Origin of the sequence: Streptomyces sp. NPDC032472 (assembly GCF_040636955.1) — a bacterium.
GTDB lineage: Bacteria > Actinomycetota > Actinomycetes > Streptomycetales > Streptomycetaceae > Streptomyces.
Window position 1 is genome coordinate 56,435 of the sequence record NZ_JBEZVK010000027.1, and the last position, 49,200, is coordinate 105,634.

Consider the following 49,200-nt stretch of genomic DNA (forward strand, 5'->3'; position numbering starts at 1 on the left):
GAGCGTCATGAACTGGCTCAGGTACCGCACGACCTCGCCGACCGGGAAGATCTGGTCGGAGGTGTTGCCGTCCTGCTTGAGCTCGCCGTTGACCCACAGCTTCACGCCGAGGACCTGCGGGTCCTCGATCTCGTCGGCCGTCACGAGCCACGGGCCCAGCGGGGTGAACGTCTCGCAGTTCTTGCCCTTGTCCCAGGTGCCGCCGCGCTCGATCTGGAACTCGCGCTCCGAGACGTCGTTGACCAGCGTGTAGCCGCCGACGTGAGCGAGGCCCTCCTCGGCGGAGGACAGGTAGCGGGCCGTGCTGCCGATGACGACGCCGAGCTCGGCCTCCCAGTCGGTCTTGACGCTGCCGCGCGGGATCAGGACGGTGTCGTCCGGCCCGACCACGGTGTCGGCGGCCTTGAGGAACAGGATCGGCTCGGCCGGCGGCTCCGCGCCGATCTCGGCGGCGTGGCCGAAGTAGTTCAGGCCGATGCCCACGATCTTGCCGATGCCGCCGATCGGCGCGCCGATCCGCAGCCCCTCGGCGTCGAGCGCCGGGAGCTCACCCGATACCGCCGCGTCCCGTACCCGGGACAGCACGGAGTCGTCGGCGAGAAAGGCGCCGTCCACATCCGTGATCAGGCCGGACAGGTCGCGCAGGGTCCCGTCCTGGTCGAGCAGCGCGGGGCGCTCGGCGCCGGCCGGTCCGACACGCAGCAGTTTCATGGGCGTTCTCCCGTGGTCGAGGGTGGTCGGCCCCTGGGCACGCCCCGGGCCGGACGATGGGTTGCGGCCATCGGAGGATTGGCTGATCCTCCAAGATGCCCACCCAATCCGCAAGACCCTGTTCACAGACTGGAACGCTCGCGTCCGCCGGCCACCGCCCCGCGCCCCTGGGCCCGCTCCTTGCGGTACTGCAGCCAGGCCCGCTCGGCGACGGACCAGGCGGTGGTGGTCACCAGGTAGAGCCCCGCGGCGAGCGGCACCACGGCGGCCGTGACCAGCGTCCCGAACGACAGCAGGGGCAGTACGCCGCCGACCTTCCGCAGCACCTCCTGCTGCTCGGCACTCAGCGCGGCGGCACCGGAGCCGGGGGCCGCGGCGGCACCGGGGCCGGGGGCCGCGGCGGCGGCCCGCCGACCGCGCACCGCGCTCCAGGCCGCAACCGCGGCAATGGCGGCGAACAGCCCGAGGAACACCAGCCCCTGCGCCCCGAAGACGCCACCGGCCCCCAGGGCGTCGGCCCACCGGGAGCCCAGCGGCGCCCCGAGCAGGCGGTGGTCCAGCAGCTCGCCGGACGAGGTGAAGGCCCGGTACATGAGGAAGAACACCGGCAGCTGGAGCAGCACCGGCAGGCAGCCGGCCACCGGGGTGGCGCCCTTGAAGGCCGCCCGGTTCAGCGGGTGCAGGGCGAGCCGTACGAGCACGGTGAACAGCACGATCGCGGCAGCGGTCGCGGATTCGGCCAGCACCGGCTCCAGGAACCGGCCCAGCTCAACAACAAGACGGGTGAAAACGGACACGCGGGCCCTCCGAGGGGTCTCGTCGAACGTCGAAAGAAATGCGCTTCTTCGGCGATGCGACGACCCGCGAGGGGCACGGCAGCAAGGTGGGAGGAACGAAAAGAGGAAGAGCGAAGAGCTACGCGCCCCTACGCGGCCGTCGGGACGAGACGGCCGGGCGCCCTGGGCCGCGACCGGCCCGAGGCATCGGGGTCACGCTGCGGCAGGAACGCCGTGCGCTGCTCGCGATCCCGGATCGCGGTGCGTATGCGGTGCGGCGGCACGGGCCGTACGAGGCAGGCGGCCAGGGCGGCGGCACCCACGGCCACGGCGGCGGCGAGGGCGGCCAGGGCCACCACGACGGCAGCCGGCCCGCTCTCCCCGAGGAACAGCCCGAGCAGGCCCCCGAGCAACAGCAGCGGGGCAAGCCGAGCAGCGAGATAGGACGCACACGCAAACCGCCCGCCCATCCGGACCACCACCCCCCGCCTCCCCATGATCAACTGGCTCGGATCGATCCTAACCGACCGCACTGACAACGGAGTCGGGGTGGCGCAGGGTTCCCCAGACCACCAGCCGGTACTTGGAGGTGTACTCCGGAGTGCAGGTGGTGAGCGTGATGTACGCGCCCGGCTCGCTGTACCCGTACTCGGGCCGCACCGTGCTCCGCGGCACCGGCGCGAGCACCCCCGTGTCCCGCTCGCTCGTCTCGGCCAGCGTCCTGCCGACCACGTACGTGAACCGCCGCCCCCGGACGTCGACGATCAGCTCGTCCCCCGCCCGCAGCCGGTTGATGTACCGGAACGGCTCCCCGTGGGTGTTGCGGTGCCCGGCCAGCGCGAAGTTCCCCGCCGCCCCCGGCTGCGCGGTCCCGGGATAGTGCCCGGCGTACCCCTTGTCGAGCACGGCCCGCCTGTCGACCCCCTGCGCGATCGGCACGACGACCCCGAGCCGCGGAATCCGCAGCACCCCGTACGCCCCGGAACCACCCGGGGCAGCACCGGCAGGAGACGAGCCCGGCGCCGCAGGCGAAACAGAAGGGGCAGCAGAGGCAGGAGCCGACGAGCCGGAGCCGGAGCCGGAAGGCAAATCGGCAGGCGACCCGGAACCGGGCTCAGACCGGGAATCTGAACGGGAATCGGAACGGGAACCGGCCCCGGCCTGCCACTCCTCCTCCAAAGCGGCGACCTGCCGGTGGGCGGAGGCCAGGGCCTGCCGGTTGGTCCACCACACCTGGTGCACCACCAGCAGCAACACCACCACACCCACCGTGACGGCCAGTTCGGCGGCGGCCCACAGCAGGCCCGCGAGACCGGCGCGGCGCGCGCCCCGGCCGCCGCCCTGCACCACCACACGCATGGGACCCCGCACGGGGCGCACCTTAAGACCTCCCCCGCCAACAGACCAGCAGCAGTACGGTGTGAACCATGCGCCCCGACACGCCTGCCGAGCACATCGCCGAAGCCGAGCGCCTGATCCGCACGGCGACCCGCTACCCCGAGGACCAGGAGCCCCTGCTGCTCCAGGCCGCGGCCCATCTCGAACTGGCCGACGCCCGGGAACGCGCCAGCGCCCTGTACGACCAGCTGCTGGCCGGCGAACCGGCCGGCCCGCACCTGATCAAGGCGCTGCAGGCGGCGAACCTGTGGGAGTACGGCCACGAGCCGGAGGCCCGTGCCCTGATCCAGGGCATCCGCGCCGCGGCCCCCTCGGACCCGGCGCCGTGGGAGGTGATCGCCGAGGCCCTGGAGGCCCACGACGAGCTGACCGCGTCGGAGGAGTGCTTCACCCAGGCGGCCACCCTCCTGATCACGGAGCAGGACCCCCTGACCCCGGCCACGACCGCCCTCCTGACCGGCCGGCACCGGGTACGCCGCCTCCTCGGGCTCGCGCACGACGACTGGGACATGGTCGCCGACACCCGCCACACCGGCCCGATCCCGCTGGACGAGCTGCACGACCCCAAGCGCATCTGGGCCCTCGGCTCCGACGACCCGGCCGAGCTCCGCGCGGAGATCGCCCGCCTGCGCGCGGAGCTGGGCGACCGCCGCGCGGCCCTGTCCCGCCCGTTCCCGGTGGCGCTCCTGCACTGGCCGCAGCGGGAGCTGGCGGAGCTCTTGACGAGCTACCCGACCCTGTCGGCCGAGTACCCCTCGCACGAGGCGCACCTGGCACAGATCGAGGCGTCCCTGCGCGCCCTGGCCGCCTCGGGCACGACGAACCTGGGCATCGTCACGGCGAGCGTCCCGTCGTACGAGGCCTTCGCGGCGTCGGAGAAGACCTCCCCGGCCTCCCCGTCCCTCCTCCCGGAGTACGCGACGACCCTGGCGGCCCGAGGCAAGGCCACCCCCTGGCCCCCGGCCCCGAACGCCCCCTGCTGGTGCACCTCAACCAAGCCCTACGCCGAATGCCACGGCGCCACTACTCGCTGATCAATCGACCATGCCCCAAGCCGCGGCAGTGAGGGTGCCTGCCCAACCACCGTCGGTCTGCCAGATGGCGGCGATGCCCTGGTCTTCGAGGTACGGTGCGTACGCGCCAATGTCCTCGGAGAACAGGGCAATGAGGTGCGGGGCAGGGAGCTTTCTCTCTCGATAGAGGAAGTAGCTGTACTCGCGGAGTTGGCCAACTGCTTCGCGAACGGCAGCAGTCACATCCCCGTTTCGCACCACCTTCACCTCGACGAGCCACTCCTGGCCCTCAGGCGCCGCTTTGCCCGCCGGACGAAGGGTCAGGTCCTTAGGGTGGATCTGCACGTTGGTCGGCGTGTAGCTCCGCGTCTCGATGTAAGCACCGAAGTCCCGAATCAATGCCTCATGTTTCTGACTCTTGACCTGCTGCTGAGCTGCGATGTTGGCGATATAACCGCTGCTGTTACGGGGCTTGAACCCCGAGGCAGGAACAGGCCGCTTGCTCCTCTGCTTTGGCAGGTCAAAGACCGGGCGATGGTCGTCCGTGGCGGCACGCCATGCGGTGTCCGCGGCAGCCGCACGCTGGAGCAAGCTGGTTGCCACGCGCAGGTCGCGCTGGAGCTCAGCCTCGGAGGGCATGCCGTCAATCGCGTAGCGGCGCGCCGCCACGCTTGCCGCCTCGTACGCTTCGGGACGGTCCCCCTTGCCGAGCGAGGGCTGGTGGCTCCACTGCGCCGCGAGAGCTGAGGGCAGTGCCCTGAACAACCGCTCAGCCTGCCGCTCAAGGTGCGTGAGGAGCGCTCGCCGCTCCTTGATCTTCTCGCTGAGGTTGGTGACGCCCTGCTGCAAGGTCAGTGTCACGGAGGTCAAGTCCGTGCTGAAGATGTAGGCGAGGTACAGGCCTGTCTTGGGGTTGCTGTTGATCTCTGGGTCAAAGAGGCCGATCCACGGCGCGCTCGCTGCGGTGCCCTTACCTCCGAACCCGGCAACGGTAAGGCCGTTAAGTTGTCCGAGATCTGTGCGGCTGGACACCGCCCGCAGGACCTTCTGGCCTGGCACATGCTCGCGGGTGCCGGCCTTCTGGTCGTACGTACCAGCAACCTCAAGAAGCAAATCCCGCATCGTCATGGCATGACGCTATGCAAACCACAACACGAGTCAATCCCTTTCTGATCGCATGAGGTCGCAACTGGCTTGATACCAGCAGCTCCCACGTCCGGGAACAAGGTCAGCTGTTGGTGGCCGCGGGCGGTGGCTGTGGGTGGGGTGGGGCGGGTGGTGGTGAGGGTGAGGAGGGTGCGCAGGGCCGTCAGGACTTCCGTCGGGGTGTCGCGGATCATGGACGGGGTGGCGCTGACCACCAGGATGCCGTGGGACTCCAGGCGCAGGCGGCGGCGGAGGGTCGCCTGCCAGGCGTCGCGGGTGTAGTGGTACTCCGCCGAGTCGATCTCCAGGGCCACGCCCTCGTCGGGCCAGTACGCGTCCGGGCTGGCCAGGAAGGTGCCGTCCGGGGTGTAGAGGCGGGCGTTCCACAGCGGGGTCGGCAGGTCGCCGGCCGCGGTGAGGGCGTCGCGGGCCCGGCCCTCCGCCGGGGAGCGGACGCCGGCCAGGAGTTCCGCCGCCGCGGTGCGGATCGCCGGGCGGCGCAGGAGGCGGGCGGCGCGGAGCTCGGCGTGCAGGTCCTGCGGGTGGCACCAGCCGGACTGGACGACCTGGGCCAGCATCGCCCGGACCCGCTCCGGGTCCTCGGCCCGGGACGCGAAGTCGGCGGCCGCCCGGACCGGGCGGGTGCTCGGGATCCCGGCGACCGTGATGGTCTGCGGCCAGCGGGCGGTGGCCAGCGGCCGGACCTCCGGGGTGGCGGACAGCCGTCGGGGGGACCGGATCAGGACGTCGGCCGGGGTGCGCGGGGCGTCGCGGATGCCGAGCAGGGCCAGGGCGGCGGCGCCGGTGAGGGCCGCGCTCTCGCCCGAGAGCGGGTCGGCGGCCGGCTCGGCGGCGTACAGGACGGCGGCCAGGGCGCGTTGGCGGTGGTCCGGGGGTCCCGTCTGGAGGAGGTAGACCCGGGGCAGCAGCCGCTGCCAGGGGCCTCCGGGCCGGGTCCGGGAGCTGATGGTGGCGTCGGGGACGCCGGCCTCGGTGAGCTGCCGCCGGGTGGCCAGGTTCAGCTGCCGGCGGGCGGGTGGCCTGGTGGTCGGCGTCGTCCTGGGCGTCGTCGTGAGCGTCGTCTTGGGCGTGGTCGTGGGCGTCGTCTTGGGCGTGGTCGTGGGCGCCGTCGTGGGCGTCGTCTTGGGCGTCGTCTTGGGCGTGGTCGTCGTCGCGATCATGCCGCCGGTATGCCCGTACGCGGCCCTTCGGATGCCGGTTTCCTCCTTCGGGCGCCGCTTGCCTTGCGTGGCGTCCCCGCTCCCTTCGCGTGTGTGCGGAAGCCCCGGGTCGGCGGCCGTCGCGGCGGAGCGCTCGTCGAAGGGCGGGCGCAGAGGGGCGGCCACACGGCCCGGGCCTCCCGGCAGAGGTGTTCTTCCCCCGGCCCGACCGCCCGACCGCCCGGCCGTCCCTCCGTGTCCGGCCGCGTCCCGTCAGGGCCGGGACGGGTGGGTCGGGGACAGGAAGACCACCACCGCCGTGCGGGTGCCCGGCAGGGGGGTCACCTCGCGCCAGCCCAGGCGGCGGTACGTGGCCACCGTGGCCGTCGCCAGGCGGGAGGTCAGCAGCCAGGCGCGGCCGTCCGGGGCGTCGGCGGTGATCTCCGTCAGCAGGGCCCGGCCGGTGCCGCGGCCGCGCGCGTGCGGGCGTACGGCGAGCTCGTCCACCTCCAGCGCGCCCGTCAGGAGCTCCCGTACCCGCTGCGGGCCGAGCTGTGCGGCGACCTGGGCGTAGCCGCGGTCCGCGGGGAAGGCGGCGGGGGTGAGCCAGCCCGTGGCGAAGCCGTCGATGCCGACCGCGGACTGGACGAGGGCCGTACGGAAGCCACGGCGCCGGGTGTCGGCCTGGAGCCGGACCCCGAAGCGGCGAATGGTTTCTTCGTCCTCGTTCCACGGCGGGGCCGAGAACACCTCGGCGTAGGTGTCGAGCAGTTCGTCCGCGAGGTCGAGGACGGCGTCTCCGTAGCAGATCATGTGTCCGGCCCCCTGCTCGCCTGCTCTCTGGTTCCGTGCCGTGAATGTATGCCCCGACCACCCCCTTCGGCGCGTATCGCACGGATCCGGCGAGTGTGCGACAAATCCCCCACCTCACTCCGTGTCGGGATCCCGTCCGCCGCGTTGAGCAGCCCGTGGACAGACTGCTTCGGATGGCCGGCCGGTGCGCCCTCGCCTTCCTGCTCGTCCTGGGCGTGGTGGCACTGCTGCCGCGCGCCGTGCAGGACGCGGTACCGGACTCCGTGATCGGCGGAGCCGTGCTCGTGCTCGCCGCGGTGGGCGCCCGCCGGGTGGCCAAGCCGCCCCGTTAGGGTGCATGTGGGTCCATACATACGACGACATCAGGGAGTTGGCATGGTGCGAGTACCGAGTTCCGCAGTGGCGGCCGCCGGGCTGGTCGGCGGGTACGCCGTCGCCCGCTGGACCAAGAAGCGCCCCCTGGGCGGTGCCGTACTCGGCGCAGCCGGGCTCGCGGCCGGCCGCGAATGGCACCGCAGCGGCGGCACCCCCGCAGCCGCCGGGCTCGGCGCGCTCTACCTGGCCGGCTTCGCGGGCGCGCACCCGCTGGCCAAGAAGGTCGGGGCGTGGCCGGCCGTCCTCGGGGCCGCAGCCGTCGTGGCCGCCGCCTCCTGGGCCGTCGCCGACCGCGGCTGATCCCCCTCCCTCCTCCTGCGCCTCTCACGCGCCGAACGCCCGTGACACCGTGTAGATCAGCAGGCCCGCCAGGGCGCCGACCACCGTGCCGTTGATCCGGATGAACTGAAGGTCCCGCCCGATGTGGGCCTCGATCTTCCGGGACGTGTGCTCGGCGTCCCACCCGGCCACCGTCTCGGTGATCAGCGAGGTGATCTCGGCCCGGTACGTGGTCACCACGTACACCACCGCGCCCTCCAGCCAGCCCTCCACCTTGGCCTGGAGCCGGCCGTCCGTGGCCAGCCGCGCCCCCAGCGAGAGCAGCGAGGAACGGGCCCGCAGGCGCAGCTCGCTGTGCTCGTCCTCCGCCGCCGAGATGATCATCGACCGGATCGCGGTCCAGGCGGAGGCGATCACGTCCTGGATCTCCTCGCGCTCCAGCATCTCGGCCTTCAGCCGCTCCACCCGGCCCCGCGTGTCGGTGTCCGACTGCAGATCGGCCGCGAAGTCCCGCAGGAACCGGTCCACCGCCCCGCGCGCCGGGTGCTCGGGCATGTCCCGGATCTCGGTCAGGAAGCGCAGCAGCTCCTTGTACACCCGCTCGCCCACCTTGCGGTCCACGAAGCGCGGGGTCCAGCCGGGCGCCCCGCCCTGCACCGCGTCCATCACCGAGCCCCCGTGCGTCACCAGCCAGTCACAGGCTTTGGCGCACACCAGGTCGACGACCCGGCGGTGCCCGCCGTCCGAGACGACCCGCTCCAGCGTCTTGCCGATGCCCGGCGCGATCTCGGCCGTCTCGGCCCGCCGGGTGATCGCCTCCCCCACGACCGCCTGCACGTCGGAATCCCGCAGCACGGCCAGCGCCCCGCGCAGTGCGGTGGCGACCTCGGCCGTGACCCGGTCGGCATGGGCGGGTTCGGCCAGCCAGGCCCCGAGCCGGCCGCCGATGCCGAGCGCGTGCAGCCGGGCCCGGACCACCTCCGCGGAGAGGAAGTTCTCCCCGACGAACTCCCCCAGCGACACGCCGAGCTGGTCCTTCTTCGTCGGGATGATCGCGGTGTGCGGGATGGGCAGGCCCAGCGGCCGCCGGAACAGCGCGGTGACCGCGAACCAGTCCGCGAGCGCACCGACCATGCCGGCCTCTGCGGCGGCGCGCACGTACCCGGCCCAGGCGCCGGCCCCGGCGCTCTGCGCCCAGGTGGCCAGCACGTACACCACCGCGACCAGGAGCAGCAGGCCCGTGGCGGTGGTCTTCATCCGGCGCACGCCGCGCCGGCGCTCCTCGTCGGCCGCGCTGAACACGAAGCCGCCGCGACCGGGCGGGGGCGCGCCGCCCCGGACGGTACGGGGGCCTGCGGCCGTGCCGGGGCCTCCGGCGGTGGTGCGGTCGTCCACGTGCTCCTGCCTTCCCCCGGGCGCCGGTTTTGTCTGCATAGCATCCGACTCCCCACGGCCCCGAAGAGTTCCCGGCGCGCCGTCGCGGCCCTACCGCTCCCGACCTGCCTACAGCTCCTTGCGCAGGTCCGGGCCACCGTCCAGGCCCCGGTCGCGCCTGTCGTCCCGGTCGTACCTGTCGTCCCTGTCTCGCCTGTCTCGCCTGTCGTCCCTGCCGTCCCTGTCGTCGTCCCTGTCGTCCCTGCCGTCCCTGTCGTACTTGGAGATCTTGCGGACCTTCGAGCCCTTGGAACCCCGCGGCTCCTTCACCTCGACGCCCACCCCGCCCCAGAAGGCGAAGCCCGTCACCACCACGCGCGGCGCCCCCGGCGCGACCGGCCCGGCGCGGCGGTGGTCCTGGTCGAAGGCGCCCATGACGCCGATGCCCCGTACGTCGACCTCCACGCCCGGCGGCACGGTGATCTGGATGCCGCCCATGATCGCGACGCAGTTGATCACCACCTCGCGCTCCGCGAAGTTCGCCTCGCGCAGGTCGAGCTCCCCGCCGCCCCAGAACGCCACCGCGTTGAACCGCGCCGGCACCGTCCAGACGCCCTTGCGCTGGAAGCCCGACATCACCGCCACCGCCGTGGCCGAGGACGCCGGGTCCGCACTGTTGCCGATCCGGGACGCCCAGGACCCGTCCTGCGGCGCCGCGGCCGGCACCCCGCCCGCCGCCGCACCGACGCCGACCCCGACCCCGGCCGCCGGCGCCGGCAGGTCCCGGGTCAGCGGCTCCAGCTCCGCGTACGTCCGCGACTTGTACGCCGCGTCCAGCCGCTCCTCGAATTCCTCCATGTCGAGCCGACCCTCGGCGACGGCGTCCCGCAGACGCTCCACCACCCGCTCCCGGTCGGCATCCGACGCCCTCAGTTCCGGCAACGGCTTCTGCGGCCCCTCGTCAGTCATGCGCCAAGACTAAGCAGCCGCAACCCGGACGTGTACGGTCCCGGCCCCGGCAACTCCCCCGGGACCGCCCCTGATTCAACCCTGACTCGAACCGGTCCCGAAGCCCCGACCGCGGCACCGCCCCTCAGCCCCGCCCCTCAGCCCCGCCCCTCAGCCCCGCCCCGCGTACATCCGCGCGATCACGTCCTCGATGTCCGGCTCCCGCACCGACAGGTCCAGCAGCGGATACCGCGCCGCCACCTCCGCCACCAGCGGCGCCGCCGAGGACCCGGCCGGGAACGCCAGCCACTGCCGCGGCCCCTCCACCTTCACCACCCGCGCCCCCGCCACACTGATCGCCGGAAGCTCCCGCTCCAGGTCCAGTACGAGCATCCGCTCGCTCTCCCCCACCGACCCCGCCGCATGCAACCCGGCCAGCGCCCCGTCGTACATCAGCCGCCCGTGGTCGATCACCATCACCCGCTCGCACAGCTGCTCGATGTCCTGCAGGTCGTGCGTGGTCAGCAGCACCGTCGTGCCCAGCTCCGCGTTCAGCTGCCGCAGGAAGCCCCGCACCTTGGCCTTGCTCACCACGTCCAGCCCGATCGTCGGCTCGTCCAGGTACAGCACGTCCGGATCGTGCAGCAGCGCCGCCGCGATGTCCCCCCGCATCCGCTGCCCCAACGACAGCTGCCGCACCGGTACGTCCAGCAGCGCACCCAGGTCCAGCCGCTCCACGCACCGCTGCAGGTTCTCCTCGAACCGCGCCCGCGGGATCCGGTACAGCCGCCGCATCAGCCCGTAGCTGTCCTTCAGCGGAAGGTCCCACCACAACGTGGTGCGCTGCCCGAACACCACCCCGATCCGGTGCGCGAGCCGCATCCGCTCCCGCGCCGGGTCGACCCCGGCCACCCGCAGCCGGCCCCCGCTCGGCGTCAGGATCCCGGTCAGCATCTTGATCGTGGTCGACTTCCCCGCCCCGTTGGGCCCGATATAGCCGACCACCTCACCCCGCGCCACCTCGAAGCTGATCCCGTCCACCGCCCTGACCTGCCGCTTCTCCCGCCGCACCAGGCCCGTACGGCGCCGGACGTCGAAGACCTTCTCGACCCCGTCCACCTCGATCAACACATCCCTGCCCACCGCGGATCAGCTCCCCGTACTCCGATACGAACGAAGGCCCGCGCGCCAGGCCAGCGCCGCGGGCCCGTACACCCCGAGCGCCACCAGCGGGCTCAGGAACGCCACCCACCCCGGCAGCCCCAGCGGATCCGGCCGCCCCAGCACGTACAGCGCCGGCAGCCAGTTGACGAAGGCCAGCGGCACGATGAACGTCACCCCGCGCAGCAGCTCCTTCGCGAAGATCGTCGGCGGGTACTGCAGCATCGTGTTGCCGCCGTACGTGAAGGAGTTCTGCACCTCCGCCGCATCCCCGGCCACGAACTGGAACGCCGCACCCGCCAGCATCACCGCCCCGTAGATCGCCGCCCCGCCCACCCCCATCACGGGCACCAGCAGCACCTTCGCCGGCGTCCAGGCCACATCCAGCGCCGCCACCGCCCAGCCCAGCACCCCCAGGCCCTGCGCGACCCGGCCCAGCCGGCGCAGCGCGAAGCGGTCCGCCGCGACCTGCGCGAGCACCGGCACCGGCCGCACCAGCATGGTGTCGAGCGAACCGTCGCGGACGCGGGCACCGATCCGGTCGGTGTTGCCCAGCAGCAGGTCCGCGAGCCCGAGCGAGGCCGAGGACGCCCCGTACAGCAGCGCCACCTCGGGCAGCGTGAAACCGCCCAACACGTCCACGTGCGAGAACATCACCACGATCGCCACGAAGTCGAGGAAGGTGATCGCCGCGTTCCCCACCGCCGTCAGCACGAACGACGTCCGGTACGCCATCGTCGACCGGATCCACATCGCCACGATCAACCCGTAGCCGCGCAACCCCTCCACGGCCCGACCGCGCCGCCGTACTGCCCCGGCCCCGGCCCCGGAACGCACACGGACCCCGATCCCGCCCCGCGCCAGGACCTCCTCCAGCTCCTCAGCCACCCTGCACCACCACCTTCCGCGTAGCCGCCGCCTGCACCAGCCGCCCCGCCAGCAACAGCACCAGCGCCCACCCCGCCTGGAACGCCAACGCCCCCGACACCCCGCCCGCCCCCGCATGCCGCCCCATCAGCACGTCCATCGGCACCTGCAGCATCGCCGCCCACGGCAGCACCCGCACCACCTCACCGAACCCGCCCGGGAACACCGTGAGCGGCAGCAGCATCCCCGAGAAGAAGATCGAGGCCACGGTCGCCATCAGGTTCACCCCGGCCCCGTCCATCAGCCAGAACGCCGTCAGCGCCACCAGGTAGCGCAGCGCGAAACCCACCACCAACCCCAGCAGCACCGAACCCAGGAACAGCAGCCAGCGCAGCGGATCCGCCGGCAGCGCCAGCCGGAACACCAGCGCCCCCGCCACCAGCGGCACCACCCCCCGCCCCACCAACTGGAACGCCGCCCGCCCCAGATCCGCAGCCAGCCACCACAACTGCAGGTCCGCAGGCCGGTACAGGTCGACCGCGATATCACCCGTGCGAATGCGCTCCTGCACCTCCTCCTGGAAGCCGCCGCCGATCAACGCCCCCGCCGCCAGCAACGACTGGCTCACCCACACGAACGTCAGCGCCTGCGCCTGGTCGTAGCCGCCCAGCCCCGGCCGCTCCTCCCACAGCGCGATGTACGTGTACGCCAGGATGAAACCGAACACGGTGTTGGTGAACACCCCGGCCGCGGTCGCCGTCCCGTAGGTCGCATAGCGCCGGAACCCCCCTGCCGCGACCGCCGGATAGAGCCCCGCCCTTCGAGCCGTTGACCGGCGCACCGTATCCCCCCGTTTTCCCACGTCGTTCCCACGTCGGCCGAAGCCGCGCGAGCTTAGTGCGGAGGGGCGATCCACGCGACCGATTTACGCCCGTCCGACGCGGAATGAGCAGCCATCGGGTAGACAGCATGGGGTACAGATGTGGATATTTCGTATGGCCTCAAGGAGTCCCGTCGATGAGCGACCAGTCACCACCACCAGGCTGGACCCCTCGCGACCCGGACACCCCCGCCGAACCACCCCCCGGACCGCCCGCCCCACCCCCGCACCTCAGCGGCAAGCAGGCACACCAGGCCGCCCAAAAGGCCAAACGCCCGCCCAACCGCACCGGGTGGCGCCGCCTCGTCCCCACCTGGCGCATGACCCTCGGCGGCATCCTCCTGCTCGCCCTGCTCATCGGCGGCGCCCTCACCGCCGGCTACCTGCTCGTCGACATCCCGCCCGCCAACTCCGCAGCCACCGCCCAGTCCAACGTCTACCTCTACTCCGACGGCTCCCAACTCGCCCGCGACGGCGAGGTCAACCGCGTCAACGTACCGCTCTCCCAGATCCCCCGAACGGTCCAGGAAGCCGTACTCGCCGCCGAGGACCGCGACTTCTACTCCGAACGCGCTGTCGACCCCAAAGCCATGGTCCGCGCCGCCTGGAACACCCTCACAGGCAAGGGCAAACAATCCGGCTCCACCATCACCCAGCAGTACGTCAAGAACTACTACCTCGGCCAGGAGCAGACCATCAAGCGCAAGGTCAAGGAATTCTTCATCTCCCTCAAACTGGGACGGGAGAAATCCAAGGCCTACATCCTCGAGGGCTACCTCAACACCAGCTACTTCGGCCGCAACGCCTACGGCATCCAAGCCGCCGCCCAGGCCTACTACGGCAAGGACGTCGGTGCCCTCACCACCGCCGAAGGCGCCTACCTCGCCACCCTCCTCAACTCCCCCAGCACCTTCGACGTCGTCACCCACCCCCAGAGCCGCGACCGCGCCCTCGCCCGCTGGAACTACGTCCTCGACGGCATGGTCAAGAAGCAGTGGCTCACCCCCGCCGACCGCGCCGCCGTCCGCTTCCCCGAACCCGGCAAGGCCCGCCCCGCCGCCGGCCTCTCCGGCCAGCGCGGCTACCTCGTCGAAGCCCTCAAGGACTACATCACCGAACACAAGATCCTCGACGAGAACACCCTCGCCGAAGGCGGCTACCGCATCACCACCACCATCGACCGCCGCCGCCAGAACGCCCTCGTCGACGCCGTCGAAAACAAGATGGCCGACAAACTCGACCCCGAAGAACGCCCTGCCGACCGCGTCGTACGCGCCGGCGCCGCCTCCCTCGACCCCGCCACCGGCAAGGTCCTCGCCCTCTACGGCGGCATCGACTACACCAAGCAGTACGTCAACAACGCCACCCGGCACGACTACCAGGTCGCCTCCACCTTCAAACCCTTCGTCTTCGCCTCCGCCGTCGAAAACGACTCCCGCACCCAGGACGGCCGCCCCATCACCCCCAACACCCTCTACAACGGCGACAACAAACGCCGCGTCATCGGCACCCGCACCCCCTATGCCCCCGAGAACGAAGGCCAGCAGTCCTACGGCGACATCACCGTCAACACCGCAACCGACCTCTCCGTCAACACCGTCTTCGCCCAGATGGTCGTGGACGTCGGCGTCAACAAGGTCAAACAGACCGCCATCGCCCTCGGCATCCCCGAGAACACCCCCAACCTCCTGGCCAGCCCCGCCATGGCCCTCGGCACCATGCAGGCCAGCGTCCTCGACATGACCCAGGCCTACGCCACCCTCGCCGACCACGGCCGCCGCACCCCGTACACCCTCGTGGAAAAGATCGCCAAGGGGGACGACACCCTCCACCTGCCCGACCGCACCCCCCAACAGGCCATCAGCCGCGAAGCCGCCGACACCACCACCTCCATGCTCGCCAGCGTCGTCGACAACGGCACCGGCACCGCCGCCCTCGCCGCCGGCCGCCCCGCCGCCGGCAAGACCGGCACCGCCGAACTCGACCGCGCCGCCTGGTTCGCCGCGTACACCCCCGACCTCGTCACCGTCGTCGCGATGATGGGCCAGGACCCCGACACCGGCACCCTGGAATCCCTCTACGGAGCCCTCGGCGAAGACCGCATCGGAGGCGGCGGCTACCCCGCCCGCATCTGGGCCGCCTACACCAAGGCCGCCCTCCAGGGCAGCGACCCCGTCGACTTCGACCTCGAACTCCAGCCCGGCGCCGCCCCGTCACCGCCGCCCCCCTGGATCCCACCCCAGGAACCCGGCGAACCCACCCCCGACATCCCGGAGCGCCCCGACCGCCCCGGCCGCCCCAACGACGGCCAGACCGAGGGCCAGAACCAAGGCCAGAACGAAGGCCAGACCCAGGGCCGGAAGAACGAAGGCCAGACCCAGGGCCAGACCACCGCCGGCCAAACCCCCGGCCAGACCGACCAGGGCACCACCACCGGCACCACCGGCACCACGGGCGGCACCACGGGCGCCACGAGCACCGGCGGAGCCCTCGGCGGCACGACGGCCGGCCCCAGCACGATCCCGCGCCCGAGCCCACCGTCCGAATTCCTCGAATGACCAGCGGGTCAGTGCCCGGAGGTCGCCTTCAGCCCCACCACAGCCACCAGCAACAACACGATGAAGAAGATCCGGGAAGCGGTCACCGGCTCACCCAGCACCGCCATCCCCAGCACCGCGGCCCCGCCGCACCGATGCCCACCCACACCCCGTACGCCGTCCCGATCGGCAGCGACTTCGCCGCGTACGACAGCAGCACCATGCTCGCCACGATCCCCGCACCGGTGAACACGCTCGGCCACAGCCGCGTGAACCCCTCCGTGAACTTCATGCCGACCGACCAGCCGACCTCGAGCAGACCGGCAACCAGAAGAAGAACCCAGGCCATGACAGGCACCTCCGGGACGAGAGCGGAAAACGGGGTGCGTCGTCTTGTCATCAACCCGGTACGGCGCGTCTCGTCGGGGGTTCCAGCTCACCGTAGCAAAACCCACCCAAAAGGGCCGGTGACCAAGGTCGCCGGCCCTCAAAACGCCAAAATCGAAGATTCAGAGATACAGCCCGGTGGAGTCCTTCGACCCCTCCAGCCGCTCCGCGGCCACCGCATGCAGGTCCCGCTCGCGCATCAGCACGTACGTCATCCCCCGCACCTCGACCTCGGCCCGGTCCTCCGGGTCGTACAGCACCCGGTCCCCCGGCTCCACACTGCGCACGTTCTGCCCGACCGCGACCACCTCGGCCCAGGCCAGCCGCTTGCCGACCGCAGCCGTCGCCGGAATCAGGATCCCGCCGCCCGAGCGCCGCTCACCTTCAGGGGTGTCGGATTTCACGAGCACGCGGTCGTGCAGCATGCGGATCGGCAGCTTGTCGTGGGTGGGGGTGTTGGTGTTGTCGCTCACGCCAACGAACCTACCCGCCCGCGCCCGGCCTGTCCGCCGCAGGGGTCATCAGCGCTTGCGACGCGTCGACGCCACCAGCAGCCCGACCACACCCACGGCCAGCAGCGCCACCGGCACGATCCGCTCCGGACGCGGCGTCCCGTCGTCATGCCGCAGGCCGTCCCGGATGTCCGTCACGATCCGGTTCACCGCGACGACCGCCCGACCCACCGTGTGGTCGACCGTCGACGCGACCTTGGCCTTCGCATCCCCGACGATCGTCTTCGGGTGCAGGCGCACACCGATCTCGTCGAGCGTCTCGGCGAGCTGCTCGCGGCGGCGGACGATGTCCGCCTCGATCTGTGCGGGGGTCCTGGCTTCCGGCACCGCGCTGCCTCCGTCGTCGTGGTCGTGGTCCTGCATGGGGCGTAGTCCGCCAGGGACAGTCTGTCAGCTTAGTCTCGTGCCGTAGCGATCCACCTCCCCGAGGAGACTGTCGAGATGAGCGAGCGACTCCAGCCGGGCGACACCGCCCCCGCCTTCACCCTGCCCGACGCGGACGGCAACGAGGTCTCGCTCGCCGACCACAAGGGCCGCAAGGTGATCGTGTACTTCTACCCCGCCGCGCTGACGCCGGGCTGCACCAAGCAGGCCTGCGACTTCACGGACAACCTGTCGGTCCTGGCCGGGGCCGGCTACGACGTGATCGGCGTGTCCCCGGACAAGCCGGAGAAGCTGGCGAAGTTCCGGGAGAAGGAGAACCTGAAGGTCACCCTGGTCGGCGACCCGGACAAGGCGGTGCTCGAGGCGTACGGGGCGTACGGCGAGAAGAAGCTGTACGGGAAGACGGTGACCGGGGTCATCCGGTCCACGGTGATCGTGGACGAGGAGGGCAAGGTCGAGCGGGCCCTGTACAACGTCAAGGCCACGGGCCACGTAGCCAAGATCATCAAGGACCTGGGCATCTGACCGGTCCGCCCACACCACCCCGAAACGGCCCGCACCAACCGGTGCGGGCCGTTCCGCTTATCGGACGAAATCCCCCGTAACCGCCCGACTATCGACCCGTTACTCCATGCGAGGGCCGCACACGCGGCCGAGGAGGGAACGCGATGGTTCGGTACACACGGGAACTGCTGGAAGCGGCCGCCCGGGAGACGAACAATTGGGACGACGCCGTCCGCTGGTGCGGCGGCACTCCCACGCCGGGAAGCAGGCGATACCTCAGGGGGAAGATGCAGGAGGCGGGAATCGACATCTCGCACTTCCCGACACGGTGGGTCCGGCACACGGACGAGCGGCTCCGCGAGGTGGTTGCAGCGTCCACGTCGATGTCCGAGGTGCTCCATCTCCTCGGCATCAGCAACGTCGGGGGAAACCAGACGCACATCGCCCGGCGCATGGCAGCCCTCGGCATCGAGACCGCGCGCTTCGCCGCCTCGAAGGGGTCGGCCTCCCGGCCACCAGCACCGCAGGGACCCACTCTTTCGGTCCGCGACCCCCGGTACGGCAGGATCCCCGGCGAGCGCCTGCGGCGACAGCTCCTGAAGGCCGGCGTTCCCGAGGAATGCGCCGAGTGCGGGGTCGGTCCGAGCTGGAACGGCGAGCCCCTGCGCCACGAGGTCGACCACATCAATGGGTCCTGGTGGGACAACCGGCAGGAGAACCTCCGCCTCCTGTGCCCCAACTGCCATGCAACGACCGATACTTACCGAGGCCGTAAGCCGCGGAGCGCGGCATGAGCAAGGTGCGGTACACGCGTGAGCTGCTCGACCGAAGTGCGCCTGTAGCCACCAGCCTGGTCGATCTGATGCGACTGCTGGACACACCACTCACGGCCGAGCGGCGGCGCTATCTGCGCGACCGGCTGGCCCACTACGGTATCGACACTTCCCACTTCGTCGAAGAGCCGCTTCCGGAACGTGAGCGGGAGTTCTACCCGGAAGAACGGCTCCGCGAAGCGGCCGCCCATGCGGACAGCATCGCGGGCATGCTCGCCTACATGGGCATCGAGCCGTACGGCAGCGTCTACGGGCATCTGGCAAAGCTGCTGGAACGGTTCGGGATAGACACGTCCCACTTCTCGCGTCGGGGCCGATCGCCGGCCCTCTTCCCTCGCGAGCAGCTCGCAGAGGCAGTGGCCGGCTCCCGCAGCATGGCGGGCGTCATGCGGGCCCTGGGCCGCCACCCCTTCGACGGCGCGGCACGCGCCAAGGCCAGGCGAAGCATCGAGGCATACGGGCTGCCGACGGAGCACTTCACGGGTCAGGGGCACACCGCGGGCCGCCCCTCCCCCTCACGCAAGTCGGCAGCGGAGATCCTGCGCAGACTCGATGACGGCTCGCCCCGCACCAAGACCGCGACCCTGCGCCGCGCCCTGGACGACCTCGGCGTGGCGCGCGTATGCGACGCCTGCGGCACGGGCGATACCTGGCGCGGCAAAAGGCTCGTCCTGGAGATCGACCACATAAACGGCGACCGGTTGGACAACCGTAGGGAGAACCTCCGCTATCTGTGCCCCTCCTGCCACAGCCAGACACCGACATTCGCCAACCGATCAAGGCGGCGCATCGCCTCGCGATCGGGCTCCGGCGACCAGTAAGGTAGTCGGCGCGGGTCCGTACCCCAGCTGGCCAAGAGGGCGCCGGTTTAGGTCCGGTGTGTCGTGGGTTCGAGTCCCACCGGGCCCACAGCAACGGGTGGCCGCCCTGGCGAGGGCGGCCACCCGTCGGCATGTTGGGCGTCGGCTCAGCCCAGGAGCTCCTTGATCACCGGGACCAGGGCGCGGAAGGCCTGGCCTCGGTGGGAGATGGCGTTCTTTTCCGCCGGGGTGAGTTCGGCGCAGGTGCGGGACTCGGACAGCGGCTGGAGGATCGGGTCGTAGCCGAAGCCGCCCGTGCCGGACGGGGTGTGGCGGAGGGTGCCGAGGAGGCGGCCCTCGACGACGCGTTCGGTGCCGTCGGGCAGGGCGAGGGCGGCGGCGCAGAAGAAGTGGGCGCCGCGGTGCCGGTCGTCGATGTCGGAGAGCTGGGCCAGCAGCAGGTCCAGGTTGGCCTTGTCGTCGCCGTGGGTGCCGGCCCAGCGGGCGGAGAAGATGCCGGGGGCGCCGTTCAGGACGTCGACGCAGAGGCCGGAGTCGTCGGCGATGGCGGGGAGGCCGGTGGCGCGGGCGAGGGCGTGGGCCTTGAGGAGGGCGTTCTCGGCGAAGGTGACGCCGGTTTCCTTGACGTCCGGGATCTCGGGGTACGCGTCCGCGCCGACCAGCTCGTGGGGCAGGCCGGCGTCGGACAGGATGGCGCGGAGCTCGGTGACTTTGCCCGTGTTGCGGGTCGCGAGGATCAGGCGGGTCATGTCGTCATTATCCGGGCGGGACGGCGTCGACCTGCCGGGGCCCTGCGGCGGCCCGGTGTCAGCCCGGGGTGCAGACCTTGGAGATCTCCTTGGCGGCGTCCGCGACGGGGGTGATGTCGGGGGTCTTGTTGCCGCTCTCGATGGAGGTGCGGACGTTCTTGACGGCCGTGTTCATCGAGTCGAGGGCCTTCTTCAGGTCCGCGTTGTCGGTCTGGTCGCCGATCTTCTTGAGGTTGGCGTCGATCTGGTTGAGGGCGTTCTGGGCGTCCTGGGGGCTATTGCCGGCCTGGGAGACGGCCTGCTGGAGGTCGTTGGCTCCGTCGGTGATGGCGACGGCGGTGTTGGCGCAGTCCATGGCCGTGGAGATGGCGTCGCAGGCCGTGAGGGCGGGGAGCGTCAGGGCGGCCGCCACGGCGACGGCGGCTATGCGGTGCTTCATGCGGGTCCTCTCAGTGGGACGTATGCGTACGCGTGCGTACGGGCGCACGGTTCGGCAACCGTGCGCCCGTGTGCAGGAGGACGCGGGGGTGGGCGTCTGTGGTTCTCGGCGGCTCGCCGCCGGGCCTCAGAGGCCGAGGGCGGTGCGCTGGATGGCTTCGAGGTCGGCGCAGCCGCCGGCGGCGAGGTCGAGGAGGGCGTTGAGTTCCTTGCGGTCGAAGGGTTCGCCTTCGGCGGTGCCCTGGACTTCGACGAAGCGGCCGTCGCCGGTGCAGACGACGTTCATGTCGGTTTCGGCGCGGACGTCTTCCTCGTAGCAGAGGTCGAGGAGGGGGACGCCGTCGACGATGCCGACGCTGACGGCGGCGACGGTGCCGGTCAGGGGCTTGCGGCCGGCCTTGATGAGCTTCTTGTTCTGGCCCCAGGTGACGGCGTCGGCGAGGGCGACGTAGGCGCCGGTGATGGCGGCGGTGCGGGTGCCGCCGTCGGCCTGGAGGACGTCGCAGTCGAGGACGATGGTGTTCTCGCCGAGGGCCTTGTAGTCGATGACGGCGCGCAGGGAGCGGCCGATGAGGCGGGAGATCTCGTGGGTGCGGCCGCCGATCTTGCCGCGTACGGATTCGCGGTCGCCGCGGGTGTTGGTGGAGCGGGGGAGCATCGAGTATTCGGAGGTGACCCAGCCTTCGCCGCTGCCCTTGCGCCAGCGGGGGACGCCTTCGGTGAAGGAGGCGGTGCAGAAGACCTTGGTGTCTCCGAAGGAGATGAGGACGGAGCCCTCGGCGTGCTTGCTCCATCCGCGTTCGATGGTGACCGGGCGGAGCTGTTCGGGCGTGCGGCCGTCGATGCGAGACATGGTGCCGAGCCTAGTGGGTGTGTGGGGCCGAGCGGTGGCGCTCGTCCCGGGGACGCGTGGTGCTCGTCCCGGGGACGCGTGGTGCTCGTCCCGGGGACGCGTGGACCCCGTCCCGGCGGGTGGCTGGGTACGGGGTCCGTGCCGGGCTGAGGGGTGGGCTCAGGTCGTCACATCATGTCTTCGATTTCGGCGGCGATGGGGTCGGCGTCGGTGCCGATGACGACCTGGACGGCGGTGCCCATCTTGACGACGCCGTGGGCGCCGGCGGCCTTGAGGGCGGCTTCGTCGACGAGGCCGGGGTCGGCGACTTCGGTGCGCAGGCGGGTGATGCAGCCTTCGACTTCTTCGATGTTGTCGATGCCGCCGAGCCCGGCGACGATCTTCTCAGCCTTGGTGGCCATGTGTTTCTCCCTGTGTTCTGCGAAGAACGGGTCTCGGCGGTCTGGTCTGCCGGCCAGTGCGCTCCGTTTCGTCACGGTAGCCCACTGTTGGCCCAGTTACGCGAGCGCGGGTCCGGCTTGTGCCGAAGGATGACGATCAGCAGCAGCCTGCCAAAAGTGGTCTACACCAGTGTGCCGTACGGGAGGCACCTGCCCAAACAGGCCGGGTCAGGGAGGAAGCCGATGAGCGCGCAGGGTGCGGGGGCCGCGGGGGGCGCGGCGGCGGCGCGGCAGCCGAATCGGTGGGGCGGCGCGTTCCAGGGTCTGCAGAAGATGGGGCGGAGTCTGCAGCTGCCGATCGCGGTGCTGCCGGCGGCGGGGATCCTCAATCGGCTGGGTCAGCCGGATCTCTTCGGGAAGGACCGTTTGAACTGGACGGGTCTGGCGCGGGTGATGGCGGCGGCGGGTGGGGCGCTGCTGAGTCCGGATCTGGGTCTGCCGCTGCTCTTCTGCGTGGGTGTGGCGATCGGCATGGCGAAGAAGGCGGATGGTTCGACGGCGCTGGCTGCGGTGACGGGGTTCCTGGTGTACCGGAGCGTGCTGCACGCCTTTCCCAATCCGTGTCCGGTGGGGACGAGGGAGATCGGGGGCGGCTGTCTGACGGCGGACAACAACACCTTCGTGGAGTTCTCGTACCAGAACCCGGGGGTGTTCGGCGGGATCGTGATGGGTCTGCTGGCGGCGTGGTTCTGGCAGCGGTTCCATCGGGTGCGGCTGGTGGACTGGCTCGGGTTCTTCAACGGGCGGCGGCTGGTGCCGATCATCATGGCGTTCGTCGGGATCGGGTTCGCGGTGGTGTGCCTGTGGGTGTGGCCGCCGGTGGGGGGTGCGCTGGAGGGGTTCTCGGACTGGCTGGTGGGGCTGGGTTCGTGGGGTGCGGGGATCTTCGGGGTGGCGAACCGGGCGCTGCTGGTGGTGGGGCTGCACCAGTTCCTGAACGTGCCGGTGTGGTTCCAGTTCGGCAGTTACACGAAGCCGGACGGTGAGGTGGTGCACGGGGACATCAACATGTTCCTGCAGGGGGATCCGGATGCGGGGCTGTTCCTGTCGGGGTTCTTCCCGATCATGATGTTCGCGCTGCCGGCGGCGGCGTTGGCGATCACGCATTGTGCGAAGCCGCAGCGCCGCAAGGAGGTGGGCGGGCTGATGCTGTCGGTGGCGTTGACGTCGTTCGTCACGGGGATCACGGAGCCGCTGGAGTATTCGTTCCTGTTCGTGGCGCCGGCGCTGTACGTGATCCATGCGCTGCTGACGGGTGTGTCGATGGCGGTGACGTGGGGGTTCGGCGTCCATGACGGTTTCAGCTTCTCGGCCGGGCTGATCGACTACGTGATCAACTGGGGGCTGGCGACGAAGCCGTGGTTGATCATTCCGATCGGGCTGTGTTTCGCGGTGGTCTACTACGCGGTGTTCCGCTTCGTGATCGTGAAGTTCGACATTGCGACGATGGGGCGCGAGTCGGACGAGGAGATCGAGGCGATGGAGGCCGAGAATACGAAGGTGTAGGGACCTTCGGCCTCAACTGCCGTGCTGGGGAAAGGCCCTCGGACCGTTGGGTGCGGGGGCCTTCCGCTTGTGTGCGGGGCGGAGGTCGCGGGTTCTGCGCGAGCGGCCGCGGGTGTGGCGTAGACCACAGGAAATCGAAGGTTCCTTATCTATCCCCGACCATGCTACAACTGGTCTACACCACGCATTGGTGTAGACCACGCAGGCCTGTTCGGGCGCTCGCGTACCCCCCGTTCAAAGACGCCGCCGTCCCCCGTGTTCCCACCCCCCGATGCGGCGCCTTGCCTTCTGGAGGAAGTTGTGACGACGGCTGCCGCCGCACCCGCGGCCGAGAAGAAGAAGGGCTCCGGCGCGATGGCTGTCATGCAGCGCATCGGCCGCAGCCTCATGCTGCCCGTCGCGGTGATGCCCGCCGCCGCGCTCCTGGTCCGCTTCGGCCAGGACGACATGCTGGCCGACAAGACGCTGCCCGAGTTCGTCCAGAAGCTCGGCGGCTACATGGCCGCGGGCGGCGACGCCATCCTGGGCAACATGGCCCTGCTGTTCTGCGTCGGCATCGCGATCGGCTTCGCCAAGAAGTCGGACGGCTCCACCGCGCTGGCCGCCGTCACCGGCTACCTGGTCTTCCAGAAGGTGCTGGCCACCTTCACCGACTCGCACCTGCCGAAGGTCGCCAAGGTCGTCGACGGAAAGATCGTCAACCTCGAGGCCCCGGTCAACGCGGGCGTCCTCGGCGGCGTGGTCATGGGCATCGTCGTCGCCCTGCTGTACCAGAAGTTCTACCGGTTCAAGCTGCCGGACTGGGCGGGCTTCTTCGGCGGCCGCCGCCTGGTCCCGATCCTCTCCGCCTTCTCCGGCCTGCTGATCGGCATCGTCTTCGGCTTCATCTGGCCGGTCCTGGGCGCGGGCCTGCACAACCTCGGCGAGTGGCTCGTGGGCTCCGGCGCCGTCGGCGCGGGCATCTTCGGTGTTGCCAACCGCGCGCTGATCCCGATCGGCATGCACCACCTGCTGAACTCCTTCCCGTGGTTCCAGGCGGGCGAGTACAACGGCAAGAGCGGCGACATCGCCCGCTTCCTCGCCGGCGACCCGAGCGCCGGCCAGTTCATGACCGGCTTCTTCCCGATCATGATGTTCGCCCTCCCGGCGGCCTGCCTCGCGATCGTCCACTGCGCCCGGCCCGAGCGCCGCAAGGCCGTCGGCGGCATGATGTTCTCCCTCGCGCTGACCTCCTTCGTCACCGGTGTCACCGAGCCGATCGAGTTCACGTTCATGTTCATCGCCCCGGTCCTGTACGCGGTCCACGCGGTGCTCACCGGTGTCTCGATGGCCCTGACCTGGGCGCTCGGCATGAAGGACGGCTTCGGCTTCTCCGCCGGCCTGGTCGACTTCGTCCTGAACCTCGGCATCGCGAGCAACCCGTGGGGGCTGGCGCTGGTCGGCCTGTGCTTCGCGGTGCTGTACTACGTGATCTTCCGGTTCGCGATCACGAAGTTCAACCTGCCGACGCCGGGCCGCGAGTCCGACGAGGAGCTCGCCGAGCTGCTGAAGGCCGAGGCCAAGTAGGCGGTACGCCGTACGCGGTGCGCATCGAAGCCCCCGCTCTCCCGGAAGGGAGGGCGGGGGCTTCGCCGTGTGCGCGAGGGGGCCGCTCTGCTCAGACCTCGTAGACCGCGCCCGCATAGGCGAGGTCGACCGGGCCGTCGTAGACCGCGCGGGCGTCGGCGAGGTTCTGCCGGGCGTCGGTCCACGGCGGGATGTGGGTCAGCACGAGTCGGCCGACGCGGCCGCCGCGCGCGAACTCCCCGGCCTCGCGGCCGTTGAGGTGCAGGGCCGGGATGTCCTCCTTGCCGTGCGTGAAGGACGCCTCGCACAGGAACAGGTCCACGCCGCCGGCGAGCTGCCCCAGCTCGGCGCAGGCCCCGGTGTCGCCCGAGTACGCCAGCGAGCGGCCGCCGTGCTCGATGCGGATGCCGTACGCCTCCACCGGGTGGCTGACGCGCTCGGTGCGGACCTGGAAGGGGCCGATCTCGAAGGTGCCGGGCTTGAGGGTGCGGAAGTCGAAGACCTCGCTCATCGAGCGCTCGTCGGGGACGTCCTCGTAGGCGGTGGTCAGGCGCTTCTCGGTGCCTTCGGGCCCGAACACGGGGATCACCGGCGGGCGGCCGCCCTCGTGCCGGTAGTAGCGGGCCACGAAGTAGGCGCACATGTCGATGCAGTGGTCGGCGTGCAGGTGGCTGAGGAAGATCGCGTCGAGGTCGTAGAGACCGATGTGGCGCTGCAGCTCACCGAGGGCGCCGTTGCCCATGTCGAGGAGCAGCCGGAAGCCGTCGGCCTCGACGAGGTAGCTCGAGCAGGCCGAATCCGCGGACGGGAACGACCCCGAGCAGCCGACGACGGTGAGCTTCATGGAGCGAGAACCTCCGGGACGGTCCGTGGACGGAATGCGGGCCGTGCGTGGGTCGAGCGTAAGGCGCGAAAGGGCGGGTCGCTCCTCCGCGGCAGGCTGTTGTGGGGGGAATCACCTGTGCTGTCACCCGGGGGAGCGACGGCGCGTACGGGCGTGCCGGGGCACTGCCGCGCCGGGGCGGGCGGGCGCGGCTACCGTCGGACTATGGACACGTCCTGGTGGCCCGCGGCCGCGGCGGTGGTGGCCGTGGTGCTGTTGGTGCTGGTCGCGGGGCGCCGGCCGGGGGTGGCGCGGCGGGTCCCGCCGCCGCACGGGCCGGGTCCGGCGCCGCAGCCGCGCGCGGGTGAGCTGTGGTGTCTGGCGGACGGGCGGCCGTGCCTGGTGCTGGCGGCGGCGTCGGTACGGGGCCACCGGGCGCGGGTCGCGTGGATCACCGGGAAGTACGACGACCGGCGGGCCGGGGTGATCCCGCTGCCGCCGGGGACGGTGGGGGTGACGCCGGGGCGGGTGGGCTTCCTGGAGGCCGACCGGCCGGCGGAGGTGTGGGTGTGGGAGTTCCGTACCCGGCTCGGGGTGCTGGACCCTGTGGTGTGGGACGAGGCCAAGGGGCTCGGAGGAGGCGGCTGATGGCGGGTTCTGCGGCGGCGGTGGGGCCGGGCGGGGTTCGGTTGCGGCGGGTCTACGATCCGCCGGAGCCGGGGGTGGACGGGGTGCGGGTGCTGGTGGACCGGCTGTGGCCGCGGGGGCTGGCGAAGGCGGAGGCCGGGGTGGACGAGTGGCCGAAGGCGGTGACTCCGTCCGGGGAGCTGCGGAAGTGGTTCCACGGGGGCGGGGGCTCTGCGGAGGAGTTCCGGGAGCGATACGAGGCGGAGCTGGCCGAGCCGGAGGCTGCCGCTGAGCTGGAGCGGTTGCGGGGGTTGGCTGCCGCCGGGCCCGTGACGCTGCTGACTGCGGTCAAGGACCCCGCCGCCAGCCACGCGGCCATCCTGGCCGAGCTCCTGGCCCCCTGACGCGGCTTCGGTCCTTGCGGGGGCTCCGCCCCCGAGCCCCCGCGCCTCAAACGCCGGCGGGGCTGGAATGGCCGGGCCACCGCCCGGGCCGTTCGCCCGCGGCGGCGCCGGCAAGGCCGGAGTGGCGGGGCCACCGCCCGGGCCATTCAGGCCCAGAGTTGGCCCTGGAGGACTGCGATGGCTTCTTCCGTGGTGGGGGCCGTGTAGACGCCCGTCGAGAGGTATTTCCAGCCGCCGTCGGCCACGACGAAGACGATGTCGGCCTGTTCGCCGGCGGCCACGGCCTTGCGGCCGACGCCGATCGCCGCGTGGAGGGCGGCTCCGGTGGAGACGCCGGCGAAGATGCCCTCCTGCTGGAGCAGCTCGCGGGTGCGGGTGACGGCGTCCTCGGAGCCCACCGAGTAGCGGGTGGTCAGGACCGAGGCGTCGTACAGCTCGGGGACGAAGCCCTCGTCGAGGTTGCGCAGGCCGTAGACGAGGTCGTCGTAGCGGGGTTCCGCCGCGACGATCTTGACCCCCTCGACGTGTTCGCGCAGGTAGCGGCCGACGCCCATCAGGGTGCCGGTGGTGCCCAGGCCCGCCACGAAGTGGGTGATCGACGGGAGGTCGCGCAGGATCTCCGGGCCGGTCGTGGCGTAGTGGGCGCCGGCGTTGTCCGGGTTGCCGTACTGGTAGAGCATCACCCAGTCGGGATGCTCGGCCGCCAGTTCCTTGGCCACCCGGACGGCGGTGTTCGAGCCGCCCGCCGCCGGCGAGGAGATGATCTCGGCTCCCCACATGGTGAGAAGGTCGCGGCGCTCCTGGCTCGTGTTCTCGGGCATGACGCACACGATCCGGTAGCCCTTGAGCTTCGCCGCCATCGCCAGGGAGATGCCGGTGTTGCCGGAGGTGGGTTCCAGGATGGTGCAGCCCGGCTGGAGCCTGCCGTCCTTCTCTGCCTGCTCGACCATGTGGAGCGCGGGGCGGTCCTTGATCGAGCCGGTCGGGTTGCGGTCCTCCAGCTTGGCCCAGATGCGGACGTCCTCGGAGGGCGACAGCCTGGGCAGCCGGACGAGCGGCGTGTTGCCGACCGCGGCGAGCGGGGAGTCGTACCGCATCAGGCAGCGCCGCCGGCGACCGCCGGGAGGATGGTGACGCTGTCGCCGTCCTTGACCGGGGTGGCGATGCCGTCCAGGAAGCGGACGTCCTCGTCGTTGAGGTAGACGTTGACGAAGCGGCGCAGCTTGCCGCCGTCGACGATGCGCTCCTCGATGCCCTTGTGGCGGGTCTCGAGGTCCGCGAAGAGCTCGGAGAGCGTGGTGCCCTCGCCGCTGACGGCCTTCTCGCCGTCGGTGTAGGTGCGGAGGATGGTGGGGATGCGGACCTCGATGGCCATGGCAGGCTCCAGTTGTGGTGTCAGGCGGGGCAGGGCGGGGGCGCCCCCGGCGCGGGCGCGCGGCGCCGGGGGTGCCCCGGCGGGGTGCTGTGGGTGCTCAGGCGGCAGGACAGATGCTGCTGGCGAGGCGGCACAGGTCGACGTGCAGCCGGGCCACGAGCAGCAGGCTGCCGGGCGTCTCGATGCTCACGTCGTGGGGAACCATGCGGTCATGTTAACGATTCCCGGTCCCCCGTTTGGAGTGTGATCCCGCATCGTGGACGCAGTCGGCTCGCATGGTGGTCAGTAGGCCTCTACGACCTGCACTTCTTCCTCGGTGATCACGCCGTCGACGATGCGGTACGAGCGGAACTGGAACTCGCCGAGGCCGTCGGTGTCGGCGGTGGAGACGAGGACGTAGTGGGCTCCGGGCTCGCCCGCGTAGGAGACGTCGGTGCGCGAGGGGTAGGCCTCGGTGGCGGTGTGCGAGTGGTAGACGATCACGGGCTCCTCGTCCCGGTCGTCGAGTTCGCGGTAGAGCTTCAGCAGGTCCTTGGAGTCGAACTCGTAGAACGTGGGCGAGCGGGCCGCGTTGAGCATGGGGATGAACCGCTCGGGGCGGCCGGTGCCGGCCGGGCCGGCGACCATGCCGCACGCCTCGTCGGGGTGGTCCTTGCGGGCGTGCGCGACGATCTGGTCGTAGAGGGCCTGGGTGAGGGTCAGCATGAGCGACAGGATAAGCAGACGGGCCCTTGCGTACCGAGGTGTGGTACGCAAGGGCCCGGATGCTGGACACGTGGTCCGCGGGGCCTCGGTTCCCGGCCGTGACGGCCGGCCGGGTTCGGGGCCCCGCAGGCTTCAGGAGGCCTTGGTGAAGGCGGCTCCGGCCGGGTCGCGGCGCTTGAGGACGGCGTAGGAGACGCCGAGGATCAGCGCCCACAGGGGGGCGCAGTAGAGCGAGACGCGGGCGTCGGCGTCGATGCCCATCATCACGATGACGACGGCGATGAAGGCGAGGGCGAACCAGCTGGTCCAGGGCGAGCCGGGGGCCTTGAACTTCGAGGCGGGCAGTTCGCCGCGGTCGGACTTGGCGCGGTAGCGGATCTGGCAGACGAGGATGACGATCCAGGCCCACATGCCGGAGATGGTGGCGAAGGAGACGACGTAGTCGAAGGCCTTGCCGGGGGCGACGTAGTTGATCCAGACGCCGACGAGCATGAGGGCGGCGGAGAAGGTGGTGCCGACGAGCGGGGTGCCGCTCTTGGTCAGCTTGGTGAAGACCTTGGGGCCCTGGCCGTTGAGTGCGAGGTCGCGCAGCATGCGGCCGGTGGAGTACATGCCGGAGTTGCAGGAGGACAGGGCGGCGGTGAGGACCACGAAGTTGACGATCGCGGCGCCGATGCCGAGGCCCATCTTCTCGAAGGCGAGGACGAAGGGGCTCTCGCCGGCCTTGAAGTTGGACCACGGGATGACCGACATGATCATGATGAGGGCGCCGACGTAGAAGACGGCGATGCGCCACGGCACGGTGTTGATGGCCTTGGGCAGGGTCTTCTCGGGGTCCTTGGACTCGCCGGCGGTGACGCCGACCAGCTCGACCGCGAGGAAGGCGAACACGACGATCTGCAGGGTCATCAGCGTCTCGCCGATGCCGTTGGGGAAGAAGCCGCGGTCGTTCCACAGGTTGGCGAAGGTGGCGCCGTCGGCGGCGTCGCTGAAGCCGATGGTGAGGATGCCGGCGCAGATCAGGATCATGCCGACGATGGCGGTGACCTTGACCATGGAGAACCAGAACTCCAGCTCACCGAAGAGCTTCACGGAGATCAGGTTGGCGGTGTAGAGGACGACCGTGAAGATCAGCGCGTAGGCCCACTGCGGGAAGCTGTCGTGGGTCCAGTACGTCATGTACTTGGCGGCGGCGGTGACTTCGGTGATGCCGGTGACCACCCAGAACAGCCAGTACGTCCAGCCGGTGGCGTATCCCCAGAACGGGCCGAGGAACTCCCGGGCGTAGTCCGAGAAGGAGCCCGCGACGGGGCGGTACATCAGCAGCTCGCCGAGGGCGCGCATGATGAAGAAGATGACCAGGCCTGCGATGGCGTAGGCCAGGATGAGGCTCGGGCCGGCCTTCGAGATCGCCTTGCCGGCGCCCAGGAAGAGGCCGGTGCCGATGGCGCCGCCGATCGCGATCATCTGGATCTGGCGGGCGCCGAGTGTGCGGTGGTATCCCTCGCCACCCTCGGCCCCGGCGCCCTCGCCGGGTGCCTTGTCGTGCTGCTCGACCTGCACAGAGGTCATGTGTTGGTGCGCCTTTCTCCACGCCGACCCGCGCCTTCGATGGCTGCGGATCGGGTCCTCGATCCCCCCGGATACGGATGGAGTTGCACGCCGGCGGTCAGCCGGTTGAAGCAGGCCGAGGGGGACATGGGTGGCGTTCCCGTCGGCGGTCGTGAAGATCTATCACGTGTCGATCTCCGACCGGGAGGCCGATATGTGGCGCAGATCACATGTAAATCAGGACATGGGTGGTGAAAGGAGTCAGATCACCGCATGACGGTGATCTGATCGTTATCCGGATTTGAGCGTCCGCTGAGCGAACAGCGGCGCACCGAAGCCCTCCGAGAGCCCCTCGCAGGGCCTCAGAGAGTCTCAGAGGGTCTCGATGAGCGTCTCCTGGAGGCCGGTGAGCCACACGTACGCCATCGAGATCGGCTTGCGCGGGTCCTCGTCCGGCAGCCCGAACAGCAGCGCGCTCTCGTCGTCCTCGGTGATCTCCAGGCGGGCGGCGATGGTCAGGCGCAGGTCGTTGAGCGCACCGAGCCAGCGCAGCGGGAGCTCGCCGGTGAGCTCCAGCACGGCCGAACCGTCCTCGCCGGGGGTGAGGGCGTTCAGGCTGTGGACGACGGCGAGCACGTCCTCCCGCTTGCGGGCGCGCAGGTCGTTCTCGGTGAAGCGGCGGAATTCCGCCGAGCGGGCGGCGATCTCGGTCTGGTCCACGCCCTGGCCTTCGGAGCCGGGGCCGCCGTAGGCGTCGGGGAAGAGCCGGGCGAGCGCCGGGTCGGCGGGCTTCTCGGTGGGGCCCTGGTGCTCCTCCGCGAACAGCATGGCGAGCGGGTCGGCGTCGGCGTCCGGCTCGGGTGCGCCCGGCCCGATGAGCTCCAGGAGGTTGACGGCCAGGGAGCGCAGGATGGAGATCTCGACCTCGTCCAGCGCGATGGCGGCTCCGCCACCCTTGCGGGCTTCGAACATCGCTGCGGAGCGCCCCATCAGATGCGGTCCTGGGAGAGGGTGGCCCACAGGCCGTAGCCGTGCATGGCCTGCACGTCGCGCTCCATTTCCTCGCGGGTGCCGCTGGAGACGACGGCCCGCCCCTTGTGGTGGACGTCGAGCATCAGCTTGTGCGCCTTGTCCTTCGTGTAGCCGAAGTACGCCTGGAACACGTACGTCACGTAGCTCATGAGGTTGACCGGGTCGTTGTGCACCAGGGTCACCCAGGGAACGTCGGGCTCGGGGACCGCGGAGGTCTCTTCGGCCGACTCGGTGCGTTCGATCTCAATGGGAGCAACACTCACTTGTCCCATGCTGCCACCGTGGCGGGTCCGTTGCACAAACCGGCCCTACATTTCGTCACTCTGACGAAATGTGCGCTAGCATCCGTGGCATGAACCCTGCGGACCTGGGCCTGCCGGTGGACGTGCCGTCGACAGCGCTCTTCACGGATCATTACGAGCTCACGATGCTGCAGGCCGCCCTGGCGAACGGCACCGCCGACCGCCGCTCGGTCTTCGAGGTGTTCACCCGGCGGCTGCCCGAGGGGCGGCGCTACGGGGTCGTGGCCGGCACCGGCCGCGTCCTGGACGCCGTGGAGAACTTCCGCTTCGACGGCGCCGTGCTGGAGTTCCTGCGCGAGCGGGCCGTCGTCGACATGCGGACGCTGGACTGGCTCTCCTCGTACCGCTTCTCGGGTGACATCTGGGGCTACCCCGAGGGCGAGGTGTACTTCCCCGGCTCGCCGATCCTGCGGGTCGAGGGCAGCTTCGCCGAGTGCGTGCTGCTGGAGACGGTCGTCCTGTCGATCCTCAACCACGACTCGGCGATCGCCGCCGCCGCGTCCCGGATGGCCTCGGCCGCCGGGGAGCGGCCGCTGATCGAGATGGGCGCCCGGCGCACCCACGAGCTGGCCGCCGTGGCCGCCTCGCGGGCCGCCTACGTCGGCGGCTTCACCTCCACCTCGGACCTCGCGGCCGGCTTCCGGTACGGGATCCCGACGGTCGGGACCAGCGCGCACGCCTTCACGCTGCTGCACGACAGCGAGCGGGACGCCTTCACCGCGCAGGTGGCCTCGTTGGGCGGCGGGACCACCCTGCTGGTGGACACGTACGACGTGGCCGAGGCGGTGCGCACCGCCGTGGAGATCGCCGGGACGGGACTGGGCGCGGTCCGGATCGACTCCGGGGACCTGCTGCTGGTCGCGCACCGGGTGCGGCAGCAGCTGGACGAGCTGGGGGCCGGGCGGACGAAGATCGTGGTCACCTCGGACCTCGACGAGTACGCGATCGCCTCGCTGGCGGCGGCGCCGGTGGATGCGTACGGGGTCGGTACGCAGCTGGTGACGGGCAGCGGGCACCCCACGTGCTCGATGGTCTACAAGCTGGTGGCGCGGGCGCAGTCGGCTGATCCGAAGGCGCCGCTGGTGCCGGTGGCGAAGAAGGCCTCCGGCGGGAAGACGTCCGTCGGGGGGCGCAAGTGGGCGGCGCGGCGGCTGGACACGGACGGGGTGGCCGAGGCCGAGGTGGTCGGGACCGGGCCGGTCCCTGCGGCCCTGGCGGACCGGCAGCTGCTGGTCCAGCTGGTCAAGGCGGGGGAGGTGGTGGCTCGGGAGCCGCTGGAGGCGGCCCGGAACCGCCACCGCGAGGCCCGCGGCGGGCTTCCGCTCTCCGCGACGCAGCTCTCCCGCGGCGAGGCCGTGATCCCGACCGAGTACCTCTAGCCTCCGGCGGGGGCCCGGCCCTCGACCGGCTGCCGCCGGGCGGCTCCCGCTGCGCGGGGCCTGTCCCCACCCCGCCCCTTCCCGAAACCGGGGGCTCCGCCCCGGACCCCGTTCGCCTCAAACGCCGGCGGGGCTGAAAGAACCGGGCGCTCCGCGCCCGGTGCGCTCAAACGCCGCGCGGGCTGGATCACCCCCGGTTTCGGGAAGGGGCGGGGTGGGGGAAGAGCCCCCCGCAGGGGCCCGCCGCCGCATCACCACACCGAGCCGAAGGGCACGCGAAATGCACCGCGCACTGATCGTCGTCGACGTACAGAACGACTTCTGCGAGGGCGGCAGCCTCGCGGTCACCGGCGGCGCCGACGTCGCCGCCGCGATCACCGAGCTGATCGGCAACGCCACCGCCGGCTACCGCCACGTCGTCGCCACCCGCGACCACCACGTCGACCCGGGCCCGCACTTCGCCCGGCCCCCGGCCGCCCCGGACTACGAGACCTCCTGGCCGGTGCACTGCGTCGCGGGCACCGAGGGCGCCGGGTTCCATCCGAACCTCGCACCGGCCATCGCCTCCGGCGCGGTCGCCGCGGTCTTCGACAAGGGGGCGTACGAGGCCGCGTACAGCGGCTTCGAGGGCACCGATGAGAACGGCACGGGCCTCGCCGAGTGGCTGCGCGAGCGCGGCGTCACCGAGGTCGACGTGGTCGGCATCGCGACGGACCACTGCGTGCGGGCCACCGCCCTGGACGCGGCCCGCGCCGGCCTGCGCACGCGCGTCCTGCTGGACCTGACCGCAGGTGTGGCCCCGCACACCACCGCCCGGGCCCTGGAGGAGCTCCGGGCGGCCGGGGTGGCGCTGACCGGCGCCCCGGTGGTCCGCAGCGCCTAGCAGGCCCTGGCTGGGCGTGGCAGGGCCCGCAAGCGGCCTCAGCCCCGCAGCAGGGCCCGTATCGGGTGCCAGAGCTCGCCCGCGGCGTCCGGCTGGGCGCGCCACAGCAGCCCGTCCGGATGGTGCAGGACGGCGGTGACCTCGTCCGGGGTCGGTGGCGCGGTGTTGCCGCGCAGGTACACGGCGCGCAGGCCCAGGTTCCGCAGCCTGGTCAGGGCGCGGGCCCGGTTCGCCGCGTGGACGAGGACCCGGACGGGTCCCTCGTCGTCGCCGTCCCCGCCCGGTCTGGGCAGGGTCAGCGCGACGACGACGCTCCCGTTCGGGAGCCTGGTGAAACCTCCGGCAGGCATGCTGTACGTCTCCCCCGTCAGCTGGACGTCAATAAGGGTGGTCAACACAGGTCGCTTCCGCATCTAAACGCGATCGGCCGCCGCCCGCTAGGGGGCGACGGCCGATCATGCTGTGACCTGCGGTTTTACCCGGTTACTTCGAGGAGGGGCCGACCTCGACCGTCATCTGGAGACCGTCGTAGGCCTCCTTGGCGATCTTGATCTTGGTGTTGGTGTCAGAAACCTTCACCGAACCGGTCGGGTTCTCGTCGTAGTAGTACTTGCCCTTGTGGTCGTCGAAGACCAGGTTGGCGGGCTTCGGCTTCAGGAACAGCGACTCGCCCTTGTTGTGCAGCGTGAACGCGTCCGTCGAGTACGCGCTGAACGGCGCGTCGTACGGCTGGATCTTGTTGCGCAGCAGGGTGCCGTCGGCCCACTTCATGGGCTTGGCGTTGGCGTCGATCGGCAGGATCAGACCCGAGCCGGGGTGCACGCTCGTGTTGTTGTCCTTCTGGGACTTGTCCCACAGCCAGATCAGCAGGCCGTCCTGGTACGGGTAGTGCTCGACCCAGCCCGGGCGGGTGTTGGCCCAGCCGAAGTTGTACGGGCCGACCTTCAGGGTGGAGTCGTACGACACGTAGCGGCGGTTCTCCGCGATGTAGTACTGCTCGTACTCCTTGGTGAAGCCGGCGCCGATGCGGGAGAAGCCCTTGCCGGTCCAGCCGTTGTCGCCGTTCTCGGCGCCGTCGGTGAACAGCGCGGCGCCGTCGGCGGTCAGCTTGATCGCGTCGGCGGTGAAGCCCTTGCCGCCCGCGCCGCCGTCCGTCTGGTAGCGGAAGCGCAGGTCGACCTTCTTGCCGGCGTAGGCGTCCAGCGGGAAGTTCAGGTCCTGCCAGCCGCCGGAGGCGTCGGTCAGCGCCGGGGAGCCCGCGGCGTCGAGCGGGATGGCCTTGCCGTTGGCGGTGCCGGCCAGGGCGGTCCAGGTGGCGCCGCCGTCGGTGGACACCTCGGTGTAGAGGAAGTCGTAGTCCTTCTCGATGTCCCACCAGCCCTTCAGGGACAGGGCGGCGGACTTCTTGCCGGTCAGGTCGACCGAGCGGGTCAGGGTGTTCTTCAGGTCGTCACCCATGCCGCTCCACCACTGCGAGGAGCCCTCGGCGGGGGTGGTGACGTCGGTCTTGACCTGCTTCTTCGGCAGCTCGACGAGCAGGGCCTGCTTGTCCTTGGTGTTGTACTCCGACACACCGAGCTTGTGGGTGGACTTCGTCGCGGCCTTGGCCGTGTCGTAGTTCAGCCAGCCCAGCTGCAGCTTGTCCCAGGCGGTCATGTCGCCCGGGAGGTCGCCTATGGAGTCCTTGCCCTCGCCGAGCCAGGAGCCCGCCGACATCAGGGACCAGAAGCCGACCGAGTTCTCGCCGCCGCCGGTGGTGTCGTACAGGTCCGGCAGGCCGAGGTCGTGGCCGTACTCGTGGGCGAAGACGCCGAGGCCGCCGTTCTCCGGCTGCATCGTGTAGTCGCCGACCCAGATGCCGGTGTCGCCGATCTGGGTGCCGCCGGCCTTGTTGTTCTCCGGGCCGGTCTTGCCCGTGTTGGTGCCGTACGCGTACCAGCGGTGCGCCCACAGCGCGTCGTGGCCCTGGACACCGCCGCCGGCCGACTCGTCCTCGCCCGCGTGGACGATCTGGAAGTGGTCGATGTAGCCGTCGGGCTCGTTGAAGTTGCCGTCGCCGTCGTAGTCGTAGCGGTCCCACTGGTCGTACTGGGACAGCTGCGCCTTGATCTGCTCGTCGGTCTTGCCGGCCTTCTTCTGGGCGTCCACCCACGCGTTGACGCCGTCGCGGACGGTGTCCCACACGTTGGAGCAGTTGGTCTGGCCGCAGTAGTTCGAGCCGTAGCGGGCCTCGTTGTACGGGATCTTGACCCAGTCGGCGACCTCGCCGTCGACCGAGTAGCGGCCCGAGGAGGTCTTCTCGTAGTAGGTCTTCAGCGAGTTCTTGCCCTGGCCGGTACCGAAGTACAGGTCCTGGAAGTAGTCGCGGCTGAAGTCCTTGCGCCACGCGGTGCTGTTGTTGTTCGCGCGGTCGGGCTGCGCGATCGTGTTGTGCAGCGGGCCGGGCGTGCCGCCGTACTTCGGGACCGGGGGCTTGGGGCCCTCCGGGCCGTCCGGGTCGAACATGGTCGAGCTGTCGACCTGGTCGCCGAACTCGACGAGGATCGTGAAGATCTTGTCGGTCTTCTCGCGGCCGAGCTCGACGTACTTCTTGTCGTCGAGCTTGACGACCTTGGAGGCGCCGCGCTGCTCGACGTCCTTCTTGCCGCTCAGCACCTGGTCGAGGGCTGCCTCGCGGGCCTGCGCCTGCTTCTTGCTGAACGGGCCTTCGAGGTTGTGCTGGACCTGCTCCTTGGCCGGAGAGGTCGGGTCCTGCTTCTCGGCGGCCGGGACGCCGGCAGGAGCACCGTTGGCCTGGGCGGTGACGGCGAAGAAGGCACCGGAGGCCGCGGTGGCGGCCAGGGTCACGCCGATGGCTGCGGTGCGCAGCGCTCGTCGGCGGTTGGACATGCTGGTCACTTGATGTCGTTCCCCTCCCGCGGCCGCGACACAGGTCGGAACGTCTCCGAAAGGGTGGGGGGTTCCGCGCGGCGCGCGTCTCAAGTGACGACATTTGACCGGAGAGTCTAAAGAAAAGACAGACCTTGACTTCTTCCTTACAACTGCACTATGCGGTCAGGCAGTTCCGCTATCCGGACGATCCCCAGCGATAAGGGACGAAGGGGGTTTCCCGACCACCATGTGAGACGGGGTCATGAACCCGTGCGCCCCCCGCGCTACGGCCACCGTGGGTCAGGTCACGCTTACCGGCTGCTGCGCCCGGGCATCCCCCGTCGTAGAGTCACTTGCCGCGCGACCGAGTTGAGCACACCCCCCTCTCCCCGCCTTGAGGACGGACACCGCCATGCCGCGCCCCACTGCCGCCCAGGTCCTCTACGGGTCCGCCGCCGTCGTCGCCTCGACGATCGCCATGCTGCTGCTCTCGCAGACGCGCACCGGGCTCGGGGTCGCGGTCATCACCACGGCCGCCCTCGCGCTCGGCCTGCTCGTCGCGCTCACCGCGGCCGCGCCGCGCCGCCGGGGCCGGCACGCGGCCCCCGCCGGGGCGGGCGCCGACGCCGGGTCCGGGGCGGGGGGTGTTACCGAAGTCACGCCCGCTGCGGCCCCCTCGGACACGGCGGCGGCCGCCCGGGTGCCCGAACCCCGGACGGCCGCCGCCGAACAACCGGTCCACCACTGAGCCTCCGGGCCGCGGGCCGTCGGCTGCCGTCACGGCCTCAGCCGACGGTGACCACCACCGTCTTGCCCACCTTGTCGTGCAGGGCCTGCTTGTACGGCTTGTCCACGAGCATCGACACGATCAGGGCGAGCGGCCACAGGCAGGCGCAGCACACGAGGGTCGGCAGCCAGAGCACGGCGGCGCGGGAGAGGGCCGCGCCGGAGGGCGGGACGCTGCCGTCGTTGAGCATCGCCACCCGCAGGCCGAGCGCCTTCTTGCCGACGGTCCTGCCGTCCGAGTGCGTGAACCACCAGTCGTAGCCGATGTACGCCACGATCGAGATCAGGGTCATGAGCAGGCCGCTGCCGCTGTACGACTTGGTGAAGACCTCGCTGATGTCCTCCCCCTTGTTCGTCTCCACCACGTACCGGTTGGTGCCGAGCGCCAACTGGATGAGGAACAGCGGGACCAGCACGATGACCACGTCGATGACGCGGGCCCCGAGCCGCTTGCCGAACGGGGCGAGCGGGGGCATGCCCGCGAGCGGGTCGGGCATGCCGTAGTCGCCGCCGGAGCCGTACGGGTCACCGCCGTACGGGCCGCCCGGGGGCGGGGGCGGGTAGCCGCCGCCGGTACCGCCCGCCCCGCCGCCGTAGGGGCCGCCCGGGGGCGGGGGGCCGCCGGGAGGGGTGCCGCCGGGAGGCGGGCTGCCGTACGGCGAGCCGCCCGACGGGGGCGTCGGGTCGTGGGGCTTCTTGAGGAACGGGTCGTCCTCGGGCGGCTCGCCCGGCGGCTGGTCGGTGCTCATGGCCCGAGTCGAACCCGGCCCCGCCCGACCCGCAACGGGACGGCGTCCGTCCGGGCGAGCCCGTGCGCCCGGGGACGCCCCGGGCGCGGTCAGCGGGCCACGTACGTCCCCGCCGCCCTGTCGTGCCAGCCCCTGCGGCGCGGGCGGTCCACGAGGCACCAGAACGCGGCGAAGGGGCCGAGGAGCCAGTACACCAGCCAGCGGCGCAGTGCCGCGCCGAAGCGGGGCGGGCGCAGGCCCGAGCCGGCCAGGACCCGTACGCGCAGCAGCCACTTGCCCGGGGTCCGGCCCCAGCGGGCGGTGGGCAGCACCTCGTAGAACACCCCGAAGAGCAGGACGGCGCCCACCACCACGCCCAGGTAACCCGCCATGGTGGTGTCGAACAGCCAGACCGTGGTCACCCGGCCGGTGCCGCGGGCTGCGTCCACCTTGGCCCGCAGGTGGTCGGTGGCCGCGGGGACGAGGGGCCAGGCGGCCGCGGCTGCGACGACGTAGTACACGGCGGTGTCCAGGGACCGGGCCACGAAGCGCCGCAGCAGCCCGGAGGGACGCACCGCCCGCTCGGCCATGTCCTCGAACACCGAGCGGTCGGTGGGGCGGTGGGGCGCCTTGGCCGTCTGGGCCGCCGGGGAGGCCGGGGTGGTTGGGGCCGCCGGGGCCGTGCCGCCGGGGGCCTGCCGCGGCCCGGGGGTCGTCGCGGCAGGCCCTCTGGCCGTACGGGGTTCGGCCGGCGCCTGCGCCTGTGCGGCTTCGGCGGCGGCCGCCCGGGAGGCGCGGGAGGCGCGGGCCGCCCAGGAGTCGGGGTCCGGTCCGGCCGTACGCGCCCGCTGGGGGCCCTGCGGCGCGCGGTCGGCCGCCGGGTCCGCGGGGTCGGCGGTACGCGGCTCCCAGCCCGACCCGAGGGGCGTCTCCGGCTCCTCGGACACCGGCGTACGGGCTTCCCGGGGCGGCTCCGCGTACAGGGCCTCCAGGCGGTCCGCGCCGAGGCCCTCCGGGCGGGGCTGCCGGCCCGGATCTCCGTTGCGCTGCGGGGCGTCGGCGCCGGGGCCGCCCGTTACGGCAGCCCCGGTCTCCCAGGCCGGCTCCCAGACCGGCTCGCGCCGGGGGGCGTCCGCTGCGGCCGTGCCGGGGCCCGTGGTGCGGGGCTGCCAGGTGGGGCCCGAGGGGGGCTCGGGGTCCCATGCCGGGTCGCGGCGGGGCGTGGTGCGGGGTTCCCAGTCGGGCTCGGGGCGGGGGGCCGGCGGGGTGCGGCGGGGTGCGGCCTCGGGCCAGGAGGAGGTGAGTCCGGATGCGGCGCCGCCTCCGGGGGCGGCGGGCCAGGCGGTGTCGGGGCCGGAGGCGGGCGACGGGGCGGGGGCGCCGGCGGGGGCCTGGGTGGTGGCGGCCGGGGAGCGGGCCGAGAGGGTGCCGATCCCCTCGGCGCCGGAGCGGGCCGCCGCCGCGGCGGCCGGGGTACGGGCGAACGACACCCCGGGGCCGCGCCCCACCGCGTCGGCCGGTTCCGCGAAGTCCGCCGGCCCGGCCAGGTCGGCCATGTCGGCCATGTCCGCCAGGTCGGCGAGGTCCGGCCGGTCCGCCCGGTCCAGCGGCTCGGGGCGCGGGCCGCGGCCCAGCGAGATCCCGGTCGAACGGGCGGGCGCGTGCCCGGGGTCGGGCTCCGGCTCGGGGCGGCTGCCCCAGGAGATGCGGCGGTCGTGCGGGCCGCCGAAGCCGGACTGGTGCAGCGGATCGGCCTGCCAGGCGGCCTCGGGAGCCGGGGCCGGGGCGGGCACCGAGGGGGTGGGGGCGGGCACGGGGGCGGGCGTCGGGACCGGGCGGGGTGCGGGCCGCGGCCCGGAGTCGGACAGCGCCTCGGTCACGGAGGTGTCGTCCAGGAACACCGGGCCCGTCTCGTCGGCCGGGGTGGCGGGGCGGCTCGTACCGGGCACCCAGGACAGGCCGTTCCAGTACCGGACGTAGCCGGGGATGGACGGATCGGGGTAGTAGCCCTCGCGGGCCGCGTGCTCGCCGTCACCAGGGGAGGCCGTCATGTCCCCAACTCCGATCGTGGCTTGAGGCTTGTGCAAGGGCAGGACCATAGCCAAGAACCGCGGCCCGACAGGTCGGGTAACGGGAGAATCCAAGCCTTCGGGCGAACGTCGCCCATCAGAGCGGTTTTCGGCCAGCCGAAAGGTTCCGGCCAATCCGCGATCCGGTGCGCGAAGTCGCGTCATACCCGGGCACACGGGCGCTCTCTGCAAGGGCGGGGCCACACGCCGGCCCCGCACACCGAACCGAAGCGAGGCCGCGATGCACCACCCCGTCATCGAGCGCGAGCTCGAACTGAAACTGGTCCTGTCCCCCGAGCGCACCGTGCCGGTCCCGGCCCGGCTGGTCTACCTCACGGACGATCCGTACGCCGTCCACATCACCTTCCACACCGGCTCCAGCACCCCGGTCAACTGGACCTTCGCCCGCGAGCTGCTGGTGGAGGGGGTGTTCCGCCCGTGCGGGCACGGCGACGTCCGCGTCTGGCCCGCCAAGGTCGAGGACAAGGCGGTGCTGTGCATGGCCCTCAGCTCCCCCGACGGCGACGCCCTGCTCCAGGCCCCGGCCGGCACGGTGTCGACCTGGCTGGAGCGCACCCTGCGCGTGGTGCCGCCGGGCACCGAGGCCGAGCGGCTGGGCCTGGACGCCGCGCTGGCGGTGCTGCTCGCGCCGACCCCGGCCGACGAGCTGTGGATGCGCGACCCGTGGCCCTCGGACGAGTCGGCGGACGGCGGTGACCTGTGATGCGGGGCCCGGTGAAGCGCGGCGTGCGCGGGCACATGCGCCTGGTCGAGCCCATACGCCCGGGGCAGCCCGTACGCCCGGCGCGCCCCACGAGCCCCGCGGGCCCGGGGCAGCCCGTACGCCCGGCCGGCCCCGGACGGCTCGGACGGCCCGGGGCGAGCGGCTCAGAAGAGCTTTCCGGGGTTGAGCAGGCCGAGCGGGTCGAACGCCTGCTTGACCGCCTGCTGCATCTGGAGCCCCACCGGCCCCAGTTCCCGGGCGAGCCACTCCTTCTTCAGGACGCCGACGCCGTGTTCGCCGGTGATGGTCCCGCCGAGGGAGAGGCCGAGCGCCATGATCTCGTCGAAGGACGCCCGGGCCCGCCGCGTCTCGTCCTCGTCCGCGGGGTCGAAGCAGACCACGGGGTGGGTGTTCCCGTCGCCGGCGTGGGCGCAGACGCCGATGAGGAGGTCGTGCGCGCGGGCGATGGCGGCGGTCCCCTCGAGCATCTCGGCGAGCCGCGAGCGCGGTACGCAGACGTCGTCGATCATGGTCGCGGGCCGCAGGGCGTCCAGGGCGGTCAGGGACATCCGGCGGGCCTGGAGCAGCAGTTCGGACTCCGCCTCGTCCTCGGCGGGAACCACGGCGGTGGCGCCGGCCGCGGTGCACAGCTCCCCCACGGCGGCGAGCTCCTCGGGCGCCTGCGGGGTGTCGAAGGCGGCGAGCAGCAGGGCCTCGGTGGTCTCGGGCAGGCCCATCCTCCCGAGGGCGTTGACGGCACGGACCGTGGTGCCGTCCATCAGCTCCAGCAGGGACGGGGTCAGGCCGGCCTCCATGACGGCGCAGACGGCCGCGCAGGCGGCCGCGGCGGAGGGGAACTCGGCGGCCAGCGCGAGCTGCCGGGGCGGGGCGGGCTTCAGCGCGAGGACGGCGCGCACGACGACGCCGAGGCTGCCCTCGGAGCCGACGAAGAGGCGGGTGAGGTCGTAGCCGGCGACGCCCTTGGCGGTGCGCCGGCCGGTGCGCAGCAGCCGTCCGTCGGCGAGGACGACGTCGAGGCCGAGCACGTATTCGGCGGTGACCCCGTACTTGACGCAGCACAGGCCGCCGGAGGCGGTGCCGATGTTGCCGCCGATGGTGCACTGCTCCCAGCTGGAGGGGTCGGGCGGGTAGTACAGGCCCTGCTCGGCGACGGCCCGCGAGAGCACGGCGTTGACGACGCCCGGTTCGACGACGGCGATCCGGTCGACGGGGTTGACCTCGACGATGCGGTCCATCTTGACGAGGGAGAGCACGATGCAGCCGTCGGAGGCGTTCGCGGCGCCGGACAGGCCGGTGCGGGCGCCCTGCGGGACGACGGGGACGCGTAGGGCGGTGGCGGTGCGCAGGACGTGCTGCACCTGTTCGACGGTGCGGGGCAGGGCCACGGCCGCCGGGGTGCCGGCGGGGCAGAAGGCGGCCATGTCGGTGGCGTAGGAGGAGGTCACCTCGGGGTCGGTGAGGAGGGCCTCGGCGGGGAGCCCTTCGAGGAGGCTCGCGCGCAGACGTGCGGTCGGCTCGTCAACCATGAGATCCATGGGCTCAGCGTGGCAGCCGGGGCCATCGGTGTGAACACGGCCGCGGCAGGCTTCGGACACCTCGGCGAGCCATTCATATTGACGCACAGTGAACCTCATGGACCGTATCGAGGAGGAAGCGCAGCAGCCGGCGCCGCCCGTGACGTTCACCGGCCGCAAAACGGTCGTGGCGGCCGCCATCGCGGTGGTCCTGATCGCCGGGGCCCTGCTGATCCGGCCGGCCCGCCCGGCGGACGACGCCCGCCCGCCGGGACCGATGGAGCGGGCCGCCTCGGCGGTCGGCAGGGGCGCCCCGGCCTCCGCCGTGGACCTGACGGCGCTGGTCGCGGACCGGGAGAAGTGGCTCGAGGCGCATCCGCGGGACGACGCGTCGTGGGCGGTGCTGGGGTCGGCGTACCTGGAGCAGGGGCGCCGCACCGCGGACCCGGGCTGGTACCCGAAGGCGGAGAAGGCGCTGAAGCGCTCGCTGGAGCTGCGGCCGGCGGAGAAGGGCAACGTCGAGGCGATGACGGGCATGGGCAGCCTGGCCAATGCCCGCGGGGACTTCGGGACGGGCCGCAAGTGGGGCGAGCTGCTGCGGGCGCAGGGGCCGCAGCGGTGGACGGCGTACCCGGTGCTGGTGGACGCGTACACCGGGCTCGGGGACTACAAGGCCGCCGAGACGGCCATGCAGCGGCTGGTGGACCTGCGGCCGGGCGTGGCGGCGTACCTGCGGGCCTCGCAGGTCTACCGGGACCGCGGCTGGCGCGAGGACGCGGCGATGGCGATGGAGAGCGCGGCGGGCGCGGCGAAGTCGCCGGCGGAGAAGGCGTACGTGCTGTACCGGATCGGGGAGTTGGCGTGGGAGCGGGGCGACCCCGGGGAGGCGCTGCGCCAGTACGAGGCCGCGCTGCGCACGGATCCGGGGCAGGCGGAGGCCCTGGGCGGCCGGGCCCGGGCGCTGGCGGGGCTGGGCCGGGGCGGGGAGGCGGTGCGGGACTACCGGATGGCGCTGGGGCGGGCGCCGGTGCCGCGGCTGGCGCTGGAGCTGGGCGAGCTGCTGGAGTCGCTGGGGCGCCGGGAGGAGGCGCGGGCGGCGTACGGGCTGCTGCGGACGGTGGCGGCGCGGGGCACCGCGCAGGGCGTGAACGAGGAGGTGGTCCTCGGGCTGTACGAGGCGGACCACGGCGATCCGGCGGCGGCGGTGCGGCGGCTGCGGGAGGAGTGGACGCGGCACAAGAGCATGCAGGTGGCCGATGCGCTGGGGTGGGCGCTGCACAAGGGCGGCGATGACGCGGCCGCCTTGGAGTACGCGAAGAAGGCCACGGACCGCGGGATGCGGAGTGCGGACTTCGCGTACCACCTGGGGGTGGTCGAGCAGGGGCTCGGCGACGAGGCGGGGGCGCGGCGGCACCTGCAGGAAGCGCTGCGCACGAACCCGGAGTTCTCGCCGGTGCGGGGGCCGCTGGCGCGGGAGGCCCTGGCTTCGGTCGGGCAGCCGCCGCCGGGCGGGCCGGAGAACATGCAGCCGCGCGTCCCGTGGGTCCCGGTGGACCTCCCGACGGCGTCCCCGACGCCGTCCGCTCCGCCGTCCCCGTCGCCCTCGCCGAAGCCGACGCCGGCGGCGCCGAAGCCGAACCCCAAGCGGGAGCCGCCCCGGCCGACCCCCACCCCGTCCGAGTCCCCCGCAGACCCGTAACGGGGCTCCGCCCCACCGCCCCGCGCCTCAATCGCCGGCGAGGCTGGGTGTACCGCCGGCGGGGGCTGAATGTGCCGCCAGTGGCGGAGCGGGCGGTTGTCGGAGCCCCGCCGGCGTTTGAGGCGGGTGGGGGCCGGGGGCGGAGGCCCCGGTTTCGGGAAGGGGTGGGGAGGGGGTGGCTCCGCGCAGCGGGGACGGCGACGGCCCCCTGGGCCGGAGGGGCTCAGGGGGCCGGGGACCGCGGCGGCAGCCGCAGCACAACCGCAGAGGTCAGAGGTTGCCGCGCTTCTCCTGCTCCCGCTCGATCGCCTCGAACAGCGCCTTGAAGTTGCCCTTGCCGAAGCCCATCGACCCGTGCCGCTCGATGATCTCGAAGAAGACCGTCGGCCGGTCCTGCACCGGCTTGGTGAAGATCTGCAGCAGGTAGCCGTCCTCGTCCCGGTCCGCCAGGATCTTCAGCTCGCGCAGGGTCTCGATCGGCACACGCGTGTCGCCGACCCACTCGCCCAGCGTGTCGTAGTACGAGTCCGGGGTGTCGAGGAACTGCACGCCCGCGGCCCGCATCGACCGCACGGTGGCGACGATGTCGTTGGAGGCCAGCGCGATGTGCTGGACGCCGGCGCCGCCGTAGAACTCCAGGTACTCGTCGATCTGCGACTTCTTCTTCGCGATCGCCGGCTCGTTGATCGGGAACTTCACCTTGAGGGTGCCGTCCGCGACGACCTTCGACATCAGCGCCGAGTACTCGGTCGCGATGTCGTCGCCCACGAACTCCTTCATGTTCGTGAAGCCCATGACCTTGTTGTAGAACGCGACCCACTCGTTCATGCGGCCGAGCTCGACGTTGCCGACGCAGTGGTCGATGGCCTGGAAGGTCCGCTTGGCCGGCGGCTCGACCATCGGGTCGACGGCAACGTACCCCGGCAGGTAGGGGCCGGTGTAGTTCTTGCGCTCGACCAGCGTGTGGCGGGTCTGGCCGTAGGTGGCGATGGCGGCGAGGACGACGGTGCCGTTCTCGTCGGACACCTCGTACGGCTCGTCCAGGCCGCGGGCGCCCTGCTCGACGGCGTACGCGTAGGCGGCGCGTGCGTCGGGGACCTCGATGGCGAGGTCGACGACGCCGTCGCCGTGGTCGGCGACGTGCTCGGCGAGGAAGCGGCCGCGGTCCGTGCTCGCCTTGATGACCGAGGTCAGGACGAAGCGGGCCGAGCCGTTGGTCAGCACGTAGCTCGCCGTCTCGCGGACGCCGTTCTCCGGTCCGGAGTAGGCGACGAGCTTCATGCCGAAGGCGGTCGAGTAGTAGTGCGCGGCCTGCTTGGCGTTGCCGACGGCGAAGACGACCGCGTCCATGCCCTTCACCGGGAAGGGGTCTGCCTCACGCGCGGTGTGCGGGGTGGTTTCCAGGTTCACCAAAGACTCAGTCATGAGCGCAGAGTCCCGCCGATCCACAAGCTGCGCAATAGTTTCCTGTTCTGCTGTACAAGCTGCACAGCCGGGCCGCAGCATTGCTGAAACATCTGTGCAGGATGACCACTCCCGGGGCGACACTGGACAGCACGGAGGAAAAGGATCCATGGGCATCGACGAACTCGACGGCCGGCTCATCGTCCTGCTGGCCCGCGAACCGCGGATCGGGGTGCTGGAGGCCTCGCGGCGGCTCGGCGTGGCGCGCGGCACGGTGCAGGCGCGGCTCGACCGGCTCCAGTCGAACGGGGTGATCCGCGGGTTCGGCCCGCAGGTCGATCCGGCGGCGCTGGGGTATCCGGTGACCGCCTTCGCCACGCTGGAGATCAAACAGGGCCAGGGCGCGGACGTACGGGCCCACCTGAGCGGGGTGCCGGAGGTGCTGGAGCTGCACACGACGACGGGGCACGGGGACATGCTGTGCCGGCTCGTCGCCCGGTCCAACGCCGATCTGCAGCGGGTGATCGACCGGGTGGTGGCCTTCGACGGGATCGTGCGGGCCTCGACGGCGATCGTGATGGAGAACCCGGTGCCGCTGCGGGTGATCCCGCTGGTGGAGCAGGCGGCACAGGAGGGCTGAGCGCACGGAGGGCGGAACGGCCAGTTCCAAAGGAAGCGTTGCAAAGAAACCCTTGCATAGGTTTCTTTGCATCTCTACTGTGGAGGCATGCCCGAAGAGCCGGAAGCCCCGGAAGTGCCGGAAGTCCCGGAAGCCCCAGAGGCTCCGCAGCCCCCGCAGGTGCGGAGCCTCGACGCCCGCTCCCTGCGCGGCCTCGCCCACCCCCTGCGCATGCGGTTGCTGGCCGCTCTGCGCCAGGACGGGCCGGCCACCGCCTCGCAGCTGGGCGAGCGGCTCGGCGAGTCCAGCGGTGCCACCAGCTACCACCTGCGCCAGCTCGCCGCGCACGGGTTCGTCGAGGACGCCCCGGAGCACGGCAAGGGCCGCGAGCGCTGGTGGCGGGCGGCCCAGGAGTGCACGCAGTTCGACGAGTCGCTGGTGTTCTCCGCCGACGCCGAGACCCGCGGCGCCGCCGACGTCTTCCTGCACGAGATCGCCACGATCCACGCCCAGGAGGTCAACGCCTGGCTGGGCCGCGCCGACATCTGGCCCGTCGAGTGGCGGCGCGGCAGCGACCTCAGCGACTTCACGCTGCGGCTGACCCCGGAGCAGTCGCTCGAACTGGTGCGCAAGATGCACGACTTGGTCCGGTCCTACAGCGACCTGCCGCAGGCCGAGGGCGCCGAGGTCGTCCGCATCCACACGCACGCCTTCCCGCGGCACTCCGGCGAATAGGCCCTCCGGGCCGACGCCCTTCATCTCCCCCTTCATCTCCCCCCTCCCGTTTCCCCGTAGAAGGAGTCCTGCCGTGCACGCCTTCACGCACGACGAGATCCAGGCCGGGTACGCCACCCGGATCCACGCCGCCCGCACCGCCGAACTGGCCGCCGAGGCCGCCGCCGCGGGCCTGGCCCGGGAGGCCGCCGGGCCCCGCGCGCCGTTCGCCCCCGCCCTGCGCAACCGGATGGGCGAGGCCCTGGTCCGCACCGGCCGCAGGCTGATGGCCCCCGTGGAGCCCGCCCGTCTGCACACGCGGGCCGCGGGATGAGCAGACGGCCCCTCGCCGCCGTCCTGGCCGCCAACACCATCTCCACCGCAGGAAGTTCACTCACCCTGATCGGCGTCCCGTGGTTCGTCCTGCAGACCACGGGCAGCGCCGGCCGGGCCGGGATCGTCGCCTTCTGCGCCACCCTGCCCATCGTCGTCGCCGCCCTGGCCGGCGGCCCCGTCATCGACCGGATCGGCCGCCGCCGCGTCTCGGCCGCCTCCGACCTCGTCTGCGCCGTGTCGGTCGGCGCGATACCCCTGCTGCACTACGCGCACCTGCTGGACTTCTGGATGCTGTGCGCGCTGATGGCCCTCGGCGGCCTCGTTCACACCCCCGGCCTGACTGCCCGCTCCGTCCTGGTGCCGCACCTCGCCGAGCACGCCGGCACCACCGTCGCCCGCGCGTCCAGCCTGTTCGACGCGGTCTTCCGCGGGGCGCGGATGATCGGGGCCGCGGCGGCCGGCGTACTGATCGCGGTCCTGGGCGCCGAGGCCGTCCTGCTGCTCGACGCCGCCACCTTCGGCGTCTCCGCGCTGCTCGTCGCCGCCTTCGTCCGCGGCATCCCGGCCGCCGAGCCCCAACCGGCCGAGGAGAAGGCGTCCTTCGCCCGCTACCGGGCCGAACTCGCCGAGGGCTGGCGCTTCCTGACCCGTTCCCGGCTGCTCGCGGGCATCACCCTGATGGTGATGATGACCAACGGCCTGGACCAGGGCTGGTCCGCGGTGCTGCTGCCCGTCCACGGCCGCGAGGCCCTCGGCGGGGCCGCCGCCGTCGGCCTGATGTTCTCCCTCTTCGGCGGCGCCGCCCTGCTGGGCGCCCTGCTGTACGGCGCGTGGGGCGAGCGCCACCCGCGCCGGGTCGTCTTCGCCGCGGCCTTCCTCGTCTCCGGGGCCACGCGCTACGTGGTCGCGGGGCTCACCGGCACCGCGCTGCCGCTGGCCGTGACGATGGTGCTCGCCGGGTTGGGTGCGGGCATGCTCAACCCGATCCTCGGCACCGTCATGTACGAGAAGGTGCCCGAGGAGCTGCGCAGCCGCGTCTCCGGGGTGACCCTGGCCGGCTGCGAGCTGACCATGCCGCTGGGCGGGCTCGCGGCGGGCCTGCTGGTCGACGCGTTCGGCACGTCCCGGGCGCTGCTGGCCTTCGGCGGGGTCTACCTGCTCGTCACGCTCGCGCCGCTGGTGTTCCCGGCGTGGCGGTCGATGGAGCGCGAACCCGTCAGCAGGTCGGAACCGGCTCTCCCCGGTTCAGCGAGCGCAGTGCGCCGACCGCGTCCTTCAGTGAAGTGACCGGGATCAGCCGAAGCCCCTCGGGCAGTTCGGAGCGGGCGTCCGCGCACTCCGCCTCCGGTACGAGGAAGACGCTCGCCCCGTCGCGCTGGGCGGCCTGGGTCTTCAGGGCCACGCCGCCGACCGCGCCGACCTTGCCGTCCTCGCTGATCGTTCCCGTACCGGCGATGACGCGGCCGCCGGTGAGGTCGCCGCCGCTGCCGTCGCCGTCGAGCTTGTCGACGATGCCGAGGGAGAACAGCAGGCCGGCGCTGGGGCCGCCGACGTCGGCGAGGTTCAGGTCGACCTTCACGTCCTTGGGGTCCTTGTGCAGGAATCCGAGGGCGGCCCGGGCGGCGTTCGTCTGGGAGGTGGCCATTTGCTCCAGGTTGTGGGCCTCGATGTCCTTGTCGCTTCCGCCCGTCGGGTAGACGGCCTCCTTGGGCAGGACCGCCCGCTTGCTGTCGAACCAGTCGCCGAGCAGCTCGGGCAGCTTCACCGAGGTGGAGGGGCCGGTGGCCTCGATGGTGGTCATCCGCAGTTGCCCGGTGGTCGCCCGGGCGGGCGCGCCGGTGACGGTGATCACGGGCTTGCCGTCGCGGGCCCCGAGCACGTCGGCCGTGAGCCCGGGCTGCGCGATCACGAAGGGCAGCGGCGCGAGGGCCGCCACGGCGAACAGGCCGAGCACGGGCGCGGCGCAGGCGGCCAAGGCGGCGGGACGCGGCAGACGTGTGAGGCGAGAGAGCACACGGCCAATCTATCGGGCCCCGCCGCGCCCCCGGCCCCCGGCGGCCTGACCCTACCCGCCAGGCCCTCGGAGGCCCGGCACATCCAGCCCCCGCCCCCCTCGAAACCGGGGCCCGGCAATTCCAGCCTCGCCGGCGTTTGAGGCGCGGGTCCGGGCGGAGCCCGGTGCCCGGCGGAGCCGGGTTTCCTG

The 49,200-nt window shown here is 71.8% G+C and carries 53 protein-coding genes, 1 tRNA gene, 1 pseudogene and 1 riboswitch (1 of these 56 running past the window's edge); of the genes and pseudogenes, 21 read left to right on the forward strand and 34 right to left on the reverse strand.

The features are described 5' to 3' along the window. The 4 genes from AB0F11_RS19995 to AB0F11_RS20010 form a co-directional block, all read right to left on the reverse strand. Nucleotides 1-711: the 5' portion of a fumarylacetoacetate hydrolase family protein gene (locus AB0F11_RS19995; protein ID WP_362175246.1), read on the reverse strand. Its footprint begins 147 nt before the window's first position; 711 of the gene's 858 nt are visible here — the first part of the coding sequence; the start codon lies at nt 709-711; the stop codon falls past the left edge of the window. A gap of 122 nt (nt 712-833) precedes the next feature. Continuing rightward, nucleotides 834-1,508 (reverse strand): YidC/Oxa1 family membrane protein insertase, encoded by a 675-nt coding sequence (locus AB0F11_RS20000; RefSeq protein ID WP_362175248.1) that lies wholly within the window; start codon nt 1,506-1,508, stop codon nt 834-836. Between the two features lie 128 nt (nt 1,509-1,636). Next, entirely contained in the window at nt 1,637-1,957 is a 321-nt protein-coding gene (locus AB0F11_RS20005; RefSeq protein ID WP_362175251.1) for a DUF6412 domain-containing protein, read from the reverse strand. Nucleotides 1,958-2,006: 49 nt separating this feature from the next. After that, nucleotides 2,007-2,846, reverse strand: coding sequence for a class E sortase (locus tag AB0F11_RS20010; RefSeq protein ID WP_362175379.1), 840 nt, complete (start codon nt 2,844-2,846; stop codon nt 2,007-2,009). A gap of 68 nt (nt 2,847-2,914) precedes the next feature. Between AB0F11_RS20010 and AB0F11_RS20015 the strand changes: the two genes are divergently transcribed. Next, nucleotides 2,915-3,919, forward strand: coding sequence for an SEC-C domain-containing protein (locus tag AB0F11_RS20015; RefSeq protein WP_362175254.1), 1,005 nt, complete (start codon nt 2,915-2,917; stop codon nt 3,917-3,919). Here the strand turns inward: AB0F11_RS20015 and AB0F11_RS20020 are convergent, their stop codons facing one another. The 3 genes from AB0F11_RS20020 to AB0F11_RS20030 form a co-directional block, all read right to left on the reverse strand. Then, on the reverse strand, nt 3,920-5,026 hold the full coding sequence (locus AB0F11_RS20020; protein ID WP_362175257.1) for a DUF3578 domain-containing protein: 1,107 nt from the start codon (nt 5,024-5,026) through the stop codon (nt 3,920-3,922). Next, nucleotides 5,023-6,225, reverse strand: coding sequence for a hypothetical protein (locus tag AB0F11_RS20025; RefSeq protein ID WP_362175260.1), 1,203 nt, complete (start codon nt 6,223-6,225; stop codon nt 5,023-5,025). The genes AB0F11_RS20020 and AB0F11_RS20025 overlap by 4 nt, the downstream gene beginning before the upstream one ends. A gap of 252 nt (nt 6,226-6,477) precedes the next feature. After that, nucleotides 6,478-7,017: a GNAT family N-acetyltransferase gene (locus AB0F11_RS20030; protein ID WP_362175263.1), complete on the reverse strand. Its 540-nt coding sequence runs from the start codon at nt 7,015-7,017 to the stop codon at nt 6,478-6,480. A gap of 155 nt (nt 7,018-7,172) precedes the next feature. On the opposite strand from AB0F11_RS20030, the gene AB0F11_RS20035 reads away from it, so the two are divergent. Beyond that, the gene (locus AB0F11_RS20035) at nt 7,173-7,349 is read left to right on the forward strand and encodes a hypothetical protein (protein WP_362175266.1); all 177 of its coding nucleotides are present in this window, start codon (nt 7,173-7,175) and stop codon (nt 7,347-7,349) included. Nucleotides 7,350-7,392: 43 nt separating this feature from the next. Then, nucleotides 7,393-7,692 (forward strand): hypothetical protein, encoded by a 300-nt coding sequence (locus tag AB0F11_RS20040; RefSeq protein ID WP_362175269.1) that lies wholly within the window; start codon nt 7,393-7,395, stop codon nt 7,690-7,692. Nucleotides 7,693-7,716: 24 nt separating this feature from the next. Here the strand turns inward: AB0F11_RS20040 and AB0F11_RS20045 are convergent, their stop codons facing one another. From AB0F11_RS20045 to AB0F11_RS20065, 5 genes are all read right to left on the reverse strand, one after another. Further along, complete coding sequence (locus AB0F11_RS20045) at nt 7,717-9,066, reverse strand: DUF445 domain-containing protein (RefSeq protein WP_362175272.1); 1,350 nt, start codon at nt 9,064-9,066, stop codon at nt 7,717-7,719. A gap of 108 nt (nt 9,067-9,174) precedes the next feature. After that, nucleotides 9,175-10,014, reverse strand: a complete 840-nt coding sequence (locus AB0F11_RS20050; protein WP_362175275.1) for a DUF1707 domain-containing protein — start codon at nt 10,012-10,014, stop codon at nt 9,175-9,177. A gap of 150 nt (nt 10,015-10,164) precedes the next feature. After that, on the reverse strand, nt 10,165-11,136 hold the full coding sequence (locus AB0F11_RS20055) for an ATP-binding cassette domain-containing protein (protein WP_362175278.1): 972 nt from the start codon (nt 11,134-11,136) through the stop codon (nt 10,165-10,167). Nucleotides 11,137-11,142: 6 nt separating this feature from the next. After that, nucleotides 11,143-11,991 (reverse strand): ABC transporter permease, encoded by an 849-nt coding sequence (locus tag AB0F11_RS20060; protein WP_362175382.1) that lies wholly within the window; start codon nt 11,989-11,991, stop codon nt 11,143-11,145. 43 nt (nt 11,992-12,034) lie between these two features. After that, entirely contained in the window at nt 12,035-12,862 is an 828-nt protein-coding gene (locus tag AB0F11_RS20065; protein ID WP_362175385.1) for an ABC-2 family transporter protein, read from the reverse strand. A gap of 176 nt (nt 12,863-13,038) precedes the next feature. Between AB0F11_RS20065 and AB0F11_RS20070 the strand changes: the two genes are divergently transcribed. Continuing rightward, nucleotides 13,039-15,459, forward strand: a complete 2,421-nt coding sequence (locus AB0F11_RS20070; protein ID WP_362175281.1) for a transglycosylase domain-containing protein — start codon at nt 13,039-13,041, stop codon at nt 15,457-15,459. A gap of 8 nt (nt 15,460-15,467) precedes the next feature. Here the strand turns inward: AB0F11_RS20070 and AB0F11_RS20075 are convergent. The 3 genes and pseudogenes from AB0F11_RS20075 to AB0F11_RS20085 all read right to left on the reverse strand — a co-directional run bounded on the left by AB0F11_RS20075 (nt 15,468) and on the right by AB0F11_RS20085 (nt 16,700). Further along, nucleotides 15,468-15,787: pseudogene (locus AB0F11_RS20075) on the reverse strand (SMR family transporter). A gap of 33 nt (nt 15,788-15,820) precedes the next feature. Continuing rightward, a riboswitch (guanidine-III (ykkC-III) riboswitch) is annotated at nt 15,821-15,894 on the reverse strand. A 53-nt stretch (nt 15,895-15,947) separates the two neighbouring features. After that, nucleotides 15,948-16,298 (reverse strand): co-chaperone GroES, encoded by a 351-nt coding sequence (locus tag AB0F11_RS20080; protein ID WP_362175284.1) that lies wholly within the window; start codon nt 16,296-16,298, stop codon nt 15,948-15,950. A gap of 48 nt (nt 16,299-16,346) precedes the next feature. Then, on the reverse strand, nt 16,347-16,700 hold the full coding sequence (locus AB0F11_RS20085) for a DUF3618 domain-containing protein (protein ID WP_362175287.1): 354 nt from the start codon (nt 16,698-16,700) through the stop codon (nt 16,347-16,349). Between the two features lie 78 nt (nt 16,701-16,778). Here AB0F11_RS20085 and bcp point away from each other — a divergent pair, with 78 nt between their 5' ends. The 4 genes from bcp to AB0F11_RS20105 all read left to right on the forward strand — a co-directional run bounded on the left by bcp (nt 16,779) and on the right by AB0F11_RS20105 (nt 18,967). After that, nucleotides 16,779-17,246, forward strand: a complete 468-nt coding sequence (gene bcp / locus AB0F11_RS20090; RefSeq protein ID WP_362175290.1) for a thioredoxin-dependent thiol peroxidase — start codon at nt 16,779-16,781, stop codon at nt 17,244-17,246. Between the two features lie 143 nt (nt 17,247-17,389). Then, on the forward strand, nt 17,390-18,019 hold the full coding sequence (locus AB0F11_RS20095) for an HNH endonuclease (RefSeq protein ID WP_362175293.1): 630 nt from the start codon (nt 17,390-17,392) through the stop codon (nt 18,017-18,019). Continuing rightward, a complete protein-coding gene (locus AB0F11_RS20100; protein WP_362175296.1) occupies nt 18,016-18,879 on the forward strand; it encodes an HNH endonuclease signature motif containing protein in 864 nt (287 codons plus the stop codon). Before AB0F11_RS20095 ends, AB0F11_RS20100 begins: the two co-directional genes overlap by 4 nt. A gap of 12 nt (nt 18,880-18,891) precedes the next feature. Next, nucleotides 18,892-18,967: transfer RNA gene (locus AB0F11_RS20105), tRNA-Leu, on the forward strand. Between the two features lie 58 nt (nt 18,968-19,025). Here the strand turns inward: AB0F11_RS20105 and rdgB are convergent. The 4 genes from rdgB to AB0F11_RS20125 form a co-directional block, all read right to left on the reverse strand. Then, nucleotides 19,026-19,628 (reverse strand): RdgB/HAM1 family non-canonical purine NTP pyrophosphatase, encoded by a 603-nt coding sequence (gene rdgB / locus AB0F11_RS20110; protein ID WP_362175299.1) that lies wholly within the window; start codon nt 19,626-19,628, stop codon nt 19,026-19,028. A gap of 58 nt (nt 19,629-19,686) precedes the next feature. After that, complete coding sequence (locus AB0F11_RS20115; protein WP_362175302.1) at nt 19,687-20,067, reverse strand: hypothetical protein; 381 nt, start codon at nt 20,065-20,067, stop codon at nt 19,687-19,689. Between the two features lie 126 nt (nt 20,068-20,193). Continuing rightward, on the reverse strand, nt 20,194-20,919 hold the full coding sequence (gene rph / locus AB0F11_RS20120) for a ribonuclease PH (protein WP_362175304.1): 726 nt from the start codon (nt 20,917-20,919) through the stop codon (nt 20,194-20,196). 167 nt (nt 20,920-21,086) lie between these two features. Beyond that, nucleotides 21,087-21,377, reverse strand: a complete 291-nt coding sequence (locus tag AB0F11_RS20125; protein ID WP_362175387.1) for a PTS glucose/sucrose transporter subunit IIB — start codon at nt 21,375-21,377, stop codon at nt 21,087-21,089. A 165-nt stretch (nt 21,378-21,542) separates the two neighbouring features. On the opposite strand from AB0F11_RS20125, the gene AB0F11_RS20130 reads away from it, so the two are divergent. Together AB0F11_RS20130 and AB0F11_RS20135 are read left to right on the forward strand one after the other, a co-directional pair. Continuing rightward, a complete protein-coding gene (locus AB0F11_RS20130) occupies nt 21,543-22,865 on the forward strand; it encodes a PTS transporter subunit EIIC (protein ID WP_362175307.1) in 1,323 nt (440 codons plus the stop codon). Nucleotides 22,866-23,165: 300 nt separating this feature from the next. Beyond that, nucleotides 23,166-24,431 carry a PTS transporter subunit EIIC gene (locus AB0F11_RS20135; RefSeq protein WP_362175310.1) on the forward strand — a complete coding sequence of 422 codons (1,266 nt, stop codon included), beginning with the start codon at nt 23,166-23,168 and terminating at the stop codon, nt 24,429-24,431. Between the two features lie 91 nt (nt 24,432-24,522). On the opposite strand, the gene AB0F11_RS20140 is transcribed toward AB0F11_RS20135, so the two are convergent. Next, on the reverse strand, nt 24,523-25,275 hold the full coding sequence (locus AB0F11_RS20140) for an MBL fold metallo-hydrolase (RefSeq protein ID WP_362175313.1): 753 nt from the start codon (nt 25,273-25,275) through the stop codon (nt 24,523-24,525). A 204-nt stretch (nt 25,276-25,479) separates the two neighbouring features. Between AB0F11_RS20140 and AB0F11_RS20145 the strand changes: the two genes are divergently transcribed. Both AB0F11_RS20145 and AB0F11_RS20150 read left to right on the forward strand, forming a co-directional pair. Then, entirely contained in the window at nt 25,480-25,902 is a 423-nt protein-coding gene (locus tag AB0F11_RS20145; RefSeq protein ID WP_362175316.1) for a hypothetical protein, read from the forward strand. Then, nucleotides 25,902-26,285 (forward strand): DUF488 family protein, encoded by a 384-nt coding sequence (locus AB0F11_RS20150; protein ID WP_362175319.1) that lies wholly within the window; start codon nt 25,902-25,904, stop codon nt 26,283-26,285. Before AB0F11_RS20145 ends, AB0F11_RS20150 begins: the two co-directional genes overlap by 1 nt. A gap of 146 nt (nt 26,286-26,431) precedes the next feature. Here AB0F11_RS20150 and AB0F11_RS20155 read toward each other — a convergent pair whose 3' ends face one another. The 7 genes from AB0F11_RS20155 to clpS form a co-directional block, all read right to left on the reverse strand. Beyond that, complete coding sequence (locus AB0F11_RS20155) at nt 26,432-27,382, reverse strand: cysteine synthase (RefSeq protein WP_361920150.1); 951 nt, start codon at nt 27,380-27,382, stop codon at nt 26,432-26,434. Then, nucleotides 27,382-27,660: a MoaD/ThiS family protein gene (locus tag AB0F11_RS20160; RefSeq protein WP_362175322.1), complete on the reverse strand. Its 279-nt coding sequence runs from the start codon at nt 27,658-27,660 to the stop codon at nt 27,382-27,384. The genes AB0F11_RS20155 and AB0F11_RS20160 overlap by 1 nt, the downstream gene beginning before the upstream one ends. A 97-nt stretch (nt 27,661-27,757) precedes the next feature. After that, nucleotides 27,758-27,865, reverse strand: a complete 108-nt coding sequence (locus AB0F11_RS20165) for a putative leader peptide (RefSeq protein ID WP_361920146.1) — start codon at nt 27,863-27,865, stop codon at nt 27,758-27,760. Between the two features lie 77 nt (nt 27,866-27,942). Then, nucleotides 27,943-28,365, reverse strand: coding sequence for a M67 family metallopeptidase (locus tag AB0F11_RS20170; protein ID WP_362175325.1), 423 nt, complete (start codon nt 28,363-28,365; stop codon nt 27,943-27,945). Nucleotides 28,366-28,497: 132 nt separating this feature from the next. Next, nucleotides 28,498-29,937, reverse strand: a complete 1,440-nt coding sequence (locus AB0F11_RS20175; protein ID WP_362175328.1) for an amino acid permease — start codon at nt 29,935-29,937, stop codon at nt 28,498-28,500. A 351-nt stretch (nt 29,938-30,288) separates the two neighbouring features. Continuing rightward, on the reverse strand, nt 30,289-30,906 hold the full coding sequence (locus AB0F11_RS20180) for a DUF2017 domain-containing protein (RefSeq protein WP_362175331.1): 618 nt from the start codon (nt 30,904-30,906) through the stop codon (nt 30,289-30,291). Continuing rightward, nucleotides 30,906-31,220 (reverse strand): ATP-dependent Clp protease adapter ClpS, encoded by a 315-nt coding sequence (gene clpS / locus AB0F11_RS20185; RefSeq protein WP_362175333.1) that lies wholly within the window; start codon nt 31,218-31,220, stop codon nt 30,906-30,908. The genes AB0F11_RS20180 and clpS overlap by 1 nt, the downstream gene beginning before the upstream one ends. 80 nt (nt 31,221-31,300) lie before the next feature. Between clpS and AB0F11_RS20190 the strand changes: the two genes are divergently transcribed. Further along, entirely contained in the window at nt 31,301-32,629 is a 1,329-nt protein-coding gene (locus tag AB0F11_RS20190; RefSeq protein ID WP_362175336.1) for a nicotinate phosphoribosyltransferase, read from the forward strand. Nucleotides 32,630-32,909: 280 nt separating this feature from the next. Then, nucleotides 32,910-33,512: a nicotinamidase gene (locus tag AB0F11_RS20195; RefSeq protein WP_362175339.1), complete on the forward strand. Its 603-nt coding sequence runs from the start codon at nt 32,910-32,912 to the stop codon at nt 33,510-33,512. 38 nt (nt 33,513-33,550) lie between these two features. Here the strand turns inward: AB0F11_RS20195 and AB0F11_RS20200 are convergent, their stop codons facing one another. Both AB0F11_RS20200 and AB0F11_RS20205 read right to left on the reverse strand, forming a co-directional pair. Then, complete coding sequence (locus tag AB0F11_RS20200; RefSeq protein ID WP_362175390.1) at nt 33,551-33,862, reverse strand: hypothetical protein; 312 nt, start codon at nt 33,860-33,862, stop codon at nt 33,551-33,553. A 133-nt stretch (nt 33,863-33,995) separates the two neighbouring features. Beyond that, a complete protein-coding gene (locus AB0F11_RS20205) occupies nt 33,996-36,401 on the reverse strand; it encodes an immune inhibitor A domain-containing protein (RefSeq protein ID WP_362175342.1) in 2,406 nt (801 codons plus the stop codon). 394 nt (nt 36,402-36,795) lie between these two features. Here AB0F11_RS20205 and AB0F11_RS20210 point away from each other — a divergent pair, with 394 nt between their 5' ends. Further along, nucleotides 36,796-37,131 carry a hypothetical protein gene (locus tag AB0F11_RS20210; protein WP_362175344.1) on the forward strand — a complete coding sequence of 112 codons (336 nt, stop codon included), beginning with the start codon at nt 36,796-36,798 and terminating at the stop codon, nt 37,129-37,131. Nucleotides 37,132-37,168: 37 nt separating this feature from the next. On the opposite strand, the gene AB0F11_RS20215 is transcribed toward AB0F11_RS20210, so the two are convergent. Beyond that, nucleotides 37,169-37,918, reverse strand: coding sequence for an RDD family protein (locus tag AB0F11_RS20215; RefSeq protein WP_362175347.1), 750 nt, complete (start codon nt 37,916-37,918; stop codon nt 37,169-37,171). Between the two features lie 89 nt (nt 37,919-38,007). Then, entirely contained in the window at nt 38,008-39,948 is a 1,941-nt protein-coding gene (locus AB0F11_RS20220) for an RDD family protein (RefSeq protein WP_362175350.1), read from the reverse strand. A 259-nt stretch (nt 39,949-40,207) separates the two neighbouring features. On the opposite strand from AB0F11_RS20220, the gene AB0F11_RS20225 reads away from it, so the two are divergent. Further along, complete coding sequence (locus tag AB0F11_RS20225) at nt 40,208-40,690, forward strand: SsgA family sporulation/cell division regulator (RefSeq protein ID WP_362175353.1); 483 nt, start codon at nt 40,208-40,210, stop codon at nt 40,688-40,690. Between the two features lie 164 nt (nt 40,691-40,854). On the opposite strand, the gene AB0F11_RS20230 is transcribed toward AB0F11_RS20225, so the two are convergent. Next, nucleotides 40,855-42,246 carry an FAD-linked oxidase C-terminal domain-containing protein gene (locus AB0F11_RS20230; protein WP_362175356.1) on the reverse strand — a complete coding sequence of 464 codons (1,392 nt, stop codon included), beginning with the start codon at nt 42,244-42,246 and terminating at the stop codon, nt 40,855-40,857. Nucleotides 42,247-42,343: 97 nt separating this feature from the next. Between AB0F11_RS20230 and AB0F11_RS20235 the strand changes: the two genes are divergently transcribed. After that, nucleotides 42,344-43,924: a tetratricopeptide repeat protein gene (locus tag AB0F11_RS20235; protein ID WP_362175359.1), complete on the forward strand. Its 1,581-nt coding sequence runs from the start codon at nt 42,344-42,346 to the stop codon at nt 43,922-43,924. 270 nt (nt 43,925-44,194) lie between these two features. Here AB0F11_RS20235 and hppD read toward each other — a convergent pair whose 3' ends face one another. Beyond that, nucleotides 44,195-45,349 carry a 4-hydroxyphenylpyruvate dioxygenase gene (hppD, locus tag AB0F11_RS20240; RefSeq protein WP_362175362.1) on the reverse strand — a complete coding sequence of 385 codons (1,155 nt, stop codon included), beginning with the start codon at nt 45,347-45,349 and terminating at the stop codon, nt 44,195-44,197. Nucleotides 45,350-45,497: 148 nt separating this feature from the next. Between hppD and AB0F11_RS20245 the strand changes: the two genes are divergently transcribed. The 4 genes from AB0F11_RS20245 to AB0F11_RS20260 all read left to right on the forward strand — a co-directional run bounded on the left by AB0F11_RS20245 (nt 45,498) and on the right by AB0F11_RS20260 (nt 48,284). Then, nucleotides 45,498-45,968, forward strand: a complete 471-nt coding sequence (locus tag AB0F11_RS20245; RefSeq protein ID WP_361920232.1) for an Lrp/AsnC family transcriptional regulator — start codon at nt 45,498-45,500, stop codon at nt 45,966-45,968. 87 nt (nt 45,969-46,055) lie between these two features. Next, complete coding sequence (locus tag AB0F11_RS20250) at nt 46,056-46,682, forward strand: helix-turn-helix domain-containing protein (protein ID WP_362175365.1); 627 nt, start codon at nt 46,056-46,058, stop codon at nt 46,680-46,682. A 73-nt stretch (nt 46,683-46,755) separates the two neighbouring features. Further along, nucleotides 46,756-46,995 carry a hypothetical protein gene (locus AB0F11_RS20255; RefSeq protein ID WP_362175368.1) on the forward strand — a complete coding sequence of 80 codons (240 nt, stop codon included), beginning with the start codon at nt 46,756-46,758 and terminating at the stop codon, nt 46,993-46,995. After that, nucleotides 46,992-48,284, forward strand: a complete 1,293-nt coding sequence (locus AB0F11_RS20260; RefSeq protein ID WP_362175370.1) for an MFS transporter — start codon at nt 46,992-46,994, stop codon at nt 48,282-48,284. The genes AB0F11_RS20255 and AB0F11_RS20260 overlap by 4 nt, the downstream gene beginning before the upstream one ends. Here the strand turns inward: AB0F11_RS20260 and AB0F11_RS20265 are convergent. Next, nucleotides 48,214-49,011 (reverse strand): S16 family serine protease, encoded by a 798-nt coding sequence (locus tag AB0F11_RS20265; RefSeq protein ID WP_362175373.1) that lies wholly within the window; start codon nt 49,009-49,011, stop codon nt 48,214-48,216. The genes AB0F11_RS20260 and AB0F11_RS20265 overlap by 71 nt on opposite strands. Nucleotides 49,012-49,200: the final 189 nt, after the last annotated feature.

What these genes read in the sequence shown, in the direction of transcription:
- AB0F11_RS20220 (WP_362175350.1), bottom strand. Translation starts at nt 39,948, where the DNA reads ATGACGGCCTCCCCTGGTGACGGCGAGCACGCGGCCCGCGAGGGCTAC.
- AB0F11_RS20180 (WP_362175331.1), bottom strand. Translation starts at nt 30,906, where the DNA reads ATGGGGCGCTCCGCAGCGATGTTCGAAGCCCGCAAGGGTGGCGGAGCC.
- AB0F11_RS20030 (WP_362175263.1), bottom strand. Translation starts at nt 7,017, where the DNA reads ATGATCTGCTACGGAGACGCCGTCCTCGACCTCGCGGACGAACTGCTC.
- AB0F11_RS20225 (WP_362175353.1), top strand. Translation starts at nt 40,208, where the DNA reads ATGCACCACCCCGTCATCGAGCGCGAGCTCGAACTGAAACTGGTCCTG.
- AB0F11_RS20165 (WP_361920146.1), bottom strand. Translation starts at nt 27,865, where the DNA reads ATGGTTCCCCACGACGTGAGCATCGAGACGCCCGGCAGCCTGCTGCTC.
- AB0F11_RS20215 (WP_362175347.1), bottom strand. Translation starts at nt 37,918, where the DNA reads ATGAGCACCGACCAGCCGCCGGGCGAGCCGCCCGAGGACGACCCGTTC.
- AB0F11_RS20005 (WP_362175251.1), bottom strand. Translation starts at nt 1,957, where the DNA reads ATGGGCGGGCGGTTTGCGTGTGCGTCCTATCTCGCTGCTCGGCTTGCC.
- hppD (WP_362175362.1), bottom strand. Translation starts at nt 45,349, where the DNA reads ATGACTGAGTCTTTGGTGAACCTGGAAACCACCCCGCACACCGCGCGT.
- AB0F11_RS20150 (WP_362175319.1), top strand. Translation starts at nt 25,902, where the DNA reads ATGGCGGGTTCTGCGGCGGCGGTGGGGCCGGGCGGGGTTCGGTTGCGG.
- AB0F11_RS20235 (WP_362175359.1), top strand. Translation starts at nt 42,344, where the DNA reads ATGGACCGTATCGAGGAGGAAGCGCAGCAGCCGGCGCCGCCCGTGACG.
- AB0F11_RS20100 (WP_362175296.1), top strand. Translation starts at nt 18,016, where the DNA reads ATGAGCAAGGTGCGGTACACGCGTGAGCTGCTCGACCGAAGTGCGCCT.
- AB0F11_RS20175 (WP_362175328.1), bottom strand. Translation starts at nt 29,937, where the DNA reads ATGACCTCTGTGCAGGTCGAGCAGCACGACAAGGCACCCGGCGAGGGC.
- AB0F11_RS20205 (WP_362175342.1), bottom strand. Translation starts at nt 36,401, where the DNA reads ATGTCCAACCGCCGACGAGCGCTGCGCACCGCAGCCATCGGCGTGACC.
- AB0F11_RS20140 (WP_362175313.1), bottom strand. Translation starts at nt 25,275, where the DNA reads ATGAAGCTCACCGTCGTCGGCTGCTCGGGGTCGTTCCCGTCCGCGGAT.
- AB0F11_RS20050 (WP_362175275.1), bottom strand. Translation starts at nt 10,014, where the DNA reads ATGACTGACGAGGGGCCGCAGAAGCCGTTGCCGGAACTGAGGGCGTCG.
- AB0F11_RS20015 (WP_362175254.1), top strand. Translation starts at nt 2,915, where the DNA reads ATGCGCCCCGACACGCCTGCCGAGCACATCGCCGAAGCCGAGCGCCTG.
- AB0F11_RS20010 (WP_362175379.1), bottom strand. Translation starts at nt 2,846, where the DNA reads ATGCGTGTGGTGGTGCAGGGCGGCGGCCGGGGCGCGCGCCGCGCCGGT.
- AB0F11_RS20200 (WP_362175390.1), bottom strand. Translation starts at nt 33,862, where the DNA reads ATGCCTGCCGGAGGTTTCACCAGGCTCCCGAACGGGAGCGTCGTCGTC.
- AB0F11_RS20195 (WP_362175339.1), top strand. Translation starts at nt 32,910, where the DNA reads ATGCACCGCGCACTGATCGTCGTCGACGTACAGAACGACTTCTGCGAG.
- AB0F11_RS20040 (WP_362175269.1), top strand. Translation starts at nt 7,393, where the DNA reads ATGGTGCGAGTACCGAGTTCCGCAGTGGCGGCCGCCGGGCTGGTCGGC.
- rdgB (WP_362175299.1), bottom strand. Translation starts at nt 19,628, where the DNA reads ATGACCCGCCTGATCCTCGCGACCCGCAACACGGGCAAAGTCACCGAG.
- AB0F11_RS20230 (WP_362175356.1), bottom strand. Translation starts at nt 42,246, where the DNA reads ATGGATCTCATGGTTGACGAGCCGACCGCACGTCTGCGCGCGAGCCTC.
- AB0F11_RS20245 (WP_361920232.1), top strand. Translation starts at nt 45,498, where the DNA reads ATGGGCATCGACGAACTCGACGGCCGGCTCATCGTCCTGCTGGCCCGC.
- AB0F11_RS20145 (WP_362175316.1), top strand. Translation starts at nt 25,480, where the DNA reads ATGGACACGTCCTGGTGGCCCGCGGCCGCGGCGGTGGTGGCCGTGGTG.
- AB0F11_RS20095 (WP_362175293.1), top strand. Translation starts at nt 17,390, where the DNA reads ATGGTTCGGTACACACGGGAACTGCTGGAAGCGGCCGCCCGGGAGACG.
- clpS (WP_362175333.1), bottom strand. Translation starts at nt 31,220, where the DNA reads ATGGGACAAGTGAGTGTTGCTCCCATTGAGATCGAACGCACCGAGTCG.
- AB0F11_RS20115 (WP_362175302.1), bottom strand. Translation starts at nt 20,067, where the DNA reads ATGAAGCACCGCATAGCCGCCGTCGCCGTGGCGGCCGCCCTGACGCTC.
- AB0F11_RS20070 (WP_362175281.1), top strand. Translation starts at nt 13,039, where the DNA reads ATGAGCGACCAGTCACCACCACCAGGCTGGACCCCTCGCGACCCGGAC.
- rph (WP_362175304.1), bottom strand. Translation starts at nt 20,919, where the DNA reads ATGTCTCGCATCGACGGCCGCACGCCCGAACAGCTCCGCCCGGTCACC.
- AB0F11_RS20155 (WP_361920150.1), bottom strand. Translation starts at nt 27,382, where the DNA reads ATGCGGTACGACTCCCCGCTCGCCGCGGTCGGCAACACGCCGCTCGTC.
- AB0F11_RS20190 (WP_362175336.1), top strand. Translation starts at nt 31,301, where the DNA reads ATGAACCCTGCGGACCTGGGCCTGCCGGTGGACGTGCCGTCGACAGCG.
- AB0F11_RS20210 (WP_362175344.1), top strand. Translation starts at nt 36,796, where the DNA reads ATGCCGCGCCCCACTGCCGCCCAGGTCCTCTACGGGTCCGCCGCCGTC.
- AB0F11_RS20025 (WP_362175260.1), bottom strand. Translation starts at nt 6,225, where the DNA reads ATGATCGCGACGACGACCACGCCCAAGACGACGCCCAAGACGACGCCC.
- AB0F11_RS20160 (WP_362175322.1), bottom strand. Translation starts at nt 27,660, where the DNA reads ATGGCCATCGAGGTCCGCATCCCCACCATCCTCCGCACCTACACCGAC.
- AB0F11_RS20020 (WP_362175257.1), bottom strand. Translation starts at nt 5,026, where the DNA reads ATGACGATGCGGGATTTGCTTCTTGAGGTTGCTGGTACGTACGACCAG.
- bcp (WP_362175290.1), top strand. Translation starts at nt 16,779, where the DNA reads ATGAGCGAGCGACTCCAGCCGGGCGACACCGCCCCCGCCTTCACCCTG.
- AB0F11_RS20250 (WP_362175365.1), top strand. Translation starts at nt 46,056, where the DNA reads ATGCCCGAAGAGCCGGAAGCCCCGGAAGTGCCGGAAGTCCCGGAAGCC.
- AB0F11_RS20130 (WP_362175307.1), top strand. Translation starts at nt 21,543, where the DNA reads ATGAGCGCGCAGGGTGCGGGGGCCGCGGGGGGCGCGGCGGCGGCGCGG.
- AB0F11_RS20085 (WP_362175287.1), bottom strand. Translation starts at nt 16,700, where the DNA reads ATGCAGGACCACGACCACGACGACGGAGGCAGCGCGGTGCCGGAAGCC.
- AB0F11_RS20170 (WP_362175325.1), bottom strand. Translation starts at nt 28,365, where the DNA reads ATGCTGACCCTCACCCAGGCCCTCTACGACCAGATCGTCGCGCACGCC.
- AB0F11_RS20260 (WP_362175370.1), top strand. Translation starts at nt 46,992, where the DNA reads ATGAGCAGACGGCCCCTCGCCGCCGTCCTGGCCGCCAACACCATCTCC.